The sequence below is a fragment of the Nonomuraea sp. 10N515B genome (assembly GCF_052245915.1).
Lineage (GTDB): Bacteria > Actinomycetota > Actinomycetes > Streptosporangiales > Streptosporangiaceae > Nonomuraea.
Window position 1 is genome coordinate 1 of the sequence record NZ_JBQQBQ010000055.1, and the last position, 55,077, is coordinate 55,077.

A 55,077-nucleotide genomic window follows, 5' to 3' on the forward strand; every position below is an offset into this window, starting at 1 on the left:
ATGTCCAGCTCGGCCGCCGCCGACGGCAGGCCATGGACTTGGATCTTGACGCTGTACTGGTCGGTCCAGAAGTACGGGATCGGCGTGTAGGGCCGGTCGGCGCCGAGGATGTTGGCCGCGACCACCTCGGCCTGTTCGGTGGCGTTGGTGCGTCCGCCGGCGGCGGTCTCCGCGCCCAGCACGCCCTCCCCCACGACCACGAGCCTTTCAGCGGCGGTCAGGTCGTGGCGCAGGGCGAGTGCGTCGTCCAGGCCGCGAAGCACGTGCACGCCCGCCAACCCGTGCTGGCCGTTCTGGCCGTCCTGGCCGGGGGGCCGGCAGGGCGTCAGGCCGGTCGCGATGACCACGGCGTCGCCACGCAGCACGCGCCCGGAGGCGGTGGTGACGGCACGCGCCGCCGCGTCCAGCGCGACGGCGGGCTCGCCCAGCACGAACTCGGCCCGCAAGGCCTCCAGCTGCGCGTCGGTGCTCAGCCGTCCCTGGTAGCCGTGCCGCCGCAGCGCCTCCGCCGTGCTCAGGCCGGCGGCCGACGCCCCGACGATCAGGACGCTCGCGGGCGTGCTCACGAGGCGTCCCCCCGGTGCAGGGTGGCAGCCCGGACGGCAGGTTTCCGCATGGTGTCGTGGTCCTTTCGGTCGTCCCGCGACACCACATTACCCGACAAATGTAGGAAAACCTGCATATGTCGTTTGTTGGTAAGCTGATGACGTGGCCACGACCAGAAACACCACCCCCTCAGCGGGCGACCGGCGCGTGCGCCGCACCCACGCGGCCCTGGCACGCGGACTGATCGAGCTCGTCGAGAAGCAGGACCTGTCCCGGATCAGCGTCGCCGACGTCGCCGAGCGGGCCGGAGTGAGCCGCTCGACCTTCTACGACCACTACCGGGACGTCCACGAGCTGGCCGAGGCCGCCTGCACGGCGATGATCGACGGCTTGATCGACTCCTTGCCCGTCCCCGACGTGGACTCGGCGGACCGGGAACAGGACGCGGCGGAGTCGCTGGAGGCGTTCTTCGCCAGCCTCGCCGAGCACGCCGGGCTCTACCGGGCCCTGCTGGGGCCGCAGGGCAGCGCACGCGTCTCCGACCACATCCGCCGACGCATCACCGCGACCGTCTACGACCACACGCATCGGGACGCCGACGGCGCTCTCCCGCGGCGGACCTCCTCGCCGTTGGACAGCCCGCACGACGTCCGTGCCGCGTTCACGGCCGGGGCGATCATCGGCGTGGCCGCCGACTGGCTGCAGCGCGGCTGCCCCCGCTCCCCTGCGGAAATGGCCGCCCTGACCTGGCCACTTTTCACAGGGCTCTACCACGTCGAGGCCGGCACGGTCACCTGAGCCCGCGCCGGCCCACCGCCCTCCGCCTGGATCTCCCCGCCCCGAGCGCGCTCCCGGGCTCAGCGGCGCCACGCCCACACGAGCAGCCACACGCTCAGCCCGAAGAGCCCCATGCCGAGCGGCACGTGCGCGGCCACCGCGCCCGAGCCGCCGAGCATGGATTGGACGAAGCCGAGCAGCAGCACCGCCAGGCTGACCAGGGCGGGCCAGGCGGCGCCGCGCCCCGGCCGCCACAGCAGCACGGCCGCGACGTGCTGCGCCAGACCCAGCAGGTGCACGGCCAGCGCCCCCATCCCATGCAAGCCGGCGCCTCCCCCGCTCATGAGCTGGCCGGCCGTCACGGCCTGGACGAGCACGGCCAGCGTGTTGAGGGTGGCGGCGGTCTTGAACGCGGTCAGGTACCCGCTTGTCTTGGCGACCTGTGTAACCACGTGGACACTCCTTCGACCTCGTAGGAAGGCCTCCAGGATCATGCCGTCAGGCGCGCCGGGCATCCGCCACCCGTCGTCATCACCGCTACGCCTCAGGGCGTACGCGGGCCGCGCCAGCGTCAGCGGGGCTCGGCCGGGAGGTGGGCGCCGGAGGAGGCCAGCGGGGGCAGGATCGCCTGGGCGTCGGCGCCCCCGAACCACAGGCCGATCACGAACGCCGCCGTCGCCTCCAGCAACCTCGCCCGGCCGAGCCCTCCACCGTCCACCGGCGTACAGCCGAGATCGGCGACCAGCCTGCGTACGGCCGCCAGCGCCGCCGGATCGTCGCCGCACAACGGCACGGCGAGCGGCCGCCCGTCGAACACCGGCGGCGTCATCCGCCACACGTCCACATGGCACAGGTTGAACGCCTTCACCACGTGACCGCCGGTGAGATCGCGGATCAGGCCGGAGAGCGGGCGTCCCGGATCATACGCGGCCAGGTCGGCCGCATTGGTGACGTCGACCAGGGGCTTGCCGCGCAGCGCAGCACCACACGCCTCCAGCACGTCGACGAGCCCCGCCACCCTGACGGCCACCACCACGACCTCCCCGAACCGGGCCGCCTCCGCCCAGCTCCCCGCGCGGACCGGCGTCCCCGGCAGGGCGGCACTCATCTTCTCGGCCTGAGCGGCGCTCCTGCCCAGGTCCCTGCCGCTGATCATCACCTCGTGCCCGGCCCTGGCCCACTGTGTGCCCAGCGCGTCCGCCATGCCGCCCGCGCCCAGAAACCCGATACGCATGACCGTCCTCCTCCTGTGAAGGGCTTATCTGATAGGAGGACAGTAGAAAGCTCGTCACACACCATTCGGTGCCTAACGGAGGCCCTCGTTGTTCCTCGCCGACTGCCAGGCCAGACTCGCCTTCGATCTGATCGGCAACACCTGGAGCGCCATCGTCCTGTGGTCCCTGCGGCACGGCCCCCGGCGGCCGGGGCGGCTGCGCGAGGAGATCGGCGGCATCAGCACCAAGGTTCTCACCGAGACGCTGCGCCGCCTGGAGTTCAACGGCCTGGTGGCGCGCCGTACGTACGCCGAGGCCCCGCCACGAGTCGAGTACGAGCTCACCGACCTGGGCCGCACCCTCCTCGACCCGATCGAGACGTTCGGCGAATGGGCCTTCACGCACGCCGACGAGGTGCTGGCCGCCCAAGATCGCTGGGACACCGCCCCCGAACCACCGGCGACCAGGGGCAGCGACCACGCCGCAGGTCAGCCGTAGAGCCGCTCCAGCACCACGGCCACGCCGTCCTCATCGTTGGACAGCGTGCACCGCTCGATGGCGGCCAGCACCGCCGGGTGGGCGTTGGCCATCGCGTAGCCGGCGCCCGCGTACGCGAGCACGGCCAGGTCGTTCGGCATGTCCCCGAACGCCAGGACCTCGCTCGGATCGACGCCGCGCTCCTTGCAGAGCTGGTCGAGCGTGGCGGCCTTCGTCACCCCCGGGGCGCTGATCTCCAGGAGCCCCTGCTCGCCGGAGTGCGTGACCTCGGCGAGCCCCGCGAGCACTGCCGTCACGGCCGCGGCCATCTCGTCCGCCGTGTGCGTCGGCGACAGGGCGAGCAGCTTGACGATGGGCTGGTCCTCGTCGAAGACCGAGCGCACCTCGCGGTAATACGCCAGGTCGTCGGCGATCCGCCTGGTGTAGGCGGCCTCGGTCAGGATCGCCCGGCCGGTCTCGACCGCCAGCCCCACCCCCGGCAGGGCCGCGGCGAGCGCCCGGGCGGCTCTCCTGGCGGAGGCCGGGTCGAGCGGCAGGCTGCCGGTGATCTCATCCGTTCCCAGGTCGTAGACGATCGCGCCGTTGCTGCAGATGGCGGTGCCCGTGACGCCGGCCTGCTCGGCGACCGCACGCACGCCGCGCGGCGCTCTCGCGGTGACGAAGACGATCTCGGCGCCGGCCGCGCGGGCCGTCTGGAGCGCTCTCCTGGTACGCGGTGACACGGTGTGATCGGAGGTGAGGAGGGTGCCGTCGAGGTCGGTGGCGACGATGCGGGGGAAGATCATGAAACGGTAAGGTACGGGAGTGTCCTCCCCCATCCGCCCGGAGGGTCGTGTCGCGTCCGCCTTCCGGTTCGCCACCGAACTGGTCGCCTGGGTCGCGACCCCCTGGGCCCTCGCCCCTCATTCGGTGCCGCTGGCCGTGGTGTCGGTCGTGGTGCTGATCGGGCTTCCGACGGTCTTCTCCACCCCGGGCGACAAGCGGAACGTGATCGTCGCCGTGCCGGGTCATGTGACGATCGGCCTGGTCGTCCTGCAGCTGGTGGCCGCGGTGGCGGCGGCGTGGTCCGCGTGGCATGCGGTCGCCGCCGCGCTGGTGTCCGTGCTGGCCGTGGTCACGGTGGTGCTGGAGCTGCCGCGCTGGCGGTGGCTGACGTCCCGGTGAGCCGGCCGCCCACGGGGGCGGAGGATGTCAGATGCGCATCTCGGACGGGAGCCGGGTGGCGGCGTTCATGAGCTCCAGGCCGAGCAGCCGCCCTGCGTCCTCGTAGTCGAGGACGACGTCGTCCGCCACGACCTGGCGTGCCGCCTCGCCTGGGACTGTTTCATGCTTCATCGCGATATAGGCGACGTCGCGTTCCTTGTCCCAGGTGACGTACACCGTCCGCGTCTGCGGTCCCGACGGGGCGTCCTCCCAGCTCAGCAGCCCTTCCTTGGCCTCGTGCGAGGCTGCCACCGCGGCCCGGGTCATCGCCAGCGCCAGCTCGACCGCCCCGAGCGAGTCGACCGCTGTGACTTTCCTCTCATGTTCCCACCCGTCGAGTCCGTCGATCCGGTAGGGGCACGACCACGCTCCGGTCGGCTCCTCATACGGCACCCCGACCGTGACGACCACGTCACGAGGGGGTTCGCTGCGCAGCGCCAGCACCCGATGGGCGATCTCGTACATGTCTGCTGATCTACCCCGGAGGCCGCTCCTGGAAGACTGACCAACGCGAACGGTCTCTCTCCTGTTCACTCCGGCGGCCGGTCCCATAGGGTCGCCGCAAGGAATACGTGAAGGGGCCCGGAAATGGACGAGTCGTTCGGAACGCGCCTGCGAGCCAGGCTCGACAAGTGCGGACCGCTGTGTGTGGGCATCGATCCGAGCCCGATGCTGCTCGACGCCTGGGGGCTGGACGACTCGCCGTCCGGTCTCGAAAGCTTCAGCCGTACGGTCGTCGAGACGGTGGCCGATGTGGCCGCCGTGGTCAAGCCGCAGTCGGCGTTCTTCGAGCGGTGGGGCAGCCGCGGCATCGCCGTCCTGGAACGCACCATCGCCGACCTGCGTGAGGCGGGGACGCTGGTGCTGCTGGACGTCAAGCGCGGCGACATCGACAGCACGATGGCTGCCTACGCCGAGGCGTACCTGGACCGGGGCAGCCCGCTGGCGGTCGACGCCGTGACGCTGAGCCCATACCTGGGGTTCGGGTCGCTGGAAGCGGCCATCACCTCGGCCGTGGCCAACGACGCGGGAGTGTTCGTGCTGGCCCGCACCTCCAACCCGGAAGCGGCCGACCTCCAGCGGCTCGTGGCCGGCCAGGTGCTGGCCGGGGCGGCGGCGGCCAACGCGGGACACACGCCGTTCGGGCCCGTCGGGGTGGTCATGGGCGCCACGCTGCCCAAGCTGGAGCACGCGCTGACCGACCTCAACGGGCCCATTCTCGCGCCCGGGCTGGGCGCGCAGGGGGCCACGCCCGCCGACGTGGCGCGGCTGTTCGGGCCGGTACGCCATGCCGTCCTGCCCTCGGTGTCCCGGGCGGTGCTCGCCGACCCCAAGCGGCTGCGCAGCCGTACGCTCCACTACCGGGACGAGTGCGCCGCCTATCTGTCCGGCGACCTCACCGGGCCGGGCCGCTCCTCCCGTTCCTGACCCGCCAGCGCGCGGTTGACGGCGGACAGCGCGGCGTGGACCGAGGCCGTCAGGACCGAGGTGTCCTGGGCCGCGCCCCACCAGGTCGCGCCGCCGACGCGGGCCTCCACGTAGGCGATGGCCCGGCTGCCCTGCCCCTGCTCCATGGCGTGCTCGGCATAGTGCAGGATGCCGACGTCGATGCCGTCGGCGGCCAGTGCGTCCGTCAGCGCGGACAGCGGGCCGTTGCCCGTCCCGTGCAGGTGCCGGCCCGAGCGCAGCGTGCCGGCGAACTCATGCGTGCCGGGCCCCGTCTGCGCCGTCGTCCACTCCGTCAGCACACCTGCCTCCCCCGGGGCCAGGTAGGTGGCATGGAACAGCTCCCACAGCTGCTCGGCCGTGATTTCCTCGCCGCTGCCGTCCGTGGCCCGCTGCACGACCGCGGAGAAGTCGATTTGCAGGCGGCGCGGCAGCTTCAGGCCGTAGCGGGTACGCAGCAGGTAGGCGATCCCGCCCTTGCCCGACTGGCTGTTGACCCGGATGACAGCCTGGTAGTCGCGGCCCACGTCGGCCGGGTCGATGGGCAGGTACGGCACATCCCACGGCGCCTCCTCCGGCGGCACGCCCAGGTCGGCCGCCCGCTTGGCGTGGTGGGCCAGGCCCTTGCCGATGGCGTCCTGGTGGGTGCCGGAGAAGGCGGTGTGGACGAGGTCTCCCGCGTACGGGTGGCGGTCGGGGACCGGCAGGCGGTTGCAGTGCTCGACCGTGCGCCGGATCGTGTCGAGGTCGGAAAGGTCGATCATGGGGTCGACGCCCTGGGTGTGCAGGTTGAGCGCGAGCGTGACCAGGTCCACGTTGCCTGTGCGCTCGCCGTTGCCGAACAGGCAGCCCTCCACCCGCTGCGCCCCGGCCAGCAGGGCCAGCTCGGCGCAGGCCACGCCGGTGCCCCGGTCGTTGTGCGGGTGCACGGAGAGGATCACCGCGTCCCTGCGGTCGAGGTGGCGGTGCATGTACTCGATCTGGTCGGCGTACACGTTGGGGGTGGAGACCTCGACCGTCGCCGGCAGGTTGTGGATCACGGGCCGGTCCGGTGAGGCGTCCCACAGGGCGGTGAGCTCGTTACAGACCTCCAGCACGTAGTCGGGCTCGGTCAGGTTGAACACCTCGGGCGAGAACTCGAACCTGACGTCGTCCCGGCCGTCGGCCAGCCTGGCCACCTGCCCGGCGGCCTGGAGGATCAGCTTGCGGAGCTCGTGCCGGTCGTGGCCGAGCACCACCTCCCGCCACGTGGGCGCGGTGGCGGTGTAGAGGTGGACGACCGCGCGGGGCAGGCCCTCGATCGAGGCGAAGGTCTGCTCGATCAGGTCGTCCCTGGCCGCGGTGAACACCACCACGGTCACGTCGTCGGGCACCACGCCGGGCTTGGCGAGATGCCGGACGAAGTCGAAGTCCAGCCGGCTGGAGGACGGGTAGCCGACCTCGATCTCCTTGAACCCCATGCCCGTCAGCAGGTCGAACATCGTCCGCTTGCGTGCCGGGTCCATCGGCTCGGCCAGGGCCTGGTTGCCGTCGCGCAGGTCGACCGGGACCCAGAGCGGGGCGTGCGTGATCCTGCCGGCCGGCCAGGCGCGGTCGGTGAGCGGCGCCTCGACGCGCTCATGGGCGGGGCGGTAGCGGTGGTAGGGCATGGAGCTGGGGCGTTGCCGGTTCCAGACGTACATGTCTCTTCCTCTTTGGGTGGGGAGCGACCGGCATGCCTCGCCCACCGCGACGGGGTGCCGGTCCGGTCACGCCCCGTCGCGGCGGCCGAGGAGGAGACCGTACGACGTCATGGCGCTACACTAACCACAACACAGGTCCTCAGACAACCTGAGAGGTTTCCGATGGCGCTCGGCGCTCTCCGCCCCAGCCCGCTGGTCGAACAGGCCACCCAGCACCTGCGTGACCAGATCGCCAACGGCGAGTGGCCGGTCGGCACCCGGCTGCCCGGCGAGGTCGCCCTGGCCAAGACGCTCGGCGTGGGTCGCTCGACGGTGCGCGAGGCGCTGCGCGCGCTGGCGGGGGCGGGGCTGGTGCAGGCGCGGCAGGGGTCAGGGGTCTTCGTGATCGCCACGGAGCCGGCCGAGGACTGGCCCGCCCGGCTGCGGCGGGCCGCGATCACGCACGTCTACGAGGTCCGGATGATGGTCGAGACGCAGGCCGCCCGGCTGGCGGCGGAGCGACGTACCGACCAGGACGTGGCCGCGATGCGGGCCGCGCTGGAGACGCGGGCCGCCGCGGCGGCGGGAGACGACGCCGCTTTCGTGGACGCCGACATCGCCCTGCACGCCGCCGTCGTGGCGGCGGCCGGGAATCCGGTGCTGACGGACCTGTTCGCCGAGTTCGCGCCCGTCCTGCGGGAGCGGCTGATCGACATGGTGCAGCTGCTGGGGCTGCGCGACCGGGACCGTAACCCCGGGCACGACTCACACGCCGAGCTGGTGGCCGCGGTGCGGCGGGGGGACGGGGCGGCGGCCGCCGCCGTCCTGCAGGCGGAGCTGGAACAGACGCTCGCCCATCTGCACACCGACCGCTTCTGAGCCTCGGGGGGTGGGGTGTGTCAGCCGGTGGGGCCGGCGTCAGGGCGGGTGACCTCATCGGCGTCCTGCTGCGCCTTCTGCGAGTCCGGCCGCGACTCCTCCTGCGAGCTCCCCCGTGCGTTCTCCGGCCTTTCGCGCTGGGCCTGCAGCTCGGGTGGATCGGCCGGCACGGGGCGGCGGGACCTCTGGGTCTCGGCGCCGGACCGCTCCGCGACGATGTCACTCTCCCCCTCCACGCCGCCCACGGCCTTCGGCAGTTCTTCGGGCTTCTCGTTCATCGTCACCCCCTGCCCCGCCGGCCGGCCATGAACCTGAATCGATGGAGCGGTCCCGTCAGGTGAGGGCGTTCTCGATCTCGCCGCGCGTGGGCATCGAGGTGCTGGCGCCCTCGCGCTGCACCGACAGCGCAGCCGCCATGGTGGCGAAGCGGAGGGCGCCGGCCATGGGCAGCTGGTGGGAGCGGGCCACGGCCAGGGCTCCCACGAACGTGTCCCCCGCCGCCGTCGTGTCCACCGCCTTCACCTCGACCGCCGGCACCCGTATCCGCTCTCCCGCTCGGGACCCGTACAGGGCGCCTTCGGAGCCCAGTGTGATCACGGCCTCCTCGACCCGCTCGAGCAGCGCGTCCAGGGCGGCGTCGGGGGCGGTGGCGCCGGTGATGGCGGCGGCCTCGTGCTCGTTGGGGACGATCAGGGTGACGGCGTCCAGCAGCTCGTCCGGCAGCGGCTGGGCGGGCGCCGGCGTGAGGATGACGGGCACGCCCGCGACCCGGCCCGCCTCCGCCGCGGCCACGACAGCCGCCATGGGCAGCTCCAGCTGCAGCAGCAGCGCCTCGGACGTGGCGATCGTGGTCAGGTCGTCGCCCGAAGGGCCGGTGACGGTGCCGTTCGCGCCGGGCACGACGATGATCGAGTTGCCGCCGGCATCGTCCACCACGATGTGCGCGATGCCGCTCGGCCCGGGCACCTGGCGCAGGCCGCGTACGTCCACTCCGGCCTGCGACAACGTCGCCCGCAGCTCCGCCCCGAAGCCGTCGTCGCCGACCGCCCCGAGGAAGGCCACCTTCCCGCCCGCCCGGGCGGCGGCGATGGCCTGATTGGCGCCTTTGCCACCGGGGATGGTGCGGAAGCGGTGGCCTGTCACCGTTTCACCCCGCTTCGGGGCTTCGGAGACGTAGGCGACCAGGTCCATGTTGGCGCTGCCGAAAACCGAGATCATGAGTGCATCATCTCCTGAGTACGCCGTGCCAGCTCCACGAGGCTCACCCCGTCGAACCCGGTCAGGCTGCTGGCCAGGCTGTCGCGCATCCGCCACTGGTCCGGCACGCCGCCGTTGAGCGCGCCCGCGACGGACCCGGCCGTGGCGGCGGCCGAGTCGGTGTCCCAGCCGCCCGCGACCGCTCCGGCGATCGTGGCGGTGAAGTCGCCCCTGCCGTGGATCAGGGCGGCGGCGACGAGGGCGGCGTTGTTGATCGCGTGGACCCAGTGGAGCGAGCCGTGGCGCTCGTACAGGCGGTCGACGACCCGTTCGAAGTCCTTTTCCACAGCGGCGTCCTCGACGGCCAGGCGTACCGCCTCGTGCAGGCGCGAGCCCGCGGGCACGACGGACAGGCCCGCCGCCACGACCTCCTCCGGCGACGTGGCGACCAGCGAGGCGGCGCACATCGCGGCCGCGAACATCGCCCCGTAGATCCCGTTCGCGGTGTGGGTGAGGCGGGCGTCGCGCCAGGCGTACTCGGCGGCCGTGGCCGGGTCGCCCGGGTTGACCCAGCCGTAGACGTCCGCCCTGATCAGGGCGCCGATCCACTCGCGGAACGGGTTGCGGTGAGAGGCCGTGTGCGGCGGCTCCACGCCGTCCAGGAGGTTGCGGTACGCGACGCGTTCGGCGGTGAACGTACGGCCGGCCGGCAGCTCGTCGAGCCACAGCTTGGCCACGTCGTCGGTGGTGAAGGCGCGGCCGTGGCGCTCGAGGACGGTCAGGGCGAGCAGCGGGTAGTTGAGGTCGTCGTCTTCGGGGATGCCGTCGATGTTCTCGGCGAGCGAGTTGACGGCGCTGCGGCGGTTCCAGGGCCAGCGGCGGGCGATGTCGTCCGGGAGGCCTTTCGCGGTGAACCAGCCGCGGATGGGCCAGTTGCCGGTGGCCTCGGCGATTTGCCTGATGCCTTCGCGCGGGATCTTCTCGACGGGCTTGCCGAGCACGCACCCGGCCGCCCGCCCGAGCCACGCCCCCAGCACCCGCGCCGGGTCGGCGACCGCGCCGCTCACGGCCGGCACTCGTTGGCCGCCCGCGTCGACGGCTTCCGCCCCAGGGACGGACGGGTGGGTGGGCCAAGCCGGGCAGGCGGCGATGATGGCGGGCAGGTCCGAAGGCTCGGCCGATGGCGACGGGACGGCCGCCAGCTCGTCCAGCAGGTCCTGGGCCAAGCCGCGCAGCCGGGCGGCCTCCGGGTCCGAGGCGCCGGCTCGGGGCGGCGCGTCGTGGCCGCCCGCCGCGTGCCATCGATCGGCGATCTCCTGGACGGCCCCGGGGTCACGGCCGTCCTCGGCGGCCTGGCGGAGCTCGTGCCCGATCAGGTCCTCGGGCTGGACCCAGGTGAGGCGGATCATCGGCGGTCGAGGTCGGCGAAGGCGGCCTCGTGGGCGCGGCGTCGTACCAGGTCGTCGGCGTGCACCCGGCGCGCCACCTCCGCGATCGCGAGCCCCGGACCCACCAGGTCGGTACGGCTCGCCGCCCCGACCCCTTCCGCCCACTCCGCCGGCACGGCGCTCAGCCCGCCGAGCGCGCCCGCGATGGCGCCGCCCATGGAGGCGATCGAGTCGGCGTCACGCCCGTAGTTGACGCCGCCGAGCACGGTGTCGCGGTAGTCGCCCTTGGCGATCACCAGGAAGCCGAGCGCCAGCGGCAGCTCCTCGATGCTGTGCAGCCGGCTCGGCCGCCGCGCCCCCAGTCCTTGGTCGCGGTAGGTGTCGGCGACCGTGTCGTACGGCCGGACGGCGGCCCGCAGCGCCTCGAACGACCCGTCCCAGTGCCCGAGCCCGGCCGCGGCCTCGCAGACCGACTCGATGGCGGCCCTGGTGCCGTCCTTGGCCAGCCGCAGGCAGGCGGCGACCACGGAGTCCGTGGTGGCGCCCGGCCGCATGGCCTCGGCGACGGCGGCCGCCATGACGCCGGCGGCCTCGCGGCCGTAGCTGGACTGGTGGGCCCCGGTCAGGTCGATGGCCTCGGCGTAGGCGGCGTCGGGGTCGGCGGCGTTGACGATGCCGACGGGGGCGACGTACATGGCCGCGCCACAGTTCACGATGTTTCCGACACCGGCCTCGCGCGGGTCCACGTGCCCGTAGTGCAGCCTGGCCACGATCCACTTCTCGGCCAGGAAGATCCGCTGCAGCGGCAGCGCGTCGCTCTCCAGCTCGGGGATCCAGCGGCGCTCGCCCATGAGCTCGGGCACGAGGTGGTCGGCCATGGCGTACGCGTCGAGGTGGCGGCCGGCCTTCTCGTACACGCGGATCAGGGCGTGCGTCATCAGCGTGTCGTCGGTGATGTGGCCGTCGCCCTTGTGGTACGGCGCGATGGGGCGCGCGTTGCGCCAGTCCTCGTTGAACGGCGGGACGATGCCGTCGACGCGGCCGCCGTACCGCTCGACGATCTGTTCGGGGGTCCAGCCCTCGGTGGCGCCGCCCAGCGCGTCACCGACCGCCGCCCCCGCCACGCAGCCGGTCGCCCTGTCCTCAAGCGGCGTCATGCGATTCCCTCCGTGAGATGACTCGTCAGTTCGATCAGATCTTTGCCCGCCAGCTCGGGCAGGCAACAGCCGGCCAGCGTACGGGCCGAGGCGGTCCACGCCTCCGGGATCGCCTCGTAACCGCCGCATGCCCCGGTCAGCGCCCCGGCGAGCGCGGGCGCGGAGTCGGCCAGCGCGGCCAGGCACGCCGCCGCCGGGACGGCCCTGGTGAGATCGCCGTCCGCCGCCTCGGCCAGCGCCAGCGCCACGGGCACCGTCTGGGCGGCGCCGACGCCGTAGCTGTAGACGTGGTCGAGCAGCGCTGCATCGAGGGCGGGCACCGCGGCGAACGCGTCGCCTGCCTTCCGCGCGGCCGCCAGCGCCACGCGGGCGTTGTGGCCGATGGCGGTGTCCGGCGGCAGCACGGCCAGCGCCGCCTCCACGGCCGGGCCGATCGCGCCGGACGCGACCGCCTCCCACACGGCTGCGGCCATGGCCTGGGCGGCGAGGATACCGTCGGCGGCGTTCGTCACCTCGGCGTCGGGTGTGGGGTCCCTCCCCAGGACCCCGAACGCGACGGCCCTGACGGCGGCGGCGTCGTCGAAGTGGTGCGGGTTGTCGTGCCCGGACGCGGGCGGCTCGACGCCCTTGGCCAGGTTGTCCAGTGCGGTGGCCACCGAGATCCGGGCCCGCGCCTGCGCACCGACGAGCTCCCTGAAGGCCTCCGCCCTCGGCCGGTCGATCGTGAGCACCGTCCAGGCGAGCCACTCGGCGTCGTCGGACGGGCCGATGGCCAGCGGCGCCGTCGGCTGGTTGAGCGCGAACGGCACCGGCAGCGTGGTGACCTGGTGCTCTTCCGCGAACGCGTCGAGCTCCCTGTGCAGGCGCCGGCTCCAAGGCGCGTGCAGGGCCGCGCGGTGCCTGGCCGCGGGCCAGCCCGCGGCGTCACCGACGGCGAGCCCGGCGATGGCACCTCTGATCCTGTCCCCCGACATCGTGATCTAACGTCCTTTCGCCAGGTCGTCGGCGACGTCCAGCACGTGTCTTCCGGCCACGACGGGCAGGCATTTCCCGGTCACAGGACCGATTCTGGCCGCCCACCGCCCGGGTACGCCGCTCTCGCCCTGCCGGGCCCCGGCGATCGCCCCGGCGATGGCGCCGATCGTGTCGGCGTCCCGGCCCAGGCTCACCCCGAACGTCACCGCCGCCTCCACGTCACCGTCGCCCGCCAGGAATGCGGCCAGCGCCAACGCCACGGCTTCGGGCGCGATGTCGGTCCACGGGTAGTGCTTCACGACGACGGCCTCGTGCAACGCCTCGACGAGCCCGAGTTCGTCCTCACCAGGGCCGGCCGCGGCGCCGGTGGACGGCGGCCGGCTGAGCACATCGCACACCCGCACAATGTTCCTGGCCGTCCACGAGTCGGCGGGGATGACGGACAGTGCGGCGGCCACGACATCCCGCACCGGCGCGCCGCCCATGGCGGCGGCCACCGCGCCGGCGACGGCGCGACCGCCCAGGATGCCCTCGCCGGACCCACTGACCAGCCCGTCCTGCTCCACCAGCCGAGCCGCCTCCACCGGATCCCCCGGACAGAAGATCCCGTACGGCGCGGCCCGCATGGCGAGCCCGTCGGACCACCCGTGCGAGTGAACCAGCCCGGTCAGCGGCGGTTCCAGGCCGCGTCGAAGCGCTTCGACGGTGCCCAGCTCGGAGAACCCGGCCCCTCGCATCGGCCCGGCCACCCGCGGGATGATCTCCGTCCGGTACGCCTGCGCCACCAGCTCAGGCGTCAGCCCGTGCCCGTGCCGCGCCAGCAGCGACGCGGCGAAGATGGCGTACTCGGTGTCGTCCGTGCCCCCGCCCTCGATCTCGGTGAGCCGCCCCCACCGCCGCCGGATCTCCGCCGGCGTCAGGTTCTCGGCGGGAGCCCCGAGGGCGTCCCCGGCCGCCAGGCCGAGCAGACACCCCCGGGCCCTGTCCCGATGGGAGATCACCTCTGGTACCGCTCCAGCACCTTGTTGCCCTCGTCGACGAGCCGCTTGGCCGCCTCGTCGATGGTGATCTTGTTGGCGTAGAACTCCTGCAGCACGGGCGTGGCGACCTTGCTCTTCCACTCGTCGAACCCGTTCACCTTGAGGAACGGCGCCACGACGAGGTTCTTGGCGGAGGCGGTGGCCACGTCCCAGCCGTTCTCCTGGGTGGTCATCGCCGGGTCGGCGGCGGCCGACTGGGAGGTCGGCAGCAGCCAGTCGCCCTTGGCGAGCTTGGCCTGGTTGGGGCCGTTCAGGAAGAAGGCGATGAACTTCATGGCCTCGTCAGGGTGCTTGCTGTCCTGCGCGATCGACAGCGTCTGCGAGACCGCGCCCTGCTGGGCCGTGGTGCCCTTGGGCCCGGGCAGCGTCACCCACTCGAACCCGTCGGGCGCCTGCTCGGCGACCTGCTGGCGAAGGAATACCCCGGCCGGCAGCAGGGCGAACTTGCCCTTGTAGAAGGCGGGCAGCGGGTCCGCGGTGCCCTGGCCGAGCGCGGCCGGGTCGGCCGACTTGTCCTTGTAGAGCTGGTCGTGGATGCGCTGGAGCACCTCGCGCTCCTCGGGCCCGACCTTGACCGTGGTCTTGCCGTCGGCGGTCTGGAAGAACGTGCCTCCGTAGGTGAGCGCCAGGTTGAGCGTCTTGTTGACTGGCGACTTCATCGGCCAGGCCACGCCGAACGCATCACCCTTGGTCATCGTCTTGGCGGCCGCGGAGAACTCGTCCCACGTCCACGGGTTGTCCGCCGTGGGGATGCGGACCTTGGAGGCCTCGAGCAGCTTCTTGTTGGCGATGATGACCTGCGACTCCTGCAGGAACGGCACGCCGTAGACGCCCTGCTCGCCCTTGCCGCCGTCGAAGGTGACGGTGTCCCAGGCGGCCTGCGGGATGTCGCTCTTCAGCTCGGCGGGCACCTTGTCCTTCAGGTCCAGCAGGTAGCCGTCGGTGGCGAAGCCGGACAACGCGGGCGAGTCGTTGTGGATGACGTCGGGCGCCGTGCCGCCGGCGAACTGGGTGACGAGCTGGTCGTTGACGTTGTCCCAGCTGCCCTGGACGTAGGTGACCTGGATGGTGGGGTTGGCCTTGTTCCAGTCGTCCACGAGCTGCTTGTTCGCGGCGACGGATTCCTTCTGCCACGCCAGGCTGAGGAAATTGATCTTTACTGGCTCGCTGGGGGCGGAGGAGGACGAGGATCCGCCGCCGCCTCCGCTGCCGCACGCGGCGGCCAGCGCGACGATCGCCGCGGCCGCCAGAGCGGACGTGATTCGCATGTGAGCCTCCTAGCCCTTGACGGCGCCGGCCATCAGGCCGGACTTCAGTCGCCGCTGAATGATTGCGAAGAAGATCAGGCTCGGGATCGTCGCCATGAGCGACGCCGCGGCCAGCGGGCCGAGCCTGGCCACCCCCTCCGGGCCGGTGAACCTCACCAGCGTGAGCGGGAGCGTCATGACGTCGGGGTTCTGCAGGATGACGAGCGCGAACATGAACTCGTTCCAGGACGAGATGAACGCGAACAGCAGCGTGGCCACCACGCCCGGTGCGAGCAGCGGCGCCACGACCTTGACGATGGAGCGCAGCCGGGTCGCCCCGTCCACGGCCGCGGCCTCCTCCAGCTCGACCGGCACCGCGCGGACGTACCCCTGCAACATCCACAGCGCGAACGGCAGCGTGAACGTCACGTGCACGACCACCAGGCCGGGCAGCGTGTTCACCAGCTCCAGATCGCGCAGGATCATGAAGAGCGGAATGATGATCAGGATGAACGGGAACACCTGGCTGACCAGCACCCACCCGATCGCGATCTTGTTGACCAGGCCGCGGTAGCGGGCCATGGCGTAGGCCGCCGGCAGCGAGATCAGCACGGTGATCACACTGCTGGCCAGCGCGACTCCCAGGCTGCGCACGGCCGCGCCGACGAGGTCCTGCTCGCCGAACGCGTCGGTGAAGTTCGCGAGCGTCGGCTCGCGCGGGATCCACGTGGGGTCGGCCAGCGCCATCTCCTGCGGCGTCTTCAGCGCCGTGGACAGCAGCCAGACCAGCGGAAAGGCCAGGAAGACGATGTACGCGGCCAGCGCGGCGTATTGCGACGCGCGTCTCATCGGGCCTCCCTCATCTGGCGCCACAGATACAGGCCGAGCACCGCGAGCACGACGATCGCCATGGCCAGGCCCAGCATCGAGGCGTAGCCGGCGAACCGATAGCGGAACGCCTCCTCGTAGGCGAACAGCATCGGCAGCCGCGTCTGGCCGCCGGGTCCGCCCTGCGTAAGCACGTAGACCAGGCCGAACTGGTTGATGTTCCACACGAAGTCGAGCGAGGTGATGGCCACGATGACCGGGCGCAGCTGCGGCAGCGTGATGTTCCAGAACCGCCGCCAGCGGCTCGCGCCGTCCACCTCGCCGGCCTCGTACAGCTCCTTCGGGATGCCCTGCAGGCCCGCCAGCAGGACGACCGTGGTCTGCGGCATGCCGGTCCAGACGCCGACCACGATGATCGCGGGCAGTGCGAGCGAGAAGTCGGCCAACCAGTTGATCTCGGTGCCGAGCAGGCTGTTCAGGATGCCCGCGTCGGGGTGGTAGACGAGCCGCCACATCAGGCCGATGACCACCGGCGGCATCGCCCACGGCACCACCGCCAGCACCCGGGCCACGCCCCTGAACCGCAGATTCTCGTTGAGCAGCAGCGCCAGGCCCAGCGCGGCCAGGAACTGCAGCGCGGTCACCGAGACGGCCCAGATCATGCCGATGCGGAAGGAGGACCAGAAGTCGGCCGCGCTCAGCAGCTCCCAGAGGTTCTCCAGGCCGACGAAGCTCGTCTCGTGGTTGCGGGTGTTGCGGGCGTCGGTGAAGGCCAGACCGATGCCGTAGAGCAGCGGGCCCACGCTGAACAGCAGCACCGGCACCAGGGCGGGCAGCATGAGCAGCCACATCTCACGCGTCTTGCGCGAGATCCCCCTGGGCCGCCCGTGCGAGCGGCGCGGCGGCGCGGGCCTGGTCGTGGTCGCCGTCACGCCGCGTCCCCTTCCTCTGGGCGGGTGGAGGCGCGGATGACGAGGCGGGGCGGCACGGTGACCACCCTGGGCTCGCGGTCGCCGCCCTGCAGCCGGTCGAGCAGCAGCTCGGCGGCGGCCTTGCCGCGCTCGGCCGAGCCGAGCGACACGCTGGTCAGCGACGGCCAGGAAGCGGCCGCCAGGTCGGTGTCGTCCATGCCGGCCACCGCCACGTCGTCCGGCACCCGGCGGCCCGCGGCCCGCAGCACGTCCAGCGCGCCGAGGGCGATCAGGTCGTTGGCGCACATCAGCGCGTCCACGTCGGGCACCCGGGCGAGCAACTCCGCCACCGCGCGGGCCCCCTCCGCGCGGTAGAAGTCGCCGATCTGCACGAGGTCCTCGTCGTAGGGCAGGCCGAGGTCGCCGAGCGCCTCCCGGTACGCGGCCCCGCGGGCGGCGCCGGGCACCGTGTCGAGCGGGCCGTTGATCATGCCGATGCGGCGGCGGCCGAGCTCGTGCAGATGGTCGATGGCGAGCTTGACGCCGGTGCGCGAGTCGGCCCGTACGTTGTCCACCCGCGTGCCCTCCGGCACCGAGCCGATGATCACGACGGGGGCCCTGGCGGCGGCCAGCATCTCCAGGTGGGCCTCGGTGACCCGCAGCGGGCTCATGATGAGGCCGTCCACGTACCGCTCGCCCAGGCTGTGCAGCACGTCGATCTCGTCGGCCACGACGGCGTCGGTGGAGTGCAGCACGAGCCGGTAGCCGGCGGCCTTGAGCACCGGCTGGATCTCGCGCAGCATCGCCAGGTAGGCCGGGTTGCCCACGTCGGCCATGGCGAAGGCCACCTGGTGGGTGCGGCGGGACTTGAGCGACCTGGCCACGGCGTTGCGCACGTAGCCGAGCTCGTCGGCGGCCGCCATCACCTTGCGCACGGTCTCCTGCCTGGTCGGCAGGCCGTTCAGCACCCGCGAGACGGAGGCGATCGAGACTCCGGCACGCTCGGCGATCGTGTTGATCGTGGGTCCGTCGGCCAAGGTGGTCCTTCCATCGGCGTAAACGTTTACGGCCCGTCTCTGTAAACGTTTACGGTGTGGCCCACATGAAACCCGGATGTAACTTGCCGGTCAAGTCACGATCACATAACACCAGGTCGGGCCGCCTAACGGCAAACCACTCACGCGCTTCCTTACCCGCACCATACATGCGACTATCTAAAGTCCTAGGACACTAGATATATGGAGAAAGCCGTGATCGAGTTCTATCTGGACGCGAAGTCGGGCCTCTCGCCGTATCAGCAGCTCGTCCAGCAAGTACGGCATGCGCTCCGGCTCGGCATCCTGCGCGAGGGCGACCAGCTGCCGACCCTCAAGGAGGTCGTGGCGCAATTGGCGATCAACGCCAACACCGTGCTCAAGGCCTACCGGGAACTCGAGCACGAGGGTCTCGTCGCCGCCCGGCCAGGGGTGGGGACGTTCGTGACGGCGACGCTGACCGACACCTCGCTGGCCGCGCACGGCCCGCTGCGGCTGGACCTGCAGCGCTGGCTGGCCAAGGCGCGCCGGGCCGGTCTCGACGACGAGAGCATCGAGGCCCTGTTCATGACCACCTTTCGGACCACCTCTCAGGAGGACATAGCGTGAGTTCCGTCCTGCAGGCCCAGGGATTGGGCAAGAAGTACGGCAAGCGCTGGGCGCTGCGCGATTGCACCGTGGACATCCCGGCCGGCCACGTCGTCGGGTTGGTGGGACCCAACGGAGCCGGCAAGACCACGCTGCTGAAGCTGGCCAGCGGCCAGCTCGAACCGACGGCGGGCGGCATCACCGTGCTCGGCGGGCGGCCCGGGGGCACGCCCGCTCAGCTGGCCAGGGTCGGGTTCGTCGCCCAGGACACCCCCGTCTACGCGGGCCTGACCATCGCCGATCACCTGCGGTTGGGTGCACGGCTCAACCTCCGCTGGGACGCCGCCTTAGCGCGGGAACGCATGGCGCGGCTGGGTCTCGTCCCCACCCGACGGGCGGGCAAGCTGTCGGGTGGGGAGCGTGCTCAGCTCGCCCTCACCCTGGGCCTGGCCAAACGCCCCGAGCTGCTGATCCTGGACGAGCCCGTGGCCTCGCTCGACCCGCTGGCCCGCCGGGAGTTCCTGCAAGGGCTGATGGAGGCCACGGTCGAGCACGAGTTCAGCGTGGTGCTCTCCTCCCACCTGGTCTCGGACCTGGAACGGGTCTGCGACTTCCTGATCGTCCTCGTCGACTCCCGCGTCCAGGTGGCCGGGGAGACCGACAAGCTGCTGGCCACCCATCACCGGCTCACCGGCCCGCGCCGCGATCCCGACCGGCTCCCCGCCGACCAGCACGTGGTCTCCGCCCGCCACACCGACCGGCAGAGCACGTTCGTGGTCCGTACCGACGCCCCGATCCACGATCCCGCCTGGACGGTCACCCAGCTCAGCCTGGAGGACCTGGTCCTGGCCTACATGGACAAGCACACCGCCGAGAACCGGCGAGTCGCTCTGGAGGTGCAGCGATGATCTGGCTGACCTGGCGCCAGTTCCGCGGTTCGGCCGCGATGATGGCCGCCGTCCTCGCCATCCTCACCGCCGCCCTGGCCCTGACCGGCCCCGGCCTGGCCTCCCGCTACTCCTCCGGGATCGCCGACTGCACCCCGGACAACACCTGCGACCAGTTCTTCGACCGCTTCTTCGACGAGTATCAGACCCCGTTCATGGCCGTCATCCTCGTCGTGCTGCTCCTGCCGGCCCTGGTCGGGCTCTTCTGGGGAGCGCCATTGATCACCCGCGAGCTGGACGCGGGCACGCACCTGCTGGTGTGGAACCAGAGCGTCACCCGTGGCCGCTGGCTGGCGGTCAAGCTCGGGCTCACCGGCCTGACCGCCGTGGCCGCCGCCTGCCTGTGCGGCCTCGCGGTGACCTGGTGGTCCGATCCTCTGGACAAGTCGGCCGCTCCGGACTGGGCGCTGATGACTCCCCTGGTGTTCAGCGCGCGCGGCATCGCCCCGATAGGGTATGCGGCCTTCGCCTTCGTCCTCGGCGTGACCGTGGGCATGCTGGTCCGCCGCACGCTGCCCGCCATGGCCCTCACCCTGGCCGTCTTCGCCGCGATCCAGCTGGCCATGCCGCTGCTGGTCCGGCCCCACCTGATCCCCCCTGTCACGTCGACCTTCGAGCTCGGCCGGGTGAACGTGGATAACTTCGGCATATCCCGGGACGCGAACGGAGGCGGACCCGCGCACCTCGCCCTGGATTCGGCCGTTCCCGGCCACGCGGGCGCCTGGGTCCTGTCCAGCAACCTGGTCGATCCGTCCGGACGCACGATCGCCGGCAGCGGCGAAGAAGCCGACCTCCAGGTCTCCACCACCTCGGGGCCCTGCGCGCCGTCGGCGGCGGCAGGCGGCGGGGACGCCTGCATGGCGGAGATCAACCGGCTCGGCTACCGGCAGCAGGCGACCTACCAGCCCCTTGAGCGGTTCTGGCCCTTCCAGTGGATCGAGATCGGGATCTACACCCTCCTCACCCTCGGCTTCACGTGGTTGTCCTTCTGGTGGATCCGGAGGCGCCTGGCATGACCGTTATCAGGACCGCGACCGCCGGGCTCGCCCTCCTCCTGGCGGCGGCCTGCACGGCGCCGACGCCGCCGCGCAGCCAAGCGAGCACGGAAGCCAGCACGGTCTGCGCGCCGCCCCAGGGACCGCCCGGGGCGGAGACGGCCACCACGGTCGACGTCATCGAGCAGGCGTACTTCTGCATCCTCGGCAACTACTACAGCGGCGCCACGCTGGACGCCCGCTCGCTGCTGACCGCCGGATTCATCGCCCTGACGCAGGAGATCAACCGCAACGGGCGCGACCTGCCCGAGGCCACCATGCCGGCGCTGACCGGTGACCGGAAAGCCGACTGGGCCGCTTTCGAGGCCGTCTACCGCAAGACCACCGATCAGGTCCCCGACCTCCGCGACAAGCTGGCCGTCGTCACCCTCGAGGCCATCGTGGCCGCCCTCGGCGACAACCACGCCCGCTGGACGCACGACACCAAGCGGCACCCCGACTATTACGACGGCGACGGCTACGGCCTGGGCTTCGAGGCGAACGTCCACGGCCCGCAGGTGGACGGCAACCCCGACGTCGCCCTCCCTCCGCTGTTCGTCACCACCGTGCAGGGCGGCGCGGCGCAGGCGGCCGGAGTGCGCCCGGGCGACATCATCGAATCGATCAACGGGTCCGCGCCCTTCATCGACGGGAAATCCACCCCCGCGATCGCCACCCTCTACCCGCGGTATCCGGAGGCGCGCCCGGTCCAGCTGCGGCTCCTGCGGCAGAGCACCGGCCGCCGCTGGCGCGTGACGCTCAAGCCCGGCCTGTTCCAGCGGGATCTGGCCGCCCTGCAAGTGGTGCAGTCGAAGCTGCTGGACGACGGCATCGCCTACGTACAGGTGCGCGGGTTCGCTCCCGACGCCGCGGACAGGGCTTTCAAGGCGATCTCCAGGCTGCGCACCGGCCGGACCCTCACCGGCGTCGTGCTGGACCTGCGCGGCAACGGCGGCGGCAGCCCCACGGAGGCGATTCGGCTGGTGAGCGCGTTCGTCCATGGCAAGGTCACCGCCTACCTGTGCACCGTGGACGGCACGTGCGAATCCATGCGGACCGACGACACCGTCGAGCTGCTCGACCTGCCGCTGGTGGTGCTCACCGACCGCAGTTGCGCCTCGGCCTGCGAGCACGTCAGCTCCGCGGTCAAGGACCTGCGTATCGGCCAGGTGGTCGGCACCAGAACCGCCGGGGTCATCTCCGGCCCGGCGCAGGCGTACCTGCTGAGCAACAACACCAGGCTGGGCTTTCCCGCCAGGCACCACCTGGGGCCCAACCGTGAGGTGATCGACCGGATCGGCGTGCCCCCCGACCACCACGTGCCCCTGACTCCGGAGGACGCGGCCGCCGGGCGCGACCCCGCCCTGGCCAAGGCCATGACCTTGCTTCAGAAGTGAATGGACCTCTCGATGAGACACCTCCTGGCAGTCGCCGCGGGACTGGCCGTCCTCGCCGCGTCCGCCTGCTCAGCGCCCACGCCGCCCCGGTCCGCCGCCCCGTCGCCCACGCCGGCCGGCCCCGCGACCCTGCCCGCCCCCACCGGCGCCCATCCGGTCGGCACCACCGCCCTGTATCTGAAGGACACCTCTCGCCCCGATCCGTGGAATCTCGACGTCGACGCCAGGGAGCTCAAGGTCACCCTGTGGTATCCGGCCAAGCAGCGGGACGGGGAGCGTGCGCCGTACATGACACCGAAGGAATCGCAGCTCGCCATGAGGCGCTATCGGGTCACGGGCGTCCCGGACGACACGCTGAGCAGGACACGCACGAACGCCATCAAAGACGCCGAACCCACGGGGCGGAAGCTTCCGCTGGTGGTGCTCTCCCCCGGCTTCACCAATCCGATGAGCACGCTCACGTCCCTGGCCGAGGATCTGGCCAGCCGCGGGTACGTCGTGGCCGGGATCGACCATACCTACGAGAGCTACGCCACGACCCTGGCCGACGGCCGGGTCGCGGAGTGCATCGCCTGCGACAGCGACACCGACCCGGGCTTCGGCACGGGGGTGGTCCAGGGCCGGGCGGCCGACGTCTCCTTCGTGCTCGACCAGCTGAGGACGAAGTGGGACGGTTCCGACCGGATCGACCGCTCCAGGATCGCGATGGTGGGCCAGTCGATCGGCGGGGCCAGCACGGTGGCGGCCATGGTGAAGGACTCCCGGGTGCGGGCCGGGATCGACATGGACGGCACCACCTACGCCCGGATCCCCAAGAGCGGGTTCTCCCGGCCGTTCATGTTCCTAGGTTCACCGCAACACGTCCCCGGAGGCCGCGACTCCACGTGGGACCGCGACTGGAAGCTGCTGACCGGGTGGAAGCGGTGGATCGTGCTGGCGGGCGCGGAACACCAGTCCTTCACCGACGGCCCGGTGGTGGGGGGCGCCCGCGGCATCAAGCCCCCCTACGGCGTTCTGGCCGCGGCGCGCGCCGCCGAGCTCACCCGCACCTACGTGGCGGCCTTCCTCGACCAGCACCTGAAGTCGCAGCGGCAGCCCCTCCTGGACAAGCCGTCACCGCGCTACCCCGAGGTCACGTTCTGCCCCGCGACCTGCGGTCGATCTTGAGCGGCCGGTGTCGAGTGGCGGAGCAGGGAGCGGATGGCGGGCATGCCGGCGAGTGTCACCACGGCGGCCAGCACCGCGGGGATGATGAGGGCGACCGGCAGCGACGACGCCTCGGCGACGTACCCCAGCACGGCGGGCCCCAGCAGCAGTCCCGAGTAACCGAAGGCCGTCACCATGGCCAGGGCACGCCCGACCCGGCCGCCGGCCGCGCCCACCGCGCTGAACAACACCGGCACCACGGTGGCCAACCCCACCCCGGCCAGCGCCCACCCGGTCCACGCGCACGCCACCCGCAGCGTCTCCCCGGCCAGCGGCGCGAGCAGGACGAGCACGTACCCGACGGTGGCGAACAGCCCGGCCAGCTGGATGGTGCGCACGGACCCGAGCCGGGCCCTGATCGGGTCCCCCAGCAGCCGTACGGTCGTCATGGCCACCGAGAAGATCGTGTACGCCAGTGGCGCCGCCGCCGGATCGGTATCCAGCACCCACCGAGCGTGCAGCGCCGCCCAGTCGATGGCCGCCCCTTCACTCAGATGCCCGGCGAAGGCCGCCAGCCCGAGCAGCGCGATCAGCCCCCACCGCAGCGAGGAGCCCTCCTGCGGGGCGCCGGACTCGGGCGAGGTGTGCTCCGGCGCGTCGGGGAGCAGCAGCCGCGCCGCGGGGAGGTACAGGAACGGCACCACCACTGCCGCCACGACCAACAACACCTGAGCATCCACTTCGGCCCGCAGGATCAGTGAGGTCAGCGCGCCCCCGGCGGCCCCGCCCAGGCTCCACGTCCCGTGGAAGGCGGAGATGATCGGCCGGCCGTAACGGCGCTCGACCTCGACGGAATGGGCGTTCATGGCGACCTCGGTCACCCCCAGCCCGATCCCGAACACGACCGCGAGCGCCGCCAGGGCCCCGTACGAGGACGCGAGCGCGGGCCCGAGCAGCACGAGGCCGGAGAAGGGCCCGGCGATCCAGCACACGCGCCGGCTCGACCACCGGTCCACCACCGGACCGGCCACCAGCATCGACACCAGCGCCCCGCCCGAGATCAGCAGCAGGACGCTGCCGAGCCGGGCGGGGCCGAGGTCGAGCCGGTCGTTCAGCGACGGCAACCCGGCCGCCCACAGGCCCATCACCAACCCGGCAAGGAAGAAGAACCCGAACACTCCGACACGGGCACGTCTGGCATCAATGAGGCTTTTGTTCACGGCTAGAGCATAAACTGTGTTTTGTGAATGGAGCTACGACCAGCGGCGAACTCCGCGCGCACAACCGCGTCAGGCTGCTGCGTGCCGTGCACGACTGCGGCGCCACCCGCACGAGGTCACAGCTGACCCGCGACCTGCGGCTGGCCCGCGGCACCGCCTCCGTGCTGGTGGCGGGTCTGGTGGAGGACGAACTGCTGCACGAGGAGCCTGCCCATGAGCATGCGCGGGGCCGGCCGACGCAGGTGCCGGGACCGCATCCCCGCGGCCCGATCGCGCTGGCCGCCGACGTGCGTGAGGACGCGTGGGAGCTGGCGGCCTGCGAGCTGGGCGGGCGCGTGACGGTCCTGGCCGTGCGCCCGCACGACGGCACGCCGGAGAACACGCTCGGGCACTTGGGCGCGGCCATCGACGCCGAGCGCGAGCGGCTCGGGCACCGGGTGATCGGGGTCGGGGTGGCGCTCGCGGGCCCGGTCCGCCACGGCGGCCTGGTGGACATCGCCCACCTGAGCTGGCGCTCGGTCGACGTCCCGCACCTGCTCGGCCTGGCCCCGCCCGCCGCCGCAGCGCAGGACCGGCCCGGCGGCGCGGCGAAAGGCGCGGCTGCCGCCGCAGGCCGAGCGGACACCGCAGGCCGAGCGGACACCGCAGGCCGAGCGGGCGCGGTGGTGCCGGTGGTCGTGGGTAACGACACCGCGTTCGCGGCGGTGGCCGAGGCGCGGCGCGGGCGGCTGCAGGGCGTGCGGACGGGGCTGCACCTGCACGTGGACTTCGACCTCGGCGGTGTGCTGGTCGTGGACGGCCGGCCCTTGGGCGGCGCGAGCGGCGCCGGCGCCGAGTTCGGGCATATGCCGCTCACCGGCGGCGACCGCCTCTGCATGTGCGGTGCGATCGGCTGCTGGGGCATGGACGTCGGCGCGAACGCCCTGCTGCGCCACGTCGGCCTGGCCCACGGCGGCGGCCGGGGCCGCGAGCAGGCCGAGCACGTGCTGGCCACGAGCGGCGAGGCGGTGGCCGCGAACGCCCGCGCCCTGGGCCGCGGCATCGCCGCCCTCGTCAACGCCCACGACCCCGAGGCGGTCACGCTGTCGGGCCACGGCGTCGAGCTGTACGAGCGGGCCGGGGACGCCCTCATGGCGGCCTGCGAGCCCGGCCTCATGGCGATCCGCCGCGATCACCCGCCGCACATCGAGGGCTCGGCCCTGGGCTGGCGCGGATCGCTGCTGGGCGCCATGGAGTCGGTCTTCGACGCGTTCCTCACCCCGGAAGGCCTCGACCGGTGGCGCGCAAGCCACCCTGACCAGGGCCGCGACACGCCCGACGGGCGAAATGTGATGAATTCCACGTTGCCAGGGGAAAGCCCGCCATAACACACCCGGTCACCCCCTCGCTGAGCGATCTTGCCGGGGCGTGGGGCGGGCCTGTACCCATGGAAGGGTCCGATGCGCGAAACAATCATGACCGAGGGACGAAACGCGTGAATCTTGAGCTCGCGCTCCGCATGACCGAGGCCGCCCTGAGGCAGGCGATCAGGGAGGGCGCGTCGATCTCCGTCGCGGTCGTGGACGAGGGCGGAAATCTGGTGTCTTTCCAGCGTATGGACGGTGCGGAGATCTCGGGACCGGCGCTCGCGGCGGGCAAGGCGTACACCTCGGTGGCCCTGCGCAGGGACACCGCCGACGTGGCCCGGCACCTCACCCGCGGAGGGGAGCTGGCAGGCCTGCCGCGCGAGCGATTTGTCGCCGTAGGAGGTGGCATCCCGCTGTGGGCGGACTACGGTGAGGGAGAACGTGTGGTCGGCGGCGTAGGAGTCAGCGGAGGCTCGGTCGCGCAGGACGTGGTGTGCGCCGAAGCGGCCGCGGTGGTGTGGCGGACACGGTGAGCGAGCGCTTTCCGCAACACACACCGCTGGTATCCGCCATGATTAGCCACTGCACCACGGGTAACAGAATCCCGATCGTAAACTCCCCGAGGAGAGAACAGAGATGGCACTTCCCACTCTCACCCCCGAGCAGCGGCAAGCGGCGCTGGCCAAGGCCGCCGAGGCCCGCGCCGCCCGCACGGCGCTGCTGGCGAAGGTCAAGGCCGGCGAGATGACGTTCTCGCAGCTGCTGGAGCGCGACGACGACATCGCGAAGAAGATCAAGGTGTCTCAGGCGCTGCGCGCGGTCAAGGGCGTCGGCCCGGCCAAGGCCACCGCGCTGATGGAGGAGGCGGGCGTCGACGAGAAGCGCCGCCTCGGCGGCCTGGGCGCCCAGCAGCGCAAGAAGCTGGTCGAGGCGCTCGGCTAATCCCCGGGCGGCCAGGTCCGCGCGCAGCGTCGCGCGGACCGGCCGGCGACCCCTCGGCACCAGGCAAGGAGGGGCCGGAGAGCGGCGAGCCGCCCCGCTCGTCCGGCGGGCCGAGCCGAGGGACCACCCTCTCAGGAACGCAGGTAGGTCAGGACGGCCAGAACCCGGCGATGCTGGTCTCCGTCCTCCGCGTAGAGACCGAGCTTGTTGAAGATGCTCCTGATGTGCTTCTCGACGGCTCCGTCACTGATCACGAGTTGCCGCCCGATGGCCGGATTGGACTTCCCCTCGGCCATCAGCCCCAGCACCTCGCGCTCGCGCGGCGTCAGCTGCGCCAACGGGTCGTCCTTGCGCCTGCGCACCATCAACTGGGACACCACCTGCGGGTCGAACACGGTCCCGCCCGCGGCCACCCGCCGCAGGCCCTCCAGGAACTCCTCGACGTCCACGACCCGATCCTTCAGCAGGTAGCCCACCGCGCCGCGGGCGTCGGCGAGCAGGTCGTCGGCATAGGAGACCTCGACGTACTGCGACAGGATCAGCACAGGCGCGCCCGGCACCCTGCGCCGCGCCTCGACCGCCGCCTTGAGCCCCTCGTCGGTGAACGACGGCGGCATCCGCACGTCGACCACCGACACGTCGGGCTTGTGCTCGGCGATCGCCGCGACGAGGCCGTCGCCGTCCCCGACGGTCGCGACCACCTCGCAGCCGAACTCCTCCAGGAGCCTGACCAGGCCCTCCCTGATCAGGACTGCGTCATCGGCCACGACTACCCGCACGGCACCTCCGCCACGATCAACGTCGGCCCGCCGTCCGGCGACTGCACGGTCAGCTCCCCGTCGACGGCGCGGAGCCGGTCGGCCAGCCCGGCGAGACCATGTCCCTTGGCGACGTGCGCGCCGCCGACCCCATCATCCCCGATCGTGAGCATGAGCACGTCGCCCAGGCGCTGCAGCCGCACGGTGCACATGGTCGCGCGGCTGTGTTTGGCCACGTTGGTGAGGGTCTCGGCGCAGACGAAGTAGATGGCGTTCTCGACCGCGGCCTGGTAGCGCTCGACGGTCTGCACGTCCAGATCGACGGGTACGGTGCACCGCCCGGCCAGGGCGGCGAGCGCGGGCGCGAGCCCGCGGTCGGACAGGATGGGCGGGGCGATGCCGCGGGAGAGCGCCCGCAGCTCGTCGAGCGTCTCGCGGGTGGCGCTGATCGCCGACTTGATCGTGGCCTGCGCGGCCTCGGGGTCCTTGGCCAGCTGCCGCTGCGCCCTGGACAGCTCCATGGCCAGCGACACCAGCCGCTGCTGCGGCCCGTCGTGGATGTCGCGCTCCAGCTTGCGCAGCGCGTTGGCCTCGGCGGACACGGCGGCGGCGCGGCCCTCGGCCAGGTCGTCGATGCGCTCCTGCAGCTCGGCCACCCCGGTCAGCAGTGCCCGCCCGAGCCCGGCCCTGATCAGCGCGGCCCCGCGCACCATGACCGGCATGAGCAGCGTGGAGACCAGGCCGATGGAGAGGTAGAAGACCGAGTTGACGACGTAGCCGTCGCCGAGACCGAGCAGTTCGGGCAGCTCGGTGTTGCCGGGGATCCGCATGGTGATGAACCCGTACAGCGGCCACGTCAGCCCGGCCAGAGGGATCGCCCAGAACACGACCGTGAGCACGAACGACAGGATCGCGAACGGGAAGTTCAGGATGCCGTGCAGCAGGTCGAGCCAGGACTGGCCGCTCGTCAGCGGGTTGATCAGCCGGCGGAAGCGGCCCGCGCCGGGCGGGGCGGGCTTGTAGCGCGGCCGGACGGGGGGCCGCTTGAGCACGTCGGACAGCCAGCCGCGCTCCGCGTCCGCGAAGCCGCGGGCGACCATCAGCGTGCCGGCCAGCAGCGGCACGCCGATCCACACGACCGCGGTGCCCACGCCGGCCGAGAAGCCGGCGATCATGAGGACGAATCCGATGACGGCCGTGGGAAAGCCGACCAGCGTGTAGCGGGTGTCGAGGAGGACACGCCTTGTCAGGGAGCGCATGACCTTCACGGTAGGGCTTCGCCTGGCACGTGACGAGAAGGCGGACCGGTGTGCGGGGGTGGTGCTGGCCCTACCCCGCCCGGTGGTGTGATCCGCCTGCGAGACGGCAGCTTGCGTCACTGTGCCGCGGCCTCTCCGGCGAGAGCCTTGAGCCATCCCCTCCCGAATCGAGGCTCCCCATGACCGTCCTGCTGGACCGCCCCGTAGCCGTAGCCGCGGAACCGCGCGCCAAGCCGGCCGCGACGCGGGACCCGTTCATCGATCTGCTGCGCGTGCTGGGCATGGCGCTCATCGTGTTCCAGCACTGGACGATTCCCGTGTTGTCCTATGACGGTGTCCGGCTGACCACGGGGAACGCGCTGGCGACCCCGGGCGTGTGGGTGGTGACCTGGCTCAGCCAGGTGATGCCGCTGGTGTTCTTCGCGGGTGGCGCGGCCAACGCGATCAGCTTCGGCCGCTCGGCCGCGGGCGCTCCGCTGTGGGTGTCGGCGCGGTTGCGGCGGCTGGTCTGGCCGCTGCTGCCGCTGGCGGCCGTGTGGATTCCGCTCCCCCACGTGCTGCTGACCTTGGGGGTGCCCGAGCAGCCGCTGGAGGTGGGGGCGCGGCTGACCGGCCAGCTGTTGTGGTTCCTCGCCGTCTACCTGATCGCCGTCGTGGCCACGCCGTACGCGCTGCGCCTGCACGAGCGGCACGGCTGGCGGGTGCCCGCGGTGCTGGCGGCCGGGGCGGTCGTGACGGACGTGGCACGGTTCTCGGCCGGGTTCGAGGCTGTGGGCTTCATGAACGTGGTGTTCGTGTGGCTGGCCGTGCACCAGCTGGGCTTCTTCTACGCCGACGGGCGGCTGCGCCATGCGTGGGCGCTGGCCGCGGGCGGGTTCGGGGCGGCGGCGCTGCTGGTGGCGTACGGGCCGTACCCGGGCAGCATGATCGGGCTGCCGGGGGCCGAGGTGTCGAACATGGCGCCGCCCACGCTGGCCATGCTGGCCGTGGGCGCCGGGCAGGTCGGCCTCGCCGTGCTGCTGCGGCCGTGGCTGGTACGGCTACGCACGCGCCGGCTGCTGGCCTGGGCGGGACCGCGCATCATGACGATGTACCTGTGGCACATGCCGGCCCTGTTCGCGGTGACCGGCGTGATCGTGGTGTTGCTGGGGATCGACACGCCGGCGCCGGGCAGCGCGTTCTGGTGGGCCGGGTGGCCGCTCTGGTTCGGGCTGTTGTGCCTGGTCATGTGGCCGCTGACGAAGGTGTTCGCCAGGTTCGAGACGCCGCCCGCGCTGCCGTACGGCATGAGTGGGTGGGGCGGCACGCTCGCGGCGGCGGCGCTGGCCGGCGGCGGGGTGCTGATGCTGACCGTCGGCGGTTTCGCGCCCGGCGGCGGCCCGTTCCTGGCCGTGCTGGCCGTGCTCGGCGGGCTTCTCATGACGGCCCCGCGGGCCGGAGTGTAAGGAGATGGGTTCGACCACCGAGGAAACTTCGGCAGGATAGAGAGCGTGACCCTACTCGTTGACCGCCTCCCCGAAGAGATCGATGCCGAGCCCGACGCCATTTTCGACGCGTTCGTCGCGTGGAACGCCGAGCGCGGGCTCACGCTCTATCCGGCCCAGGAGGAGGCGCTCATCGAGGTCGTCTCCGGCAGCAACCTGATCCTGGCCACGCCGACGGGGTCGGGCAAGTCGCTGGTCGCCGCGGGCGCCCACTTCGCGGCGCTGACGCGCGACCAGCGCACGTTCTACACCGCGCCGATCAAGGCGCTGGTGTCGGAGAAGTTCTTCGACCTGTGCGCGATCTTCGGCACGGAGAACGTCGGCATGATGACCGGTGACGCCAGCGTCAACCCGGGCGCGCCGATCATCTGCTGCACCGCCGAGATCCTGGCCAACGTGGCGCTGCGCGACGGCGCCGCCGCCGACATCGGCCAGGTCGTGATGGACGAGTTCCACTTCTACGCCGAGCCCGACCGCGGCTGGGCCTGGCAGGTGCCGCTGCTGGAGCTGCCGAACGTGCAGTTCATCCTCATGTCGGCGACGCTCGGCGACATGGCGATGTTCGAGCGGGACCTGACCCGGCGCACCGGCCGGGCGACGTCGGTGGTCAAGCACGCCGAGCGGCCTGTGCCGCTGGTCTACTCCTACCGGATGACCCCGCTGCACGAGACGCTGGAGGAGATGCTCAAGACCGGGCAGGCGCCGGTCTACGTCGTGCACTTCACCCAGGCCGCCGCCATGGAGCGGGCCCAGGCGCTGATGTCGATCAACATGGCGACGAAGGCCGAGAAAGAGGCGATCGCCACGATGATCGGCGGCTTCCGCTTCACGACCAGGTTCGGGCGGGCGCTGTCGCGGCTGGTCCGCCACGGCATCGGCGTGCACCACGCCGGCATGTTGCCGAAATACCGCCGCCTGGTGGAGCGGCTGGCGCAGGCGGGCCTGCTGAAGGTCATCTGCGGCACCGACACGCTGGGTGTCGGCGTCAACGTGCCGATCAGGACGGTGTTGTTCACGGCGCTGTCCAAATACGACGGCAACAAGGTGCGCCGGCTGCGCGCCCGCGAGTTCCACCAGATCGCCGGAAGGGCCGGCCGGGCCGGCTTCGACACGATCGGCTATGTGGCCTGCCAGGCCCCCGAGCACGACATCGAGAACGCCAAGGCCCTCGCCAAGATCGGCGACGATCCGAAGCGGCGGCGCGGCTACGCCCGCAAGAAGCCGCCGGAGGGTTTCGTCGGGTGGAGCGAGGACACGTTCCAGAAGTTGCAGGAGGCCGAGCCCGAGCCGCTCTCCTCGCGTTTCAAGGTCACCAATGCGATGTTGCTGGCGGTCATCAACCGGCCGGGCGATTGCTTCCAGGCGATGAAGCATCTGCTGACCGACAACCACGAGGACCGCAAGTGGCAGCGGCGGCACATCAGCCAGGCCATCGCCATCTACCGGTCGCTGCTGGCCGGCGGCATCGTCGAGCAGTTCCGCGAGCCCGACGAGCAGGGCCGCAGGGCCCGGCTGACGATCGATTTGCAGGAGGACTTCGCGCTCAACCAGGCGCTGTCGACGTTCGCGCTGGCGGCCTTCGACCTGCTGGATCGCGAGTCGCCGTCGTACGCGCTCGACATGGTCTCGATCGTGGAGTCCATCCTCGACGACCCGCGCCAGATCCTGTCGGCCCAGCTGAAGAAGGCCAGGGGCGAGGCGGTCGCGCAGATGAAGGCCGACGGCATCGAGTACGAGGAGCGGATGGAGCAGCTGGCGGAGGTCATGTACCCGATGCCGCTGGAGGACCTGCTGCTCGGCGCCTACGAGACCTACCGGCGCGGCCACCCGTGGGTCGGCGACTACACCGTCAGCCCGAAGTCGGTGATCCGCGACATGTACGAGCGGGCGATGACGTTCGGCGAATACATCCAGTTCTACGAGCTGGCCCGCTCCGAGGGCACGGTGCTGCGTTATCTGGCCGACGCCTACCGGACGCTGTCGCGCACGGTGCCCGAGCACCTCAAGACCGACGACCTGGTCGACCTGATCGAGTGGCTGGGCGAGCTGGTGCGGCAGGTCGACTCGTCGCTGATCGACGAGTGGGAGAAGCTGACCAACCCGGCCGAGGCGCTGGAGCAGCAGGAGCAGCTCGAGGCCAAGGTGCGCCCGGTCACGGCCAACCCGCGAGCCTTCCGCGTGCTGGTGCGCAACGCCATGTTCCGGCTGGTCGAGCTGTGTGCCCTGGAGAAGGAGGAGGAGCTGGAGGAGCTCGCTCCGGACGTGGACTGGAGCGCGGCGCTGGACGCCTACTACGCCGACCACGAGGAGATCTTCACCGATGCGGACGCGCGCGGGCCCGCGCTGCTGCGGATCGAGGAGGAGAGCGGGTTCTGGAAGCTACGCCAGACGATCAAGGACCCGGCCGGCGATGGGGACTGGGGCATCGACGCCCAGGTGGACCTGGCCGCGTCGGATGAGGAGGGCCGGGCCGTCCTGCACGTGCAGGGGCTCAACCGGCTCTAGGAGTGACAAGCCGTGTGCCGGAACGGACTGGCAAGGGCGCCCCGGCACACGCCTGTCGATTCATGGTCCTCCGCCTAACGTCGGCGTCGTGTCATGGCAATGTCCTAAGATCGAGACATTTTCCCCGGGATCAGCAGTCGGCGATGGCGCACACCTTGGCGAGCATGCGCTTGGCGTCCTTCGTCTGCTGGTTGAAGTCGGACGCGGCGGGCTTGCCCCACTCGCCGGACACCGTGTAAACGATCAGGGCGTTCGCGCGACGGGCGACGATGGCCCGCTCGCCGCCGACGGCCGCCTTCGCGCCCTGGTAGGCCTGGCCGATCACCTTCAGCGCCTTGTCGCCGAGGCTCACGCTCGTGGCGGAGTAGCGGTAGGCCTTGGTGCCGCAGGCCCGTACGGCGGCCTCCAGGTCCCGCAGGGCCTTGCCCGCGGCCACCTCCGACGCGTAGAGGATCACCTGCTCCGATTTGGCGTAGTCGGGCACGGCCGTGTAGGTCAGCGTCCTGGCCGCCGTGCGCCCGCTCTGGCCGAGCGCGCCCTTCTGGCACGGGTTGACGACTAACCTGGCCGGCTTCTTGCTGCTGGCGGACCAGCTGGTCTCCGGGTCGTCGTCCTTCTTCGCGGCGGCCTTCTCGTACAGGAGGAAATTGCTGGGGATGGCGACCGCGGCCGCCAGGATGAGTGCAGTGATCATGGGACAAAATGGTAAGGGTGAGCGACGAAGAGATCAGGCGCGTCCTTGGGCTGCTCTGCCAGGACGACACGTTGCGGGCCTTCGCCTCCTTGGTGCTCGGCGACGCCGAGGGGCTCTCCCCCAAGACGCTCGGGAAACTCGCCGCCGGCGGGCTGGCGGCGTGCGACGAGAGCGGCAAGTGGCGGGCCGCGCCCGAGCGATTCAGGGAGCTGCTGCGGGCGCGGGCCGAGCCGGCCGAGGAGCTGACCGCCGAGGAGCGGGTGTTGCGCACGTTCCTGGTGGACGGGCGGCTGACGACCCTGGCGATGCGGCGTGACAAGCGCCTCGTCGTGCTGCGCTACATCGCCATGGTGTTCGAGCCCGGGATGCGTTACCCCGAGAAGGACGTGAACGTGGCGCTGCGGGCCTTCCACGACGACTACGCGGCGCTGCGGCGGTATCTGGTGGACGAGGGGCTGCTGTCCAGGGAGGACAACGTCTACTGGCGCAGCGGCGGCCCCGTGCGTCTTTAGAGCGTGCGGAGGTTGCTGGTCCAGGCGTCGAGCTTGGCCCGCCACCGTTCCGGGTCCTCCGGCCGCCCCGGGACGCCCGGCCGCCGCTGCCAGGGCAGCGGACCCTCGGCGCGCCGGTACTCGACGCCGGCCGCCTCCAGGCGGGGCAAATGCGCGGCCAGCCGCTCGCGGAAGCCGGCCAGATCCCGTTCGGCGGGGCTCCACACGGTCTCGGCGAAGGCGGCGAGCCGGGGGAAGGCCATGTAGTCGACGTGCCGGCTGGAGTCGATCAGCTCGGTCCAGATCCCGCACTGGGCGCCGAGGACGCGCTCGGCGGCGGGGTCGCCGCGCAGCTCCTCGGGCACGGGCTCGAAGGCGTAGACGTCCTCCAGGGTCAGCACCGTCCCGAACGGGATCGGCTCCTCCTCCCCCGGCCCCTGCCGGTAGTCCAGGTAGAGGCTCGTGTTGGAGCAGTTGATCACGTCGTGGCCGCTCCTCGCGGCGGCCACCGCGCCGAGCTCGCCGCGCCAGGAGGCGACCACCGCGCCGGGCGCCAGGCCGCCCTCGAGGATCTCGTCCCAGCCGACCAGCCGGCGGCCGCGCGCGGTCAGGTAGTCGTCGAACCGGTGGACGAACCAGCTCTGCAGCTCCTCCTCGTCCCGCAGCCCCAGCTCGGCCATGCGCCGCTGCGCGGCCGGGCTGTCCCGCCACTGGTCCTTACGGCACTCGTCGCCGCCGAGCATCACGTACGGGCTCGGGAAGAGCTCCAGCACCTCGTCGAGCACGTTCTGGAAGAACGCGATCGTGGCGTCGTCGACGTTGAGCACGTTCACGCCGACGCCCCAGGTGGTGCGCACTTCCAGCGGCGTGCCGAGGTTGCCCAGCTCCGGGTAGGCGGCGATGGCGGCCTGCGTGTGCCCCGGCAGGTCGATCTCGGGGACGACCGTGACGTGCCGCCGCGCGGCGTAGGCGACGATCTCCCTGATGTCGTCCTGGGTGTAGTAGCCGCCGTGCGGGCGGCCGTCCATGGCGCCGTTCCAGCCGGTCTGGCTCTCCCTGCGCCATGCCCCGACCTCGGTCAGCCGGGGGTAACGCTTGATCTCGATCCGCCAGCCCTGGTCGTCGGTGAGGTGCAGGTGCAGCACGTTGAGCTTGTGCAGCGCCAGCAGGTCGATGAAGCGCAGCACGTCGTGCTTGGTCATGAAATGCCGGGCGACGTCGAGGAGGCAGCCGCGCCACGGGAAGCGCGGCGCGTCCTCGACGTACGTGCCGGGCACGGTGAACGGGCCGGTCGCGGCCTTCCTGAAGGCGGCGGGTGGCAGCAGCTGCCGGAACGTCTGCGCTCCGTAGAACGCCCCGGCGGGCCCGCCCGCGACGATCTCGACCCGTGGCCCGACGGTCAGCCGGTACGCCTCCGGCGGCAGGTCACCGAGCGTGAGTGTGATCGTCCCCGAACCGGGCAGCAGCTCGCCACCTGTGACAGGGCCGAGTTCGCCCCGCAGCCAGGCCGCCACCTCGGCGAGCGCCGGATCGGCGTTGAGCGTGGCCCGGCTGTCGAGGACGAACGAGCCCGGCCTGGACTCGTGCTGTACCGGCTTGGGAACGATCATCAACACTCCTTACTGACACGTGACGGTGGCGTCGGCGAAGTCGGCGTGGTCCGAGGTGGCGTTGTCGCCGCCGTTGGTCGCGACCAGCCGGATATATCGGGCACCTTCGATGGAGGCGGTCACCTTGCGGGCGGGCATCGCGCCGGTGAGCAGCCCCGAGTAAGCCACCCGCCCGCCGTCGGCCCACACCTCGAACCCGGCGGAGCCGGCCGCGCCGACCTCGTCGTCGATCCCGGCCTGGAACTCGACCGCCGAGCAGCGCCCGCCGGTGTAGTACTCGATCTCGGCCGGCGAGTGCGTGCCGAGACCCTTGGCGTACGTGACGCCCTCGATGGTGATCGGCCGGCCGTCGCCGGCCGCCCGCTCGCCGTTGCTGGTGTCCTTCTCGACCGGGCCGAAGTAGTTCTTGACGCTGGTCCAGGCCAGGTCGCTCAGGTACGTCCGCCCCGCCCCAGGTGACTTGGCGACGGTCACGACGGCGGTCGCGCTCTGGCCGCCCATCGAGAAGGTGAGGTCGTGGTTCTGGAGCGCGGCGTCGGCCGGCGGGGTGACCGCCCACGTCACGGTGAACGTCTCCCCGCCGTCGAGCCGGCTCGTCCTGGCCGGTGTGCGGGCGGTGACCTGCCATCCGGGCGGTGCGGCGGCCGTGACCTCGACGTCGCGCAGCCGCGCGGTGGCTCCGGTGTTCGTGACCCGGGTGACGATCTCGCCGGTGCGGCCGGGCTCCAGCACCGACGGCCGGTCCGCGCCGAGGAAGGCAGGCGGGTCGGCCTCGAACGTCACCAGCGGCGGCGCCTGCTCGCGGCTCTCGCTCACCCGGTAGAGCAGGGCCGCGTGCGCGGGCACCTGGGCCGCGAGCTCGCCCGCCGACGAGGTGACTCCGCCGCTTGCTGGGTCGGTCCACAACTCCTCGACCCGGTAACGGGAGGCGCCGAGCCGGGTGGAGATCGTGGCCGCGCGGTCGCTCTCGTTGAACAGCGCGATCGCCCGGTCACCGCCGGCCAAGGGCTTGGACACCACGTGGTACCAGCCGTCGCTCTTCACGAGCCGGCCGTGGGCGCCGAGCGTGTCCTGGTCGACGGCTATCACCTTGGGGTTGCCGACGATCGCGGGCGGCGCCTTGGCCGGGTCGGCCTGCAGGATGAGCGGGGCCGCGCCCATGGCCCAGAGCGTGACCTGGGTGCGGTATTCGGTGTTGGTCATCCCGCCGCGCCCCGCCTGAAGGAGGTCGGGGTCTGCCCAGCTGCCGGGGCCCGCGTACTCGGCCCTGAGCTGGTTGAACTCCCAGATGTCGACCATGGTGGCGTACGCGTCGGCGATCGGCCGGTTGTAGACGTTCGTGCGCCAGGTGGTGGCGCCCGCGTCCTTGCCCCAGAGCCACGGGACGGTGCTGCCGTCCTCGTTGTTCATGGCGAACACGACGTCGCCGCCGAGGGCCTGGCGCATGCGCGGGTAGAGGGTCTGGCCGATCTGCTGGACGTTCTGGCCGGGGAAGTCGCCCGTGGGGATGTTGCACCAGTCGTACTTGACGTAGTCGACGCCCCACTCCTTGACCTGGGCGGCGTCGGCGGCCTCGCTCTTGTACGAGCCGGGGCCGCCGCCGGCGCAGGCCTTGGTGCCGGCCGACAGGCTGAGGCCGAGCTTCAGGCCCTTGCCATGCACGTAGCCGGCGAGCGCTGTGACGCCGCCGGGGAAACGGGCGGGATCGGGGGCGAGGGCGCCGGCCGCCCGCTGGGGCGCGAGCCAGCAGTCGTCGATGATGACGTACCGGTAGCCGAGCGGGGCGAGCGGGGCGAGGGCGTCGGCGGCTTGCCGTACCGACGCGTCGGAGACCGAGCAGCCGAGCGAGCGGCTGCTCCAGCCCATCGGCGGTCCGGACACGGCGTCGGCGGCGCTGGATAACGGGACGAAGGGCAGGGCGAGGAGGGCCGCCGCGGTGGCGGCCGTGATCGTACGCATGGGAGTCCTGTCAGGCGGGGTTGAGTCGGGGGTTGCCCGGCTCGATGACGAACGAGCCGGAGGTGTAGGCCGGGGCATACGGCTCGGTGATGCGCGACAGCGAGCGGAAGTCCACCTTCATCTCCCGCTGGGTGATCCTGGTCCTGACGTAGCCGCGGCGGCCGTTGAAGAACTTCACGTGCGGGTTCTCATCCAGCAGGACCTGCGTGTTGGGGTATTCGTCCAGGCCGTTGCCCGCGCTCGTCACCGACGTCGTCACCAGTTCGACGGCGACGGACTTCGACTCCGGATCCTGATGGTCGCGTTTGATCTCGCCGGCCCAGTGGGAGTGCACGTCGCCGGTCAGCACGACCGCATTCCGCTTGTAGGCGTCGAAGGCGGCGGTCAGGCGGTTGCGGGAGGCCACGTAGCCGTCCCAGCCCTCGTTCGAGTAGCCCTTGCCGGGGCCGTTGGCCCAATCCATCTCCATGAAGAAGACCTGCTGGCCGAGCAGGTCCCAAGTGGCGCGCGAACCTTTCAGCTCGCCGTCCAGCCAGGCCTCCTGGTCGCGGCCGAGCAACGTCCGGTTGGGCGCGAAACGGTCCAGGCAGTCGGGGCCGACCGTGCCGCTCCTGCCGGTGCAGGCATACAGGTCGCGGTACTGGCGGGTGTCGAGCAGGTGCAGGTTGGCGACCGCGCCCCAGCGGATGCTGCGGTAGAGCTTGAGCGCCGCCCCGTCGGGCTTCTGGGCGCGGCGCAGCGGCATGTTCTCGTAGTACGCCTGGAAGGCGTCGGCCCGGCGCTTGAGGAACGGCGGGTCCGGCTGCTCGGGCACGTCGCCGGCCCAGGCGTTCTCGATGTCGTGGTCGTCCCACACCACGACCCACGGCGCGATGGCGTGCGCCAGCTGCGACTCGGGGTCGGCTTTGTGCTGGGCGTGGCGCACCCGGTATCCGGCCAGGTCGAGGCACTCGCCGCCGGCCTGATCCCGGACCGGGTACTTGTAGTCGCCGTACTCGTAGATGTAGTCGCCGAGGAAGGCGATCAGGTCGGGCTGGTCCTCGGCCATCCGGCGGTACGGGGTGAACCAGCCGGCCTGGTAGTCGGCGCACGAGGTGAACGACAGGTTCAGCGGCCGGCTGCGGGTTCCGGGGGCGGGGGCGGTGAGGGTGCGGCCGACCGGGCTGAGCTCGTTCCCGGCCTTGAAACGGTAGAAGTACTCGGCGCCCGGGCCGAGACCGTCGAGCTCGACGTGCACGCTGTGGGCGGCGTCGGGGCGGGCGACTTCGGCGCCGCGGCGCATGACATGCCGGAAATTTTCGTCTTTGGCGAGCTCCCATTGGACGGGGATCGGGCGGCTCGGCATGCCGCCGAGGCCGTCGAGGGCGATCGGGTCCATGGCGAGCCGCGTCCACAGGACGACGCCGTCGGGTGTCGGCTCGCCCGAGGCGACACCGAGCTGGAAAGGGTCGGACAGAGGGGCACGGCGGGCGGCCGCGCGCACGGGTGGGGTGCCCAGTGCGGCGGAAAGGCCCAGGCTCGCGCCCCCGGCGAAGAGCGAACGCCGGGTGATCAATGGGGGTCCTTACTCGAGGGTGGCGTTACCTGCGGCGACAGCCTGATCTGCGGCTTCTTGCGGAGAGAGATTGCCGAGGTACATCTCGTTGAAGATCTGGTTAAGCTTCGTCTCGAAGCCCGTGAAGCCGGTGGTGATCGGCAGCGGGAAGGTGGAGCCCTCCGCCTCCTCGACGAACGGCGAGACGTCGACCTTCTTGGCCTTCCAGTAGTCGACGTAGCCCTGGGCGAGGCCGTTGAGCGCGGGGAAGACGTAGCCGCCGTCGGCCATGAGCTTCTGCGGCTCCTGGGTGCCGAGGTAGGCGGCCAGCTTCATGGCCTCCTGCGGGTGCTCGCTCTTGGCGTAGACGGCCTCGGCCAGGCCGTTGAGGTTGACGGAGCGGCCGGCCGGGCCCTCCGGCATGAGCGCGACGCCCACCTCGAACGTCGCCTCAGGGGCCACGAACGGCAGCAGCGCGTTGTTGGCGGGGAACATCGCGATCTGACCCGCCTTGAACATATCGGTGATCTTGCCGGTGGGCGGGTTCGTCTGGGTGGCCGGCGGGGCCACGTGGTGCTTGTTGACCAGGTCCACGCCGAACTGCAGCGCCTGCACCGAGGCGGCGTCGTTGAAGACGTACTTGCCGAAAGGCTTGTCGACGAGCTTGCCGCCGTTGGAGCTGACCCAGTTCATCCACTGCGTCTGGTAGTGGTTCCAGGAGGCGAAGCCGTACGTCTTGACCTTGGCGGGGTCGAAGCCCGCCTCGCCGGGGTGTTTGCCGGCCTCGTCCACGGTGAGCTTGCGTGCCGTGTCGAGCAGGGTGCCGGTGCCGTCGGCCGTCCAGGTGAGCTTGTCCGGCATCTCCACTCCGGCCTGCTCGAACAGGTCCTTGTTGTAGAGCAGGCCGACGACCCCCCAGTCCTTGGGGACGCCGTACAGCTTGCCCTCGTAGGTGAACGACCCGACGACGGTCTGGTGGTACTTCGCCGTGTCCACCTGGACCGGCGACAGCACGCCCTTGGTGACGAACTCGGGGAACTGGGTGGGCGTCATCCAGAACACGTCCGGCGCGGTGCCGGCGACCACGTCGGCGGTGAGCTTCGTCCAGTACTGGTCGTACGGCAGCAGTTCGATGGTGACGTCGATGCCGGGGTTGGCCTTCTCGAAGGCCGCCATGACCTTCTCGTAGCCTGCCTTCTGCTGGTCGTCCCAGAGCCGGTACGTCAACGTGACCTTGTCCGCGCCGCTTCCTTCTCCTGAGGAGCAGCCGGCGAGAGTGAGCATGGCGGCGCTGAGGAGCGCCCCGGCCCAGCGAATCCGGGGGGATTTCAACATTCGCTGACCTCTTCTTATTTGAGGCCTGTGAGGACCACAGACCGGACGATGTGCTTCTGGAAGAAGATGAAGACGGCCACCATCGGCGCGAGCGCGATCAGGCTGCCGGCCATCATGAGGTGGTAGTCGACGCCGATGCCGTCCTTGAGCGTGGCGATCGCGACAGTGATCACCCTGGTGTCGTCGCCGCTCGTGATGATCAGCGGCCAGAGGAAACTGTTCCAGGACGAGATCACCGTGATGATCGCCAGCGTGCCGAGCGCGGGCCGGCAGAGCGGCAGCAGGACGCGGAGCAGGATCGTCATCGGTCCCGCCCCGTCGATCCTGGCCGCCTCCTCCAGCCCGGCGGGCAGGCTCTTGAAGAACTGCCGCATGAGGAAGATTCCGTACGGGGTGCCGAGGATGTACGGGGCGAGCAGGCCGTACCAGGTGTTGACCAGGTCCAGTTCCCGCATGATGAGGAACAGCGGGATCATGGTGACGGCGCTCGGCACCATCATCGTGGCCACGTACAGCCAGAACAGGACGTCCCTGCCCTTGAACCGCAGCCGGGCGAACGCGTACGCGGCGAACGTCGTGAACACCAGCTGCCCGGCCGTCAGCAGCGCCGTCATCACGGCCGTGTTGAGCACGTAGCGGGGGAAGTCCCCACCGAGCATCTTGGCCAGGTTGTCCGTGGTCGGCGGCAACCCGGGCAGCCAGGGCGGGGTGGAGCTCAGCTGCGCCTGCGTCTTGAGTGCGGTCAGCACCACCAGCAGGTACGGGAAGACCGAGATGAAGGCGCCGGCCACGAGCGCGGCGTACAGCAGGATTCGCTTGGGCATGGGTCACTCAGCTCAGGTCGTAGGTGGTGCGCTTGCCGAAGAACCTGACCTGCGCCAGCGTCACCAGGAGGATGACCGCGAACAGCAGGGCGGACAGTGTGGCCGCGTAGCCGAAGTCGAACTCCTTGAACGCGGTCTGGAAGATCCGGAAGTTCAGCACCTCGGTGCTGCCGCTCGGCCCGCCGTCCGTCATCGCGTACACCGTGTCGAACACCTGGAAGGCGCCGATGAGGTTGGTCACCGTGACGAAGAACATCGTGGGGTTGAGCAGCGGCAGCGTCACCCGCCAGAACCGCTGCGCAGCGGTGGCGCCGTCGGTGGCGGCCGCGTCGTGCAGCTCTTGCGGGATGCCCTGCAGCCCGGCGAGGAAGAAGAGCATGTTGTAGCCGGTGTGCTGCCAGACGCTGACCAGGGCGACGGCGGGTAGCGCCCAGTCGGGATCGGACAGCCAGTCGGGGCCGGTGATGCCGACGAGGGCCAGGGCGCTGTTGAGCGCGCCGTCACGCGGGTCGAAGATCCAGTTCCAGATGAGGGCGAGGACGATGGGCGTGGCCATCCACGGGATGACGAAGAGCGACCGGTATAACCTGACGCCTTTCACGCGCTGGTTGAGCAGCATGGCCAGGGCAAGGGCGAGGACGGTCTGGAGCGGGATGCAGAGCAGGACGTAGCCGGCCGTGACCCCGAGCGAGTGCCAGGTCTCGCCGTCGGCTGCCAGGCGGTGGTAGTTGTCCAGGCCGACGAACTCGGGCGCGGACAGCAACTCCCAGTCGAACAGGCTCAGGACGAGGACGATCACCATGGGGAGCAGCAGGAACGCCAGGACGCCTAAGAGGCTCGGCGCGATGAAGAGGTAGGCGTGCCACCCGCTCCCCCATCGCCTTCCGCCCGCTCGGCCGCGCACGGCCCGCAACGGGAGACGGGCGCCGGCGGCTCGGCCGGTCACGACGGGTCCGTGGCGGTCGGGACCATCAGCCGGCGGGTCGTCTCCAGGCCCCACTCGTCCAGCGCCGCGATCGGGTCGCTCGCCCCGCGCAGCCCTCCCGTCCCGGCGATGTGCGCCGCCCATTGCTCCCTGGCCTCGACCCCGGGCCGCAGGATGATGCAGTCGGGATCGTTCACCCACCACCGGGCGTGCAGGAACTCCCTGGCGGCCCCCGTGAGCCGGGCCCCGAGCTGCGACGGCTGGCTGATGTCCCCGGACCTGGGCAGCAGCGTCGGCGCGATGTCCGGGCTGACCCGCATGATGTCGACCAGCCCGATGCTGGGCAGCATCGGCGCGCCGCACCCGTGCAAGGTGGCCTCGGCGCCGCCGCCTTCGCGGATCAGCTCCAGCCCGCGCCGGTACGCGGCGATCGGGTCCAGGTCGTCGTGCCGCCCGCCTGCCAGCGCCCCCGCGTACAGGTAGTCGAGCTTGAAGTGGGTGATCCCCATGGCGCGGAACGTTCGGAAGACGGTCACCAGGTGCTCGGCCGCTCCCGGGTGGGTGACGTCGAGCACGGCCAGGTCCTGGTTCCACATACGGCCGGCGTAGGCCCCGTCGACCAGCCACTCGGGGTGCTCGCGGAAGACCCGGCTCCGGTGGCCGACCAGGAACGGCGCGGTCCAGATCCCGGCCCGCCGGCCTGTGGCCGTGACGGCGTCCACGGCCCGCTCCAGCGATCCGAACCCGGGCCGCCCTTCCAGCCAGTCGCCGATCTCGGCCTCGTACCCGTCGTCGATGAGGAACATGTCGGCGGGCAGCCCGTGCCGGGAGGCGAGCTCCAGGTTCTCGATGACGTCGGCGTCGGTGACCTTGTCCCAGTAGCCGTACCAGGTGCACCACATGGGCGGGACCGCGGCGAACGTCCTGGGCTCCGCCATGGTGTCCGCCCAGTCGCGCAGCGCTTGGGCCAGGCCGCCCTCGGCGCGGTGGTGGCGTACCGGACCGTCGGCGGAGATCACCAGCCGACCGGGCCCCGCCTCTCGCGCCCTGATCGACGGCACCTGGGGCGGGCCCGGCGCCGACCAGAGCTCCACGGAACCGTCCCCCGGCTCGACCGCCAGCAAGCCCTCCCCCTGGAACACCCCCTCGGGGACCGGGGTCTCGGGGCGGTAGCAGAGGACCTGGATCGTCTCGCCGGCGGGCCGAGGCGGAGCGTCGTCCAGGCCGTAGGCGCCCGTGGGGCTCCACGACTGCCAGCCGTGCTCGAACACCCGCGCCCGGCCGGGAACGCACGTGATCTCGCCGATGTCCGCGAACGACATCAGTCCTCATTCCTCTCAACTTACGTAGGAGCCCTTCATTAGTAGCACCGGGCTCGCTAGAGGGTCAACGGCCGATTTTCTGCGCAGGGACGGGACATGTACACCGGTCGAGCACTGGCATAATCTCTGGTTACAGAGGAGAACTACATTAAGGACGGCGGATGGCGGACCTACGCGGCGGCGACCTGTCACGGCTGCGGCAGCTCAACTCGCTGACCGCCATCCGGGCACTACGCAGGGCGGGGCCGCTCACCCTGTCGGCGCTCGCCGAACGCACCGGCCTGTCGCGGCCGTCCATGAAAGAGGTCACGGACGAGCTCATGTCCTTGGGCTGGGTGGAGGAGGTGTCACCGAGCCCGGGCACGATGGGCCGGCCCGCCCGCCGCTACCGCTTCCGCGCCGACAGCGGCTACCTGGTCGGCGTCGACATAGGAGGTCACAACATCCGCGCCGCCCTGTCCGACCTCGACGGCGAGATCCTTGCCGAGACCCGGCAGCCGGTGCTGCCCGACGCCCCGCTCGACGAGCGGCTGGCCGCGATCGACCGAGCGGTCAGCGGGTGTCTGGCGCTCAGCCGTACGACGGTCGCGGACCTGTGGAGCATCGCGGTCGGCACGATCGGCGTGATCGACGTCGAGGGGCGCGTGATCTATTCGGCCGCCGTGCCCGCCTGGCGGGACCTGGACCTGGCGGGCAAGCTGCGCGAGATGTTCCCCTGCCAGGTGCTCATCGAGAACGACAGCCGCCTGGCCGCCATGGCCGAAGCCCGCCGCGGCGTCGCCCGGGGAACCAGGGACGTGGTGTTCCTGCACGTCGGCCGGCGTATGGGCGCCGGGCTGATCATCGGCGGAAAGGTGCACAGGGGCTTCGGCGCGGCCGCCGGCGAGATCTCCATGCTGCCCGAGGCCCGCTGGTTCGACGCGCCCGAGCACCTGAACACCTGCGCGTGCGTACCCGAAGGAACACCGCCCGAAGACGCCGCCGGCTTCACCCTGGCCGCCGCCAGGAACGGCGACCCGGTCGCCATCGAGGCCGTCGAACGGTACGTCGACGACCTCGCGGTGGGGACGGCCGCGATGGTCCTCATCCTGGACCCGCAGATGGTGGTGCTGGGCGGCGGATTCTCACGGTCGTCCGACGTGCTGCTCGATCGCCTTCGGGACCGGCTGGAGCGGGTGTGCATGCGCATGCCGGAGGTGCGGGCGTCCACGCTGGGCGACGAGTGCGTGGTGGTCGGCGCCATCGACTACGCCGTGGACCACCTGGACGACCAGCTCTTCACCCCCGACAAGGGCCCCCTCCCCCTCACCCGCTGACTGCCTCACAGGAACACAAGAAGCCCCAGCTCGCGGCACAGGCCACGACCTCGGGCTGGGCTGGGGGTCAGCTCAGGTCTGCGGCAGCACCAGCACCTGGGCGTTGTGCAGTCTCCGCGAGCCTCCATGCGCCGGGAGCCGCTTCACATCGCAGGTGGCCAGCGGCATGTCCAGTGTCTCGGCAAGTCCTCCCGTGCTTCCTCTGCGGTCTCCTCGTCGATCTTCTTCGCGAGCAGGAGCTGGCGCAGCCCGTTATTGAACTCGGAGTTCAGCAGGTAGGGCGCATGAAAAACGGTGCGGTCCATGATGGAGAGCAGATCCTCGTGCGGTTCGCTGGCGGTGAGTGCTTCCAGCAGCAGCGAGTTGTCTACGATCACTCGTGATCGAGTCCCTCCCGCTGGGAGTGGACGACGTCCAAGATGTCCTCGCGGGAAGGCGTCACCGCGCCTCGAGCGCGTCTGCCCGCGGCCCGCTGCCGAAGCTTGGCGGCCATGCCGGAACTGCCCTTGCGGCGCAGCGTCACGCTCTCGGTGAGCAACTTGCCAGCGTAGGCGGACAGCGACATGCGCGCCTCGGCGGCCTGCTGCTTGAGCGCTAGCACAATGCGACGGTGCGTTGGGCCTGAATCAGGGTTGGGGCCGGAGGCGGGCGCGGTAGTCGCGGGGCGGGAGCCCGTACTCGCGTTTGAAGGCGCGGCTGAAGTGGAACGGGCTGACGAACCCCGACGCCGCCGCCACCTGCCCGACGTCCAGGTCGGTCACCTCCAGCAGCCCGGCCGCGTGCCGTACCCGCGCCTGCCGGACGGCCTGCATCGGGGTGCGGCCGGTCTGGGCCGTGAACAGGTGGGCCAGCCGGGAGGGCGAGAGCGCGACCCCGCGGGCGAGCGAGGCGACCGAGTGCGGGGCGCCCGGCTCGGCGGCGATGATCGCCAGCACGCGCCGCACCCGTTCGTCCCCTTCCTCGGACTGCCGCGCCCCCTCGGGCCGCGCCGAGGCGGTGGCCAGCACCAACGCCTCCTCGACAGCGCCCAGCACCAGTTCGCGCGCCGGGCCACCCACGACGACCGCAGGCACCGGCTCGCCACCACGCCCCAGCGCCTGCTCACCCCCGTGCCCCGGCGGCACCCACCTGGCATCGCGAAGCGCCCGCCCGAACGCCAGGTCAATCCGTTCGTGCAGCTCCCCCGGCACCCGCGGGACGACGTGACACCCGCCGCCCCGCCCGTACGGCCCCAGCCACGCCGCCCACGACGCGCGCGGCTGGAAGTGCACCCACCAGAACCGCCACCGCGAGGCCCCCGGCGCCACTTGGTAGTTCTGCACGACCCCCGACCCGAGTACCACCAGATCGCCCGCCCGCACCTCGAACGCCGCCCCGCCCTGCGCGACCAGCCCCGCGCCCGCCTGCGTCCACATCAGCAGCCAGCTGGGCGACCCCGCGGGCCGCCGCGTCCCATATCCCGGGAGCTTGTCGTAGTGGCCCACGATCATCAACTCGGCAGCAGGAACGGACAAGTCCTTAGCAATCACAGGCATACCGTTACCCGATCCGGGTCCTTAGCGTGAAATACATGAGGATCGACGATTTCCACGAGCAGGGATACATGTTGGTGCCCGGCCTGCTCGCCCCCGAAGAGGTGGCCGAGCTGCGCGAGGAGTTCATGGCAATCCACGCCGGAGGCCCCATCCCCGGTCACTTCTCGCCCCAGCCGCAGGAGCCCGGCCGGCCATACGACATCCTGCGTGAATACCCACGCATCATGCACCCCCACGAGGTCAACGACCTGGCCCTTCGCTACCTGCTCGACACCCGCATCGCCGCGATACTCCGCGACCTGCTCGGCGAGGAGCCGATAGCAGCCCAGAGCATGTTCTACTTCAAGCCGCCGGGTGCCAGGGGCCAGGCGCTGCACCAGGACAACTTCTATCTTCGCGTCGAGCCGGGCACGTGCGTGGCCGCGTGGGTGGCGCTCGACCGGGTGGACCGGGCGAACGGCGGCCTGGAGGTCGTGCCCGGCACGCACCTGATGGACCTGTTCTGCCCGGAGGAGGCCGACCAGGGCGTCTCGTTCACCAGGGAGTACGTGCCGCCGCCACCCGGCCTGAAGAAGGTGCCGGTCGACATGGATCCCGGGGACGTGTTGTTCTTCAACGGCAGCCTGGTCCACGGCTCGGAGCCGAACAGCACGACCGACCGCTTCAGGCGCAGCTTCATCTGCCACTACACCGGCCGCTCGGCGGAGCGCATCGCCGAGTACTACCCGACGCTCACCATGTCAGGCGAGCGCATCCAGTTGGAGCGGGCCGTGGGCGGCGGCCCCTGCGGCACGGAGGCCGCCGGCCCCCACTAGCCTCCGGAAACGTCCGACTCGGCGTCCTCGGGCACCACACAGTCCCACGGGTCGTCCAGCCATCCGTCGGGAAGATGCACCTTGGACCGCTCACCCGACTTGCCCCGCGGCGTGTCGGTGTTGGCCGGCCACGGCTGGTCGTGCTCGAGCTTCGCCAGCCCCTCGCGCAGCCCGTCGAGCGACTCGGCCGTGGCCAGCTCCCGCCGGAGCTCGCTGCCGACCATGAACCCCTTCAGATACCAGCCGACGTGCTTACGGAAGTCGGCCACCGCGTACCGCTCGATGTCGAAACACTCGGCCAGCCCTTCTGCGTGCCTGGCCATCATCTCGGCCACCTCGCCGAGCGTCGGCCGGGCCCGCTCGGGGCTGCCGTTGAACGCGTTCTCCAGGTCCTTGAACAACCACGGCCGCCCCAGGCAGCCGCGCCCGACCACCACGCCGTCGCACCCCGTCCGCGCCACCATCCGCAGCGCGTCGTCGGCGCACCAGATGTCGCCGTTGCCCAGCACGGGGATCTCCGGCACGGCCTCCTTCAGCCGGGCGACGGCCTCCCAGTCCGCGACGCCGCCGTAGTGCTGCCTGGCCGTACGGGCGTGCAACGCGACCGCCGCGACGCCCTCCTCTGCCGCGATGCGCCCCGCGTCCAGGTACGTCAGATGATCGTCGTCGATCCCCTTGCGCATCTTCATCGTCACGGGAAGCGCTCCGGCGTTGGCGACCGCCTCCCGCAGGATCCGCCGCAGCAGATTCCTTTTGTACGGCAGCGCGGACCCGCCCCCGCGCCTGGTCACCTTGGGCACCGGGCACCCGAAGTTGAGATCGATGTGATCGGCCAGGTCCTCCTCGGCGATCATCCTGACCGCCCGCCCCACGATGCCGGGATCCACCCCGTAGAGCTGGATGCTCCTGGGCTGCTCCGACTCGGCGAACCTGATCATCCTGAGGGTCTTGGGATTGCGCTCCACCAGCGCACGCGTCGTGATCATCTCGCACACGAACAGCCCGGCGCCCTGCTGCCAGCACAACACCCGGAACGGCGCGTTCGTGATGCCCGCCATCGGCGCCAGCACCACCGGCGGCCAAACCCCAATCGGCCCAATCTTCACTTCGTCAGTTGTAGCGCAGGTCAGGTCGCGAGCGGTATTCGCGGATAGGGTGAGAAGCAGCATCTTCGGTGGATGGGGGATGGATGCTTCTTCGCGTGCGCATCGCACTGCCCGACAGGCCGGGTTCGCTGGCGCAGGTCACCAAGGTCCTGGGGGTGGCGGGGGCGGACATCACCCAGGTGATCGTCCTCGACCGGGGCGCGGGTGTGGCCGTGGACGACATCACGGTCTTCTGGCCGGACAGCACGCCCAGGCAGGCCCTGGTCAAGAGCCTGGAGGGGGTCGACGGTGTGCGGGTCGAGGGGATCTGGACCACGCGCGAGGCGCCCGGCACCTACCCGGAGCTGGAGATACTCAAATACATCACGACGGCGGGCGACCGGGCCCTGACCACGCTCGTCGACTCACTCCCCGTGCTCTTCAGCGCCGACTGGGCCGCGACGACCGCCGAGCACCGCGTGTTGTACGCCAGCTGGCGCGCCCCGCAGGAGCTGACCATCCCGGACGACGTGCCCGCGCGCCCGGCGGCCATGACGCTCGATGAGGGCCTGCACATCATTCACGCCCCGCTGCCGCCGCTCGCCATTACGCTCCTGCTGGCCCGCTCCGAAGGTCCCGCCTTCCACCGCATCGAGGTCCACCGCCTCACCAGGATCCTGGAGATCTTCCTCAGCCTGCCCGCCACCGAGCGAAGCGTGGCCCGCCAGCTGCGCAAGTAACCATCCGGCCGGAAAACCCGCTAGAGTTACTTGAGCAACGCGGAAGTGGCTCAGTGGTAGAGCATCACCTTGCCAAGGTGAGGGTCGCGGGTTCGAATCCCGTCTTCCGCTCGGAGATCTGGCCCGGTGGCGTGGCCGAGAGGCGAGGCAGCGGCCTGCAAAGCCGTCCACACGGGTTCAAATCCCGTCGCCACCTCGTAAGGACGATTAGCTCAGCGGGAGAGCGCTTCCCTGACACGGAAGAGGTCACTGGTTCAATCCCAGTATCGTCCACCGCAGAAACCCCAGGTCAACGGCCTGGGGTTTCTTGTTTCTCCGGTTACGGATCAAGGAATCGGGAGCAATCGGGACGTCGGGATGAACCCGGATCATCTTCTCGGCGATTCGGCAGGTCGCCCGCGCCAGCCCGGTCAGCTCTCCCCAGCGCATGCCGGTGAACGCGGCCGTGATCACCATGATCTCGGCGCGGCAGCCACCGAGCTGACCGGCCCGGCGGGTAAGCGGGAGGACGTGCTTCTCCTAGGGGATGGGCCGCCCACCACGCGGTATCGGGCCGGCCAGCGCCGCGACCGTGGCGGAGACCGCGAGTAACCGGCGACGTGTGAGCACGACAAGGGCGCTCCAGGACCACTGCCACCCACGTCCTCATGGCTGGCCCGGGTGCGCCGGTCGATCGCGGACAGCGCCAGCGGGTGGGCGCCGGCCATGGCGTACCCGGCCCGCCACACGACAGGCAGGACGGCCAAGTCGTTGGGCATGTCGCCGAAGGCCACGACCTCGCCGGGCGTGGCGCCGCGGTCGGCGCACAGGGCGGGCAGCATGGTGGCCTTGGCTGACGCCGGCCGCGCTGATCTAGCACCACCTCTTCCTCCACAGGACTTTCACCCCCGAGCAGTCGCCCATGCCGGGCGTACACGCAGAAGGCCCCGGCAGGCCGGAGCCTTCGCGACCTCTCAGGTGACGGTGTCGGGGTTGGCCGACAGCAGCACCTGCGTCCAGCCCTCCGTGTCCACCACGCCCTGCCCGGTCAGGTCATCACCCCGGCCGTCGTACGGGTTCTCATCGAAGTAGCGGTGCACCGACCCCTCGGCGTTCCTGTGGCCGTAGTAGACACCGCCGCCCGGCGACAGCAACTGGTCGAACACCTGCCAGGTCGTGTCACGCAACTGGTAGCGCTGCCACGACGCCGCACCATTGATCTTGTACGAGATCAGCGCACCCGCCGAGGTCGTGCCCAGAATCCAGCTCGGACCCGTCGCGGTCAGCGTCTTCAGCGTGAACCCATTCCCGATCAACGTATTACCCGTGATATCCGCCAACGCCGGCTTGTCGGCCGTCAGCTTGTACCGGCGCAACGCACCATCGGCGATACCGAACAGATAAGACGACCCGTCATACGCCAGCAGATCGTGCGTCCACCCCGTCCCCAAGAACACCGGCTTCTCGAAAATCACCGTATCCCGCACCGTGATGACGTCGACCCGATACAACCGGCCGCCCGTACCGTCCTCGGTCACCAGCAGCGTGTTGTGATTCAGCGTCGCCATCGCCTTCGGCTTGAACCCCAGCGACACCGCCGACACCTCGGCACCCGACGTCCGCTTACCGGTCGCCGCGTCAATCGACGTATACGTCAACAAACCGTTCGACAGCACCCCGTACACCGAGGCCACACCGTTGGGGCCGTCGATGTAAGGCCAGATGGCGTTGACGATGATCTGTGCGTCACTGGCCTCGACCTGGTACCGGTCGGGGTAGGCCGAGACCTGGACGGCTTGGCAGACTTCGCCGATCGGCGCGGTCTGCCAGCTGTCGTTCGGGTAGACGCGGAGCATCTTGTCGAGGAAGGCGTTGGTGGCCCACGTCGGGTTCAGGCGCTGGGTCCTGCTGCCCCAGGAGGCTCGCTGCTGGAACAGGCCCAGGCTGTCGTGGTCGACTTCCTCGCTGATGTTCTGGATGCTGGACTCCACGATCGTCGTGGCGATCGCGATGGCGGCGGCCCGCTTCGGCAGCCCGCGGTCGTGCACGGCCTTGATCACCATGCGGGCGCAGGAGACGCGGTAGGCGGTCATGTAGCCGCGCATCTTGTCGTCGAGCGCGCTGTTGAGCTGGGTGGCCAGGGCCGCGTCCGTCGAGGTGGTGCCGCCGGGGTCGCAGGCGACCGTGGCGTAGGCGGCGGTGATGTCCGACGCCTCCATCGGCGGGTCCGTCGGGTCGGCCATCGCGGGGTGGGATAACCCGATCAGGGCGATCAGGGCCGTGGCCGTGACGGCGGCGCGTGCCGGTAGGCCCTTCACGAGCTGGTCACGGTGTCGGGGTTGGCCGACAGCAGCACCTGCGTCCAGCCCTCCGTGTCCACCACGCCCTGCCCGGTCAGGTCATCACCCCGGCCGTCGTACGGGTTCTCATCGAAGTAGCGGTGCACCGACCCCTCGGCGTTCCTGTGGCCGTAGTAGACACCGCCGCCCGGCGACAGCAACTGGTCGAACACCTGCCAGGTCGTGTCACGCAACTGGTAGCGCTGCCACGACGCCGCACCATTGATCTTGTACGAGATCAGCGCACCCGCCGAGGTCGTGCCCAGAATCCAGCTCGGACCCGTCGCGGTCAGCGTCTTCAGCGTGAACCCATTCCCGATCAACGTATTACCCGTGATATCCGCCAACGCCGGCTTGTCGGCCGTCAGCTTGTACCGGCGCAACGCACCATCGGCGATACCGAACAGATAAGACGACCCGTCATACGCCAGCAGATCGTGCGTCCACCCCGTCCCCAAGAACACCGGCTTCTCGAAAATCACCGTATCCCGCACCGTGATGACGTCGACCCGATACAACCGGCCGCCCGTACCGTCCTCGGTCACCAGCAGCGTGTTGTGATTCAGCGTCGCCATCGCCTTCGGCTTGAACCCCAGCGACACCGCCGACACCTCGGCACCCGACGTCCGCTTACCGGTCGCCGCGTCAATCGACGTATACGTCAACAGACCGTTGGACAGGACGCCGTAAACGGACGCGTCGCCCTTGGGAGACACCGGGCCGCAGTTGCGGCTCTCGACGTTGTCCCACTCCATGCCGTTGGCCTGGCCGTAGGTGACGCCGTTGAAGATCGGCTTGATGCGTTCGGACCCGGCGAACCCCCACGAGGCGTTCCCATCGCCGTTGGCGTCGTAGGCGAGCTCGAAGTGCAGGTGGGGGTGGTCGTTGGACTCCCCCCCGGTCCTGCCGACCTTGCCGATCACCGTTCCCCGCTCCACCTTGTCCCCGGCCGAGACGGCGCGGGACTGCAGGTGGATGTAGGTGGTGAAGTAGCCGCCGCCGTGATCGATCTGCACGACGTGGCCGCCGTTGTCATGCCAGAAGGACGTGTCCACAGTCCCGCCGGCGGCCGCCACCAGGGTGGCGCCTTCGGTGCCGTGCTGGTCGGGCTCCTTGACCATGTCGAGGGCGGGTGCGTGGGCCCAGCTGTTCAGCTGCCACTTCTGGCCGCACGGGAAGGGAAGCTGGAAGTTCGGTACGGCCAGCGCCGGGCTCGCCAGGCCGACGACGCAGAACGCGGCGGCGAACAATGTGGCGATGAACCCGCGTAATATTGCGGATCGCGACATGAGATTCCTCCAGGTGAATTCCGAGTGGGCGGGAAATGCTCAGACAAGCGATTCACATTCCCGCTGACTTCTCCTGTGCAGAACCGACCATAGGAGGCGGCGGTATAGCGCGGGTATGTTTACCGGGTTGTCGCGTGCCGCTCCAGAGAGGGTAAACATCCGCTTCGTCCACTCCGAGGAACGAACCGGGCGGCAGCGCGGCCGGCACGTGGGAGTTGGCGCGGGCCGACGGCCAGGCGTACCCGTCCCAGCGCTGGGCCAACTCGGGCGGCGGGAAACCCTAGGTAGAGCCATGATCAGGACAACGCTGACCCGGAAGAGGTCACGGGTTCAATCCCAGTATCGTCCACCACACGGAACCAAGCCTCAGCTCACGGCACCTGCCGGGAGTTGGGGCTTGTTGTTGTTCCGGGTTGATCACGGGTGCTGTCGGCACCGATGACTTCCTGCCGGCCGAGCAGCGGTACGACTGGCGTCCACGTCGACCAGGTTGCGATTAGGCTCGCAGCCGAGCGATCCGTCGTCCTTTGGCGAACAAGACCGCACCAATCGGCGTGAACATCACGCCGATTCCACCGACGATCAGCGGAGCGAGGAACGCGGACCAGAACGACGCAACCCGCGCGTTGGACGGATCGTCCGGGTCGTAGGCGACAGGTACGCTTTCGCCTTCCTTGTGGGACGGTGGGTTGCTGCCAGTGGAGCTCAGAAACGAGTACCGCCTGCCGTCGACGGTGAACTCCACGGTCGGGTACCACGACGTGCTCCTGCGGATATGGCCGTCGGAACTCCGTGTCGTGGTGGTCCGTGCAGTCACCCCGGCCACGGTGCCCTCGGTCTGGTTGGCCGAGGCCAGGAAGCTCGCCGTAGAGGCGGCCAGCGCGATGCCGACGCAGAGCAGCACCAGCCCGATGAGACCGAATATCCCGCCGACGATGGTAAACAACCGTCCGTTGTGCATGGGACGAGTCTGCCCAACATGGAGCAATGTGTCATGTGGGAATCGAGGCTCCCCACTGGCCACCACCGCCTTCATCACCGCCCAGCGTCACCGGCTCCGTGGTGACCGGCTGACCCCAAGCTGGATGATCGACAGGGACCGCAGCAGCTCCTCCACCGTGTTGTCGATCGGGCCCGGATCGGCCGCGTTGAGCAGGACGAGTGCGACATCGACCAGTTGCGTGCCCGCCGGGGGCAGCTCGGCGTCGCGGCTCTGCCGCCTCGGGCTGAACCGAAACGGCCGCGAACGCGTCCTGGTAATAAATGAGTGGCATTCACCGAATGCCCCTCGTTAACGTGGATCCACGTCGAAAGGACGGGGCGGATCCCAGCCGCCCCCGCAACGTCATGGAAAGGCCAGCCATGCGCTACGCAGCCGCCGCACTCGGGCAGGAACGGTGCCTCTATCGCCGACCTGCGGTGTCCGGCTGCGCGCTCATCGGGCCGGCTTCAGGGTAATCCGAAACGAAGGATGATCCGGAGGCCGCCAGGGACATACCCAGGCGGCCTTTCTGTTTCCTTGCTTTTTGACAACTCCACAGCGGAAGACATCGATGGGCTGATGGTGAAAAGGCATCACACCTGCCTTGCACGCAGGGGTTCAGGGTTCAAGTCCCTGTCGGTCCACGCCGCAGAGGCCGAACTGGTAAGGCAGATGGCTTCCAACCAGCAGGACGGGGTTCGAGTCCCCGCTGCGGCTCTGAAGCGTCCGTAGCCCAATGGGAGAGGCACCGGCCTAAGGAGCCGGGCGGTGCGGGTTCGAATCCCGCCGGACGTACGATCTCCGTTTCGAGATGCGCCCCGTTGGTCTAGCGGTCAGGACGCCTGGCTTTCAACCGGGAAATATCGCCGGTTCGAGACCGGCATGGGGGTACGACCGCCATTTCCGGCCCTATAGCTCAATGGATAGAGCGCCGGCCTACGAAGCCGGGTCTGTTGCAGGTTCGAATCCTGCTGGGGCTACTTGAATGTGTTACGCACACATTCCCTCTCGCGCGAGCTGGGCACCTGGGGAGCCCACCCGGCCGTAAACCGGACGCTTCGGCTGTGGCGGTTCGACTCCGTCCTCGCGCACGATCCGCCTCGCCATCGTGGGGCCGGGTGGACTTGGCGCAGTTCGCGGGTTGCGGAGGCAGGCCTGCAAAGCCCGTCCGAGCGAGTTCGACTCTCGCCTGCGTCTCTTCGATGATCTTCCGCTGTGGAGCCGGATGCCCGCCCGTTCATCGGTGGGTCCTTCGCGTCGTTTCAGAAGCTTCGTGCCATATGCCTGTCCAGCGCGGCTGAGCTTGACAGAATGGATTGACCGGGGTGCGGACGGTAAGACTCAGGGGGAGGGCGTCCACGTGGCCGATCTGCGCGGTGTCATCGCTGGACTCATTCGGCGGCCGGCGTTCTGGCGCGCGGACCCGCCGCTCCCCATCGTGCTGGTGACAGGCGAGCACGCGTTCGAGACGCTGACAAAGCTGGCCAAGCCCTTTGAGAGCGACGTGCCGTACGCCTCGGTCGAGGAGGGCGCTCACGCGAATGTGAGCGAGTTGGTGGAGGCCCTGGCGGGAGACCGCAAGCTGGGCAAGCCGGTAGGCGGATCCTTCCTGCCCGCGCCCCGCTTCCCCTTCGTCCAGTTCGTCCTGTGGGCGAAGAAGCAGCCTGAGGAGGGCG

Annotated in this window: 55 protein-coding genes, 10 tRNA genes and 1 pseudogene (1 of these 66 only partly in view); 30 read left to right on the top strand and 36 right to left on the bottom strand. The window is 70.6% G+C overall.

All coding sequences use genetic code 11. The features are described 5' to 3' along the window. A partial coding sequence (locus ACTWQA_RS46000; RefSeq protein ID WP_443165181.1) for an FAD-dependent oxidoreductase occupies positions 1-566 on the bottom strand: 566 nt, incomplete at its 3' end. 142 nt (positions 567-708) lie between these two features. Between ACTWQA_RS46000 and ACTWQA_RS46005 the strand changes: the two genes are divergently transcribed. Beyond that, positions 709-1,344 (top strand): TetR/AcrR family transcriptional regulator, encoded by a 636-nt coding sequence (locus tag ACTWQA_RS46005; protein WP_443165182.1) that lies wholly within the window; start codon positions 709-711, stop codon positions 1,342-1,344. 59 nt (positions 1,345-1,403) lie between these two features. Here the strand turns inward: ACTWQA_RS46005 and ACTWQA_RS46010 are convergent, their stop codons facing one another. After that, positions 1,404-1,775, bottom strand: coding sequence for a hypothetical protein (locus tag ACTWQA_RS46010; protein WP_443165183.1), 372 nt, complete (start codon positions 1,773-1,775; stop codon positions 1,404-1,406). Between the two features lie 119 nt (positions 1,776-1,894). Then, positions 1,895-2,557: an NADPH-dependent F420 reductase gene (locus ACTWQA_RS46015; RefSeq protein ID WP_443165184.1), complete on the bottom strand. Its 663-nt coding sequence runs from the start codon at positions 2,555-2,557 to the stop codon at positions 1,895-1,897. A gap of 88 nt (positions 2,558-2,645) precedes the next feature. Between ACTWQA_RS46015 and ACTWQA_RS46020 the strand changes: the two genes are divergently transcribed. Then, positions 2,646-3,035 carry a winged helix-turn-helix transcriptional regulator gene (locus ACTWQA_RS46020; RefSeq protein WP_443165185.1) on the top strand — a complete coding sequence of 130 codons (390 nt, stop codon included), beginning with the start codon at positions 2,646-2,648 and terminating at the stop codon, positions 3,033-3,035. Here ACTWQA_RS46020 and ACTWQA_RS46025 read toward each other — a convergent pair. Next, a complete protein-coding gene (locus ACTWQA_RS46025) occupies positions 3,026-3,820 on the bottom strand; it encodes a Cof-type HAD-IIB family hydrolase (RefSeq protein ID WP_443165186.1) in 795 nt (264 codons plus the stop codon). The genes ACTWQA_RS46020 and ACTWQA_RS46025 overlap by 10 nt on opposite strands. A 19-nt stretch (positions 3,821-3,839) precedes the next feature. On the opposite strand from ACTWQA_RS46025, the gene ACTWQA_RS46030 reads away from it, so the two are divergent. Continuing rightward, positions 3,840-4,199, top strand: a complete 360-nt coding sequence (locus tag ACTWQA_RS46030) for a hypothetical protein (RefSeq protein WP_443165187.1) — start codon at positions 3,840-3,842, stop codon at positions 4,197-4,199. 27 nt (positions 4,200-4,226) lie between these two features. On the opposite strand, the gene ACTWQA_RS46035 is transcribed toward ACTWQA_RS46030, so the two are convergent. After that, positions 4,227-4,703: a DUF2283 domain-containing protein gene (locus ACTWQA_RS46035; protein ID WP_443165188.1), complete on the bottom strand. Its 477-nt coding sequence runs from the start codon at positions 4,701-4,703 to the stop codon at positions 4,227-4,229. 123 nt (positions 4,704-4,826) lie between these two features. Here ACTWQA_RS46035 and pyrF point away from each other — a divergent pair, with 123 nt between their 5' ends. Further along, the gene (gene pyrF, locus ACTWQA_RS46040; RefSeq protein WP_443165189.1) at positions 4,827-5,666 is read left to right on the top strand and encodes an orotidine-5'-phosphate decarboxylase; all 840 of its coding nucleotides are present in this window, start codon (positions 4,827-4,829) and stop codon (positions 5,664-5,666) included. On the opposite strand, the gene leuA is transcribed toward pyrF, so the two are convergent. Next, the gene (gene leuA / locus ACTWQA_RS46045; protein WP_443165190.1) at positions 5,618-7,366 is read right to left on the bottom strand and encodes a 2-isopropylmalate synthase; all 1,749 of its coding nucleotides are present in this window, start codon (positions 7,364-7,366) and stop codon (positions 5,618-5,620) included. The genes pyrF and leuA overlap by 49 nt on opposite strands. A gap of 162 nt (positions 7,367-7,528) precedes the next feature. Between leuA and ACTWQA_RS46050 the strand changes: the two genes are divergently transcribed. Then, positions 7,529-8,224, top strand: coding sequence for a FadR/GntR family transcriptional regulator (locus ACTWQA_RS46050; RefSeq protein WP_443165191.1), 696 nt, complete (start codon positions 7,529-7,531; stop codon positions 8,222-8,224). Positions 8,225-8,244: 20 nt separating this feature from the next. Here ACTWQA_RS46050 and ACTWQA_RS46055 read toward each other — a convergent pair whose 3' ends face one another. The 10 genes from ACTWQA_RS46055 to ACTWQA_RS46100 are packed head-to-tail and all read right to left on the bottom strand — an operon-like array spanning position 8,245 to position 18,004. Continuing rightward, positions 8,245-8,502 (bottom strand): hypothetical protein, encoded by a 258-nt coding sequence (locus ACTWQA_RS46055; RefSeq protein WP_443165192.1) that lies wholly within the window; start codon positions 8,500-8,502, stop codon positions 8,245-8,247. 55 nt (positions 8,503-8,557) lie between these two features. Beyond that, positions 8,558-9,442 (bottom strand): ribokinase, encoded by an 885-nt coding sequence (gene rbsK / locus ACTWQA_RS46060; protein ID WP_443165193.1) that lies wholly within the window; start codon positions 9,440-9,442, stop codon positions 8,558-8,560. Then, entirely contained in the window at positions 9,439-10,830 is a 1,392-nt protein-coding gene (locus ACTWQA_RS46065; RefSeq protein WP_443165194.1) for an ADP-ribosylglycohydrolase family protein, read from the bottom strand. Before ACTWQA_RS46065 ends, rbsK begins: the two co-directional genes overlap by 4 nt. Then, positions 10,827-11,966 carry an ADP-ribosylglycohydrolase family protein gene (locus tag ACTWQA_RS46070; RefSeq protein ID WP_327580599.1) on the bottom strand — a complete coding sequence of 380 codons (1,140 nt, stop codon included), beginning with the start codon at positions 11,964-11,966 and terminating at the stop codon, positions 10,827-10,829. The genes ACTWQA_RS46065 and ACTWQA_RS46070 overlap by 4 nt, the downstream gene beginning before the upstream one ends. After that, positions 11,963-12,940, bottom strand: coding sequence for an ADP-ribosylglycohydrolase family protein (locus ACTWQA_RS46075; protein WP_443165195.1), 978 nt, complete (start codon positions 12,938-12,940; stop codon positions 11,963-11,965). Before ACTWQA_RS46075 ends, ACTWQA_RS46070 begins: the two co-directional genes overlap by 4 nt. A gap of 6 nt (positions 12,941-12,946) precedes the next feature. Further along, positions 12,947-13,942, bottom strand: a complete 996-nt coding sequence (locus tag ACTWQA_RS46080; RefSeq protein WP_443165196.1) for an ADP-ribosylglycohydrolase family protein — start codon at positions 13,940-13,942, stop codon at positions 12,947-12,949. Continuing rightward, positions 13,939-15,249: an ABC transporter substrate-binding protein gene (locus ACTWQA_RS46085; RefSeq protein WP_443165197.1), complete on the bottom strand. Its 1,311-nt coding sequence runs from the start codon at positions 15,247-15,249 to the stop codon at positions 13,939-13,941. Before ACTWQA_RS46085 ends, ACTWQA_RS46080 begins: the two co-directional genes overlap by 4 nt. Before the next feature lie 9 nt (positions 15,250-15,258). Beyond that, positions 15,259-16,077: a carbohydrate ABC transporter permease gene (locus ACTWQA_RS46090; protein ID WP_305921564.1), complete on the bottom strand. Its 819-nt coding sequence runs from the start codon at positions 16,075-16,077 to the stop codon at positions 15,259-15,261. Then, positions 16,074-16,988 carry a carbohydrate ABC transporter permease gene (locus ACTWQA_RS46095; RefSeq protein ID WP_305921563.1) on the bottom strand — a complete coding sequence of 305 codons (915 nt, stop codon included), beginning with the start codon at positions 16,986-16,988 and terminating at the stop codon, positions 16,074-16,076. The genes ACTWQA_RS46090 and ACTWQA_RS46095 overlap by 4 nt, the downstream gene beginning before the upstream one ends. Then, on the bottom strand, positions 16,985-18,004 hold the full coding sequence (locus ACTWQA_RS46100) for a LacI family DNA-binding transcriptional regulator (RefSeq protein WP_443165198.1): 1,020 nt from the start codon (positions 18,002-18,004) through the stop codon (positions 16,985-16,987). The genes ACTWQA_RS46095 and ACTWQA_RS46100 overlap by 4 nt, the downstream gene beginning before the upstream one ends. A 213-nt stretch (positions 18,005-18,217) precedes the next feature. Here ACTWQA_RS46100 and ACTWQA_RS46105 point away from each other — a divergent pair, with 213 nt between their 5' ends. Genes ACTWQA_RS46105 through ACTWQA_RS46125 form a run of 5 tightly spaced genes read left to right on the top strand, consistent with a single transcriptional unit; the run spans position 18,218 to position 23,134 of the window. Next, the gene (locus ACTWQA_RS46105) at positions 18,218-18,610 is read left to right on the top strand and encodes a GntR family transcriptional regulator (protein ID WP_305921561.1); all 393 of its coding nucleotides are present in this window, start codon (positions 18,218-18,220) and stop codon (positions 18,608-18,610) included. Further along, positions 18,607-19,497, top strand: coding sequence for an ABC transporter ATP-binding protein (locus ACTWQA_RS46110; RefSeq protein WP_443165199.1), 891 nt, complete (start codon positions 18,607-18,609; stop codon positions 19,495-19,497). The genes ACTWQA_RS46105 and ACTWQA_RS46110 overlap by 4 nt, the downstream gene beginning before the upstream one ends. Continuing rightward, entirely contained in the window at positions 19,494-20,552 is a 1,059-nt protein-coding gene (locus tag ACTWQA_RS46115; protein WP_443165200.1) for an ABC transporter permease, read from the top strand. Before ACTWQA_RS46110 ends, ACTWQA_RS46115 begins: the two co-directional genes overlap by 4 nt. Continuing rightward, positions 20,549-21,967 (top strand): S41 family peptidase, encoded by a 1,419-nt coding sequence (locus ACTWQA_RS46120; protein WP_443165201.1) that lies wholly within the window; start codon positions 20,549-20,551, stop codon positions 21,965-21,967. The genes ACTWQA_RS46115 and ACTWQA_RS46120 overlap by 4 nt, the downstream gene beginning before the upstream one ends. 12 nt (positions 21,968-21,979) lie before the next feature. Further along, complete coding sequence (locus ACTWQA_RS46125; protein ID WP_443165202.1) at positions 21,980-23,134, top strand: alpha/beta hydrolase family protein; 1,155 nt, start codon at positions 21,980-21,982, stop codon at positions 23,132-23,134. On the opposite strand, the gene ACTWQA_RS46130 is transcribed toward ACTWQA_RS46125, so the two are convergent. Next, the gene (locus ACTWQA_RS46130; RefSeq protein ID WP_443165203.1) at positions 23,089-24,333 is read right to left on the bottom strand and encodes an MFS transporter; all 1,245 of its coding nucleotides are present in this window, start codon (positions 24,331-24,333) and stop codon (positions 23,089-23,091) included. The genes ACTWQA_RS46125 and ACTWQA_RS46130 overlap by 46 nt on opposite strands. A 23-nt stretch (positions 24,334-24,356) precedes the next feature. Between ACTWQA_RS46130 and ACTWQA_RS46135 the strand changes: the two genes are divergently transcribed. From ACTWQA_RS46135 to mihF, 3 genes are all read left to right on the top strand, one after another. After that, positions 24,357-25,700, top strand: coding sequence for an ROK family protein (locus ACTWQA_RS46135; RefSeq protein ID WP_443165204.1), 1,344 nt, complete (start codon positions 24,357-24,359; stop codon positions 25,698-25,700). Positions 25,701-25,807: 107 nt separating this feature from the next. Continuing rightward, positions 25,808-26,212, top strand: coding sequence for a GlcG/HbpS family heme-binding protein (locus ACTWQA_RS46140; protein ID WP_443165205.1), 405 nt, complete (start codon positions 25,808-25,810; stop codon positions 26,210-26,212). Positions 26,213-26,315: 103 nt separating this feature from the next. After that, positions 26,316-26,621, top strand: coding sequence for an integration host factor, actinobacterial type (gene mihF, locus ACTWQA_RS46145; protein ID WP_127934572.1), 306 nt, complete (start codon positions 26,316-26,318; stop codon positions 26,619-26,621). A gap of 131 nt (positions 26,622-26,752) precedes the next feature. Here the strand turns inward: mihF and ACTWQA_RS46150 are convergent, their stop codons facing one another. After that, entirely contained in the window at positions 26,753-27,400 is a 648-nt protein-coding gene (locus tag ACTWQA_RS46150) for a response regulator transcription factor (protein ID WP_327580585.1), read from the bottom strand. Beyond that, complete coding sequence (locus tag ACTWQA_RS46155; RefSeq protein ID WP_443165206.1) at positions 27,391-28,638, bottom strand: sensor histidine kinase; 1,248 nt, start codon at positions 28,636-28,638, stop codon at positions 27,391-27,393. Before ACTWQA_RS46155 ends, ACTWQA_RS46150 begins: the two co-directional genes overlap by 10 nt. 179 nt (positions 28,639-28,817) lie before the next feature. Here ACTWQA_RS46155 and ACTWQA_RS46160 point away from each other — a divergent pair, with 179 nt between their 5' ends. Both ACTWQA_RS46160 and ACTWQA_RS46165 read left to right on the top strand, forming a co-directional pair. Continuing rightward, positions 28,818-30,083, top strand: a complete 1,266-nt coding sequence (locus tag ACTWQA_RS46160) for an acyltransferase family protein (RefSeq protein WP_443165207.1) — start codon at positions 28,818-28,820, stop codon at positions 30,081-30,083. A 36-nt stretch (positions 30,084-30,119) separates the two neighbouring features. Next, positions 30,120-32,627 carry a DEAD/DEAH box helicase gene (locus tag ACTWQA_RS46165; protein ID WP_443165232.1) on the top strand — a complete coding sequence of 836 codons (2,508 nt, stop codon included), beginning with the start codon at positions 30,120-30,122 and terminating at the stop codon, positions 32,625-32,627. A gap of 130 nt (positions 32,628-32,757) precedes the next feature. Here the strand turns inward: ACTWQA_RS46165 and ACTWQA_RS46170 are convergent, their stop codons facing one another. Next, positions 32,758-33,321, bottom strand: coding sequence for a hypothetical protein (locus tag ACTWQA_RS46170; RefSeq protein ID WP_443165208.1), 564 nt, complete (start codon positions 33,319-33,321; stop codon positions 32,758-32,760). An 8-nt stretch (positions 33,322-33,329) separates the two neighbouring features. Here ACTWQA_RS46170 and ACTWQA_RS46175 point away from each other — a divergent pair, with 8 nt between their 5' ends. Next, on the top strand, positions 33,330-33,833 hold the full coding sequence (locus tag ACTWQA_RS46175) for a DUF2087 domain-containing protein (protein ID WP_443165209.1): 504 nt from the start codon (positions 33,330-33,332) through the stop codon (positions 33,831-33,833). On the opposite strand, the gene ACTWQA_RS46180 is transcribed toward ACTWQA_RS46175, so the two are convergent. The 7 genes from ACTWQA_RS46180 to ACTWQA_RS46210 are packed head-to-tail and all read right to left on the bottom strand — an operon-like array spanning position 33,830 to position 43,321. Continuing rightward, entirely contained in the window at positions 33,830-35,422 is a 1,593-nt protein-coding gene (locus tag ACTWQA_RS46180; protein ID WP_443165210.1) for a beta-N-acetylhexosaminidase, read from the bottom strand. The genes ACTWQA_RS46175 and ACTWQA_RS46180 overlap by 4 nt on opposite strands. A 9-nt stretch (positions 35,423-35,431) precedes the next feature. Continuing rightward, entirely contained in the window at positions 35,432-37,381 is a 1,950-nt protein-coding gene (locus ACTWQA_RS46185; protein ID WP_443165211.1) for an NPCBM/NEW2 domain-containing protein, read from the bottom strand. A gap of 10 nt (positions 37,382-37,391) precedes the next feature. Continuing rightward, positions 37,392-38,936: an alkaline phosphatase D family protein gene (locus tag ACTWQA_RS46190; protein WP_443165212.1), complete on the bottom strand. Its 1,545-nt coding sequence runs from the start codon at positions 38,934-38,936 to the stop codon at positions 37,392-37,394. Positions 38,937-38,945: 9 nt separating this feature from the next. Continuing rightward, on the bottom strand, positions 38,946-40,250 hold the full coding sequence (locus tag ACTWQA_RS46195; RefSeq protein ID WP_443165213.1) for an ABC transporter substrate-binding protein: 1,305 nt from the start codon (positions 40,248-40,250) through the stop codon (positions 38,946-38,948). Between the two features lie 14 nt (positions 40,251-40,264). After that, a complete protein-coding gene (locus ACTWQA_RS46200; protein WP_327580576.1) occupies positions 40,265-41,074 on the bottom strand; it encodes a carbohydrate ABC transporter permease in 810 nt (269 codons plus the stop codon). Between the two features lie 7 nt (positions 41,075-41,081). Beyond that, positions 41,082-42,020, bottom strand: coding sequence for a carbohydrate ABC transporter permease (locus ACTWQA_RS46205; RefSeq protein ID WP_443165214.1), 939 nt, complete (start codon positions 42,018-42,020; stop codon positions 41,082-41,084). Further along, complete coding sequence (locus ACTWQA_RS46210) at positions 42,017-43,321, bottom strand: glycoside hydrolase family 36 protein (protein ID WP_443165215.1); 1,305 nt, start codon at positions 43,319-43,321, stop codon at positions 42,017-42,019. Before ACTWQA_RS46210 ends, ACTWQA_RS46205 begins: the two co-directional genes overlap by 4 nt. A gap of 161 nt (positions 43,322-43,482) precedes the next feature. Between ACTWQA_RS46210 and ACTWQA_RS46215 the strand changes: the two genes are divergently transcribed. Continuing rightward, the gene (locus ACTWQA_RS46215; RefSeq protein WP_443165216.1) at positions 43,483-44,637 is read left to right on the top strand and encodes an ROK family protein; all 1,155 of its coding nucleotides are present in this window, start codon (positions 43,483-43,485) and stop codon (positions 44,635-44,637) included. A gap of 143 nt (positions 44,638-44,780) precedes the next feature. On the opposite strand, the gene ACTWQA_RS46220 is transcribed toward ACTWQA_RS46215, so the two are convergent. The 3 genes from ACTWQA_RS46220 to ACTWQA_RS46230 are packed head-to-tail and all read right to left on the bottom strand — an operon-like array spanning position 44,781 to position 46,166. Continuing rightward, positions 44,781-45,014 carry a hypothetical protein gene (locus tag ACTWQA_RS46220; protein WP_443165217.1) on the bottom strand — a complete coding sequence of 78 codons (234 nt, stop codon included), beginning with the start codon at positions 45,012-45,014 and terminating at the stop codon, positions 44,781-44,783. Further along, a complete protein-coding gene (locus tag ACTWQA_RS46225) occupies positions 45,011-45,238 on the bottom strand; it encodes a hypothetical protein (RefSeq protein WP_443165218.1) in 228 nt (75 codons plus the stop codon). The genes ACTWQA_RS46220 and ACTWQA_RS46225 overlap by 4 nt, the downstream gene beginning before the upstream one ends. A 25-nt stretch (positions 45,239-45,263) precedes the next feature. After that, positions 45,264-46,166, bottom strand: coding sequence for a helix-turn-helix domain-containing protein (locus tag ACTWQA_RS46230; protein ID WP_443165219.1), 903 nt, complete (start codon positions 46,164-46,166; stop codon positions 45,264-45,266). A 41-nt stretch (positions 46,167-46,207) separates the two neighbouring features. Between ACTWQA_RS46230 and ACTWQA_RS46235 the strand changes: the two genes are divergently transcribed. After that, positions 46,208-46,987, top strand: a complete 780-nt coding sequence (locus tag ACTWQA_RS46235; RefSeq protein ID WP_443165220.1) for a phytanoyl-CoA dioxygenase family protein — start codon at positions 46,208-46,210, stop codon at positions 46,985-46,987. Here ACTWQA_RS46235 and dusB read toward each other — a convergent pair. Further along, positions 46,984-48,093 (bottom strand): tRNA dihydrouridine synthase DusB, encoded by a 1,110-nt coding sequence (dusB, locus tag ACTWQA_RS46240; protein WP_443165221.1) that lies wholly within the window; start codon positions 48,091-48,093, stop codon positions 46,984-46,986. The genes ACTWQA_RS46235 and dusB overlap by 4 nt on opposite strands. A 95-nt stretch (positions 48,094-48,188) precedes the next feature. Between dusB and ACTWQA_RS46245 the strand changes: the two genes are divergently transcribed. The 4 genes from ACTWQA_RS46245 (at position 48,189) to ACTWQA_RS46260 (ending at position 49,085) form a co-directional block, all read left to right on the top strand. After that, positions 48,189-48,812 (top strand): amino acid-binding protein, encoded by a 624-nt coding sequence (locus ACTWQA_RS46245; RefSeq protein ID WP_443165222.1) that lies wholly within the window; start codon positions 48,189-48,191, stop codon positions 48,810-48,812. 39 nt (positions 48,813-48,851) lie between these two features. After that, positions 48,852-48,923 (top strand) — tRNA-Gly (locus ACTWQA_RS46250). Positions 48,924-48,937: 14 nt separating this feature from the next. Further along, positions 48,938-49,008 (top strand) — tRNA-Cys (locus ACTWQA_RS46255). 5 nt (positions 49,009-49,013) lie between these two features. Next, positions 49,014-49,085: transfer RNA gene (locus ACTWQA_RS46260), tRNA-Val, on the top strand. Here the strand turns inward: ACTWQA_RS46260 and ACTWQA_RS46265 are convergent. The 5 genes and pseudogenes from ACTWQA_RS46265 to ACTWQA_RS46285 all read right to left on the bottom strand — a co-directional run bounded on the left by ACTWQA_RS46265 (position 49,059) and on the right by ACTWQA_RS46285 (position 53,380). After that, on the bottom strand, positions 49,059-49,268 hold the full coding sequence (locus tag ACTWQA_RS46265) for a hypothetical protein (protein ID WP_443165223.1): 210 nt from the start codon (positions 49,266-49,268) through the stop codon (positions 49,059-49,061). The genes ACTWQA_RS46260 and ACTWQA_RS46265 overlap by 27 nt on opposite strands. Continuing rightward, a pseudogene (locus tag ACTWQA_RS46270) lies at positions 49,262-49,636 on the bottom strand (HAD family hydrolase); the annotation flags it as partial. The pseudogene ACTWQA_RS46270 and the gene ACTWQA_RS46265, both read right to left, overlap by 7 nt. Before the next feature lie 129 nt (positions 49,637-49,765). Further along, on the bottom strand, positions 49,766-51,109 hold the full coding sequence (locus tag ACTWQA_RS46275) for a hypothetical protein (protein ID WP_443165224.1): 1,344 nt from the start codon (positions 51,107-51,109) through the stop codon (positions 49,766-49,768). Continuing rightward, complete coding sequence (locus tag ACTWQA_RS46280; RefSeq protein WP_443165225.1) at positions 51,106-52,419, bottom strand: M23 family metallopeptidase; 1,314 nt, start codon at positions 52,417-52,419, stop codon at positions 51,106-51,108. The genes ACTWQA_RS46275 and ACTWQA_RS46280 overlap by 4 nt, the downstream gene beginning before the upstream one ends. A 496-nt stretch (positions 52,420-52,915) precedes the next feature. Further along, a complete protein-coding gene (locus ACTWQA_RS46285; protein ID WP_443165226.1) occupies positions 52,916-53,380 on the bottom strand; it encodes a DUF3592 domain-containing protein in 465 nt (154 codons plus the stop codon). 594 nt (positions 53,381-53,974) lie between these two features. Between ACTWQA_RS46285 and ACTWQA_RS46290 the strand changes: the two genes are divergently transcribed. From ACTWQA_RS46290 to ACTWQA_RS46325, 8 genes are all read left to right on the top strand, one after another. Further along, positions 53,975-54,045, top strand: a tRNA-Ala gene (locus ACTWQA_RS46290). A gap of 1 nt (position 54,046) precedes the next feature. Beyond that, a tRNA-Gly gene (locus ACTWQA_RS46295) sits at positions 54,047-54,118 on the top strand. Positions 54,119-54,123: 5 nt separating this feature from the next. Then, positions 54,124-54,196, top strand: a tRNA-Leu gene (locus ACTWQA_RS46300). Positions 54,197-54,216: 20 nt separating this feature from the next. Next, positions 54,217-54,291, top strand: a tRNA-Glu gene (locus ACTWQA_RS46305). Between the two features lie 15 nt (positions 54,292-54,306). Further along, positions 54,307-54,381, top strand: a tRNA-Arg gene (locus ACTWQA_RS46310). 30 nt (positions 54,382-54,411) lie between these two features. Beyond that, positions 54,412-54,492 (top strand) — tRNA-Tyr (locus ACTWQA_RS46315). 35 nt (positions 54,493-54,527) lie between these two features. After that, a tRNA-OTHER gene (locus tag ACTWQA_RS46320) sits at positions 54,528-54,598 on the top strand. A 163-nt stretch (positions 54,599-54,761) separates the two neighbouring features. Next, positions 54,762-55,077, top strand: partial view of a hypothetical protein gene (locus ACTWQA_RS46325; RefSeq protein WP_443165227.1) — the 5' end (the start) only. 2,231 nt of this gene lie beyond the right edge of the window; the window shows 316 of its 2,547 coding nt (coding positions 1-316); it begins with the start codon at positions 54,762-54,764; its stop codon lies beyond the right edge, outside the window.

Coding starts and splice junctions, on each gene's coding strand:
- ACTWQA_RS46015 (WP_443165184.1), bottom strand. CDS start 2,557: ATGCGTATCGGGTTTCTGGGCGCGGGCGGCATGGCGGACGCGCTGGGC.
- ACTWQA_RS46025 (WP_443165186.1), bottom strand. CDS start 3,820: ATGATCTTCCCCCGCATCGTCGCCACCGACCTCGACGGCACCCTCCTC.
- ACTWQA_RS46035 (WP_443165188.1), bottom strand. CDS start 4,703: ATGTACGAGATCGCCCATCGGGTGCTGGCGCTGCGCAGCGAACCCCCT.
- pyrF (WP_443165189.1), top strand. CDS start 4,827: ATGGACGAGTCGTTCGGAACGCGCCTGCGAGCCAGGCTCGACAAGTGC.
- leuA (WP_443165190.1), bottom strand. CDS start 7,366: ATGTACGTCTGGAACCGGCAACGCCCCAGCTCCATGCCCTACCACCGC.
- ACTWQA_RS46050 (WP_443165191.1), top strand. CDS start 7,529: ATGGCGCTCGGCGCTCTCCGCCCCAGCCCGCTGGTCGAACAGGCCACC.
- ACTWQA_RS46055 (WP_443165192.1), bottom strand. CDS start 8,502: ATGAACGAGAAGCCCGAAGAACTGCCGAAGGCCGTGGGCGGCGTGGAG.
- rbsK (WP_443165193.1), bottom strand. CDS start 9,442: ATGATCTCGGTTTTCGGCAGCGCCAACATGGACCTGGTCGCCTACGTC.
- ACTWQA_RS46065 (WP_443165194.1), bottom strand. CDS start 10,830: ATGATCCGCCTCACCTGGGTCCAGCCCGAGGACCTGATCGGGCACGAG.
- ACTWQA_RS46070 (WP_327580599.1), bottom strand. CDS start 11,966: ATGACGCCGCTTGAGGACAGGGCGACCGGCTGCGTGGCGGGGGCGGCG.
- ACTWQA_RS46075 (WP_443165195.1), bottom strand. CDS start 12,940: ATGTCGGGGGACAGGATCAGAGGTGCCATCGCCGGGCTCGCCGTCGGT.
- ACTWQA_RS46085 (WP_443165197.1), bottom strand. CDS start 15,249: ATGCGAATCACGTCCGCTCTGGCGGCCGCGGCGATCGTCGCGCTGGCC.
- ACTWQA_RS46090 (WP_305921564.1), bottom strand. CDS start 16,077: ATGAGACGCGCGTCGCAATACGCCGCGCTGGCCGCGTACATCGTCTTC.
- ACTWQA_RS46115 (WP_443165200.1), top strand. CDS start 19,494: ATGATCTGGCTGACCTGGCGCCAGTTCCGCGGTTCGGCCGCGATGATG.
- ACTWQA_RS46120 (WP_443165201.1), top strand. CDS start 20,549: ATGACCGTTATCAGGACCGCGACCGCCGGGCTCGCCCTCCTCCTGGCG.
- ACTWQA_RS46125 (WP_443165202.1), top strand. CDS start 21,980: ATGAGACACCTCCTGGCAGTCGCCGCGGGACTGGCCGTCCTCGCCGCG.
- mihF (WP_127934572.1), top strand. CDS start 26,316: ATGGCACTTCCCACTCTCACCCCCGAGCAGCGGCAAGCGGCGCTGGCC.
- ACTWQA_RS46155 (WP_443165206.1), bottom strand. CDS start 28,638: ATGCGCTCCCTGACAAGGCGTGTCCTCCTCGACACCCGCTACACGCTG.
- ACTWQA_RS46160 (WP_443165207.1), top strand. CDS start 28,818: ATGACCGTCCTGCTGGACCGCCCCGTAGCCGTAGCCGCGGAACCGCGC.
- ACTWQA_RS46170 (WP_443165208.1), bottom strand. CDS start 33,321: ATGATCACTGCACTCATCCTGGCGGCCGCGGTCGCCATCCCCAGCAAT.
- ACTWQA_RS46175 (WP_443165209.1), top strand. CDS start 33,330: ATGGTAAGGGTGAGCGACGAAGAGATCAGGCGCGTCCTTGGGCTGCTC.
- ACTWQA_RS46180 (WP_443165210.1), bottom strand. CDS start 35,422: ATGATCGTTCCCAAGCCGGTACAGCACGAGTCCAGGCCGGGCTCGTTC.
- ACTWQA_RS46185 (WP_443165211.1), bottom strand. CDS start 37,381: ATGCGTACGATCACGGCCGCCACCGCGGCGGCCCTCCTCGCCCTGCCC.
- ACTWQA_RS46195 (WP_443165213.1), bottom strand. CDS start 40,250: ATGTTGAAATCCCCCCGGATTCGCTGGGCCGGGGCGCTCCTCAGCGCC.
- ACTWQA_RS46200 (WP_327580576.1), bottom strand. CDS start 41,074: ATGCCCAAGCGAATCCTGCTGTACGCCGCGCTCGTGGCCGGCGCCTTC.
- ACTWQA_RS46210 (WP_443165215.1), bottom strand. CDS start 43,321: ATGTCGTTCGCGGACATCGGCGAGATCACGTGCGTTCCCGGCCGGGCG.
- ACTWQA_RS46215 (WP_443165216.1), top strand. CDS start 43,483: ATGGCGGACCTACGCGGCGGCGACCTGTCACGGCTGCGGCAGCTCAAC.
- ACTWQA_RS46235 (WP_443165220.1), top strand. CDS start 46,208: ATGAGGATCGACGATTTCCACGAGCAGGGATACATGTTGGTGCCCGGC.
- ACTWQA_RS46265 (WP_443165223.1), bottom strand. CDS start 49,268: ATGGTGATCACGGCCGCGTTCACCGGCATGCGCTGGGGAGAGCTGACC.
- ACTWQA_RS46280 (WP_443165225.1), bottom strand. CDS start 52,419: ATGTCGCGATCCGCAATATTACGCGGGTTCATCGCCACATTGTTCGCC.
- ACTWQA_RS46285 (WP_443165226.1), bottom strand. CDS start 53,380: ATGCACAACGGACGGTTGTTTACCATCGTCGGCGGGATATTCGGTCTC.